The sequence below is a fragment of the Micromonospora sp. NPDC049580 genome, from assembly GCF_040675595.1.
Classification (GTDB): Bacteria; Actinomycetota; Actinomycetes; order Mycobacteriales; family Micromonosporaceae; genus Micromonospora.
The window spans coordinates 1-46631 of sequence record NZ_JBFAPG010000004.1; the positions used below are offsets into that span (position 1 = coordinate 1).

Annotated in this window: 39 protein-coding genes; 30 read left to right on the forward strand and 9 right to left on the reverse strand. The window is 72.2% G+C overall.

Annotation, left to right across the window (positions count from 1 at the left end; genetic code table 11):
- Positions 1-69: 69 nt before the first annotated feature.
- The 5 genes from AB0J68_RS00700 (at position 70) to AB0J68_RS00720 (ending at position 5798) form a co-directional block, all read left to right on the forward strand.
- Entirely contained in the window at positions 70-1491 is a 1422-nt protein-coding gene (locus AB0J68_RS00700; protein ID WP_355063036.1) for an FAD-dependent oxidoreductase, read from the forward strand.
- Positions 1491-2693, forward strand: coding sequence for a saccharopine dehydrogenase C-terminal domain-containing protein (locus tag AB0J68_RS00705; RefSeq protein ID WP_355063038.1), 1203 nt, complete (start codon positions 1491-1493; stop codon positions 2691-2693). The genes AB0J68_RS00700 and AB0J68_RS00705 overlap by 1 nt, the downstream gene beginning before the upstream one ends.
- On the forward strand, positions 2690-3703 hold the full coding sequence (gene speB, locus AB0J68_RS00710) for an agmatinase (protein WP_363935227.1): 1014 nt from the start codon (positions 2690-2692) through the stop codon (positions 3701-3703). The genes AB0J68_RS00705 and speB overlap by 4 nt, the downstream gene beginning before the upstream one ends.
- A 234-nt stretch (positions 3704-3937) precedes the next feature.
- The gene (locus tag AB0J68_RS00715; protein ID WP_363935261.1) at positions 3938-4702 is read left to right on the forward strand and encodes a G5 domain-containing protein; all 765 of its coding nucleotides are present in this window, start codon (positions 3938-3940) and stop codon (positions 4700-4702) included.
- 244 nt (positions 4703-4946) lie between these two features.
- Positions 4947-5798: a DUF559 domain-containing protein gene (locus tag AB0J68_RS00720; RefSeq protein WP_363935228.1), complete on the forward strand. Its 852-nt coding sequence runs from the start codon at positions 4947-4949 to the stop codon at positions 5796-5798.
- A gap of 140 nt (positions 5799-5938) precedes the next feature.
- On the opposite strand, the gene AB0J68_RS00725 is transcribed toward AB0J68_RS00720, so the two are convergent.
- Genes AB0J68_RS00725 through AB0J68_RS00735 form a run of 3 tightly spaced genes read right to left on the reverse strand, consistent with a single transcriptional unit; the run spans position 5939 to position 9111 of the window.
- On the reverse strand, positions 5939-6286 hold the full coding sequence (locus AB0J68_RS00725; RefSeq protein ID WP_354854319.1) for a DUF779 domain-containing protein: 348 nt from the start codon (positions 6284-6286) through the stop codon (positions 5939-5941).
- Positions 6283-7788, reverse strand: a complete 1506-nt coding sequence (gene adh / locus AB0J68_RS00730) for an aldehyde dehydrogenase (protein ID WP_354854273.1) — start codon at positions 7786-7788, stop codon at positions 6283-6285. Before adh ends, AB0J68_RS00725 begins: the two co-directional genes overlap by 4 nt.
- 39 nt (positions 7789-7827) lie before the next feature.
- Complete coding sequence (locus tag AB0J68_RS00735; RefSeq protein ID WP_355063046.1) at positions 7828-9111, reverse strand: GAF domain-containing protein; 1284 nt, start codon at positions 9109-9111, stop codon at positions 7828-7830.
- 175 nt (positions 9112-9286) lie between these two features.
- Here AB0J68_RS00735 and AB0J68_RS00740 point away from each other — a divergent pair, with 175 nt between their 5' ends.
- Positions 9287-9964 (forward strand): hypothetical protein, encoded by a 678-nt coding sequence (locus AB0J68_RS00740; protein ID WP_363935230.1) that lies wholly within the window; start codon positions 9287-9289, stop codon positions 9962-9964.
- A 48-nt stretch (positions 9965-10012) separates the two neighbouring features.
- Here AB0J68_RS00740 and gabT read toward each other — a convergent pair whose 3' ends face one another.
- Both gabT and AB0J68_RS00750 read right to left on the reverse strand, forming a co-directional pair.
- Positions 10013-11284, reverse strand: coding sequence for a 4-aminobutyrate--2-oxoglutarate transaminase (gene gabT, locus AB0J68_RS00745; RefSeq protein WP_363935232.1), 1272 nt, complete (start codon positions 11282-11284; stop codon positions 10013-10015).
- 4 nt (positions 11285-11288) lie between these two features.
- Complete coding sequence (locus AB0J68_RS00750; RefSeq protein ID WP_363935234.1) at positions 11289-12725, reverse strand: gamma-aminobutyraldehyde dehydrogenase; 1437 nt, start codon at positions 12723-12725, stop codon at positions 11289-11291.
- Between the two features lie 143 nt (positions 12726-12868).
- Between AB0J68_RS00750 and AB0J68_RS00755 the strand changes: the two genes are divergently transcribed.
- On the forward strand, positions 12869-14308 hold the full coding sequence (locus tag AB0J68_RS00755; protein WP_363935235.1) for an aldehyde dehydrogenase family protein: 1440 nt from the start codon (positions 12869-12871) through the stop codon (positions 14306-14308).
- Here AB0J68_RS00755 and AB0J68_RS00760 read toward each other — a convergent pair.
- The gene (locus AB0J68_RS00760) at positions 14305-15552 is read right to left on the reverse strand and encodes an SUKH-3 domain-containing protein (RefSeq protein WP_363935237.1); all 1248 of its coding nucleotides are present in this window, start codon (positions 15550-15552) and stop codon (positions 14305-14307) included. The genes AB0J68_RS00755 and AB0J68_RS00760 overlap by 4 nt on opposite strands.
- A 78-nt stretch (positions 15553-15630) precedes the next feature.
- Here AB0J68_RS00760 and AB0J68_RS00765 point away from each other — a divergent pair, with 78 nt between their 5' ends.
- The 14 genes from AB0J68_RS00765 (at position 15631) to ahcY (ending at position 31187) form a co-directional block, all read left to right on the forward strand.
- The gene (locus tag AB0J68_RS00765; protein ID WP_363935238.1) at positions 15631-16053 is read left to right on the forward strand and encodes a YbaB/EbfC family nucleoid-associated protein; all 423 of its coding nucleotides are present in this window, start codon (positions 15631-15633) and stop codon (positions 16051-16053) included.
- Entirely contained in the window at positions 16050-16382 is a 333-nt protein-coding gene (locus AB0J68_RS00770; RefSeq protein WP_363935240.1) for a hypothetical protein, read from the forward strand. The genes AB0J68_RS00765 and AB0J68_RS00770 overlap by 4 nt, the downstream gene beginning before the upstream one ends.
- 16 nt (positions 16383-16398) lie before the next feature.
- Positions 16399-20463 carry a toxin glutamine deamidase domain-containing protein gene (locus AB0J68_RS00775; protein WP_363935242.1) on the forward strand — a complete coding sequence of 1355 codons (4065 nt, stop codon included), beginning with the start codon at positions 16399-16401 and terminating at the stop codon, positions 20461-20463.
- A complete protein-coding gene (locus AB0J68_RS00780; protein WP_355063054.1) occupies positions 20435-20716 on the forward strand; it encodes a hypothetical protein in 282 nt (93 codons plus the stop codon). The genes AB0J68_RS00775 and AB0J68_RS00780 overlap by 29 nt, the downstream gene beginning before the upstream one ends.
- A 131-nt stretch (positions 20717-20847) precedes the next feature.
- Positions 20848-21441 carry a DinB family protein gene (locus AB0J68_RS00785; RefSeq protein ID WP_363935244.1) on the forward strand — a complete coding sequence of 198 codons (594 nt, stop codon included), beginning with the start codon at positions 20848-20850 and terminating at the stop codon, positions 21439-21441.
- Positions 21441-22097, forward strand: coding sequence for a tetratricopeptide repeat protein (locus AB0J68_RS00790; protein ID WP_355132921.1), 657 nt, complete (start codon positions 21441-21443; stop codon positions 22095-22097). The genes AB0J68_RS00785 and AB0J68_RS00790 overlap by 1 nt, the downstream gene beginning before the upstream one ends.
- A 176-nt stretch (positions 22098-22273) precedes the next feature.
- The gene (nfi, locus tag AB0J68_RS00795) at positions 22274-23029 is read left to right on the forward strand and encodes a deoxyribonuclease V (protein WP_355063057.1); all 756 of its coding nucleotides are present in this window, start codon (positions 22274-22276) and stop codon (positions 23027-23029) included.
- 206 nt (positions 23030-23235) lie between these two features.
- The gene (locus AB0J68_RS00800; RefSeq protein WP_363935245.1) at positions 23236-24294 is read left to right on the forward strand and encodes a hypothetical protein; all 1059 of its coding nucleotides are present in this window, start codon (positions 23236-23238) and stop codon (positions 24292-24294) included.
- Between the two features lie 69 nt (positions 24295-24363).
- Positions 24364-25749 (forward strand): phosphomannomutase/phosphoglucomutase, encoded by a 1386-nt coding sequence (locus AB0J68_RS00805; protein WP_363935247.1) that lies wholly within the window; start codon positions 24364-24366, stop codon positions 25747-25749.
- Positions 25750-25810: 61 nt separating this feature from the next.
- Positions 25811-25996, forward strand: coding sequence for a Trm112 family protein (locus AB0J68_RS00810; RefSeq protein ID WP_354859020.1), 186 nt, complete (start codon positions 25811-25813; stop codon positions 25994-25996).
- Positions 25993-27189, forward strand: coding sequence for an SIS domain-containing protein (locus AB0J68_RS00815; RefSeq protein WP_234587712.1), 1197 nt, complete (start codon positions 25993-25995; stop codon positions 27187-27189). The genes AB0J68_RS00810 and AB0J68_RS00815 overlap by 4 nt, the downstream gene beginning before the upstream one ends.
- Before the next feature lie 58 nt (positions 27190-27247).
- Complete coding sequence (locus AB0J68_RS00820) at positions 27248-28255, forward strand: cation diffusion facilitator family transporter (RefSeq protein WP_354859023.1); 1008 nt, start codon at positions 27248-27250, stop codon at positions 28253-28255.
- A gap of 4 nt (positions 28256-28259) precedes the next feature.
- Positions 28260-29423, forward strand: a complete 1164-nt coding sequence (gene manA, locus AB0J68_RS00825; RefSeq protein ID WP_363935249.1) for a mannose-6-phosphate isomerase, class I — start codon at positions 28260-28262, stop codon at positions 29421-29423.
- A gap of 264 nt (positions 29424-29687) precedes the next feature.
- Positions 29688-31187, forward strand: coding sequence for an adenosylhomocysteinase (ahcY, locus tag AB0J68_RS00830; protein WP_363935251.1), 1500 nt, complete (start codon positions 29688-29690; stop codon positions 31185-31187).
- 75 nt (positions 31188-31262) lie between these two features.
- Here the strand turns inward: ahcY and AB0J68_RS00835 are convergent, their stop codons facing one another.
- Positions 31263-31421, reverse strand: a complete 159-nt coding sequence (locus AB0J68_RS00835; protein ID WP_354859030.1) for a hypothetical protein — start codon at positions 31419-31421, stop codon at positions 31263-31265.
- 168 nt (positions 31422-31589) lie between these two features.
- On the opposite strand from AB0J68_RS00835, the gene efeU reads away from it, so the two are divergent.
- The 8 genes from efeU to raiA all read left to right on the forward strand — a co-directional run bounded on the left by efeU (position 31590) and on the right by raiA (position 41162).
- Positions 31590-32588 carry an iron uptake transporter permease EfeU gene (gene efeU, locus AB0J68_RS00840; protein ID WP_363935253.1) on the forward strand — a complete coding sequence of 333 codons (999 nt, stop codon included), beginning with the start codon at positions 31590-31592 and terminating at the stop codon, positions 32586-32588.
- A 23-nt stretch (positions 32589-32611) separates the two neighbouring features.
- Positions 32612-33745, forward strand: a complete 1134-nt coding sequence (gene efeO / locus AB0J68_RS00845) for an iron uptake system protein EfeO (RefSeq protein ID WP_355132929.1) — start codon at positions 32612-32614, stop codon at positions 33743-33745.
- Between the two features lie 25 nt (positions 33746-33770).
- Positions 33771-35048, forward strand: a complete 1278-nt coding sequence (gene efeB, locus AB0J68_RS00850) for an iron uptake transporter deferrochelatase/peroxidase subunit (protein WP_363935254.1) — start codon at positions 33771-33773, stop codon at positions 35046-35048.
- Positions 35049-35298: 250 nt separating this feature from the next.
- Complete coding sequence (gene mtrA, locus AB0J68_RS00855) at positions 35299-35988, forward strand: MtrAB system response regulator MtrA (RefSeq protein WP_007455837.1); 690 nt, start codon at positions 35299-35301, stop codon at positions 35986-35988.
- 12 nt (positions 35989-36000) lie between these two features.
- Positions 36001-37758: an MtrAB system histidine kinase MtrB gene (mtrB, locus tag AB0J68_RS00860; protein WP_363935255.1), complete on the forward strand. Its 1758-nt coding sequence runs from the start codon at positions 36001-36003 to the stop codon at positions 37756-37758.
- Complete coding sequence (locus AB0J68_RS00865) at positions 37755-39572, forward strand: LpqB family beta-propeller domain-containing protein (RefSeq protein ID WP_354859043.1); 1818 nt, start codon at positions 37755-37757, stop codon at positions 39570-39572. Before mtrB ends, AB0J68_RS00865 begins: the two co-directional genes overlap by 4 nt.
- Before the next feature lie 4 nt (positions 39573-39576).
- Positions 39577-40284: a ComF family protein gene (locus AB0J68_RS00870; protein ID WP_355063073.1), complete on the forward strand. Its 708-nt coding sequence runs from the start codon at positions 39577-39579 to the stop codon at positions 40282-40284.
- 245 nt (positions 40285-40529) lie between these two features.
- Positions 40530-41162 (forward strand): ribosome-associated translation inhibitor RaiA, encoded by a 633-nt coding sequence (raiA, locus tag AB0J68_RS00875; protein ID WP_354859047.1) that lies wholly within the window; start codon positions 40530-40532, stop codon positions 41160-41162.
- A 63-nt stretch (positions 41163-41225) separates the two neighbouring features.
- Here the strand turns inward: raiA and AB0J68_RS00880 are convergent, their stop codons facing one another.
- Together AB0J68_RS00880 and AB0J68_RS00885 are read right to left on the reverse strand one after the other, a co-directional pair.
- Complete coding sequence (locus AB0J68_RS00880; RefSeq protein WP_363935257.1) at positions 41226-42341, reverse strand: GNAT family N-acetyltransferase; 1116 nt, start codon at positions 42339-42341, stop codon at positions 41226-41228.
- A complete protein-coding gene (locus AB0J68_RS00885) occupies positions 42338-43489 on the reverse strand; it encodes a GNAT family N-acetyltransferase (protein ID WP_363935258.1) in 1152 nt (383 codons plus the stop codon). The genes AB0J68_RS00880 and AB0J68_RS00885 overlap by 4 nt, the downstream gene beginning before the upstream one ends.
- A 168-nt stretch (positions 43490-43657) precedes the next feature.
- On the opposite strand from AB0J68_RS00885, the gene secA reads away from it, so the two are divergent.
- The gene (gene secA / locus AB0J68_RS00890) at positions 43658-46585 is read left to right on the forward strand and encodes a preprotein translocase subunit SecA (protein ID WP_354859054.1); all 2928 of its coding nucleotides are present in this window, start codon (positions 43658-43660) and stop codon (positions 46583-46585) included.
- Positions 46586-46631 lie beyond the last annotated feature (46 nt).

Genomic DNA, 46631 nt, shown 5'->3' on the forward strand with positions numbered 1-46631 from the left:
GCCCGGTACCGCAGGCGCGTCGCTCGTCATGACCGCCCTGGATGCGGGCCGTCCGACCGGGCCGCCGTCATGACCCTCCCGCATACCGGCCGGGCGCTTGCCGACGCGGCGCCCGTGCCGTACTGGCTGGACCGCCCGGAGCGCCCCGACCCGCTGCCGCCGCTCACCGGCGCGCAGACCGCCGACCTGCTGGTGATCGGCGGCGGGTACGGCGGGCTCTGGGCCGCCCTGGAGGCCAAGCGGGCCGAGCCGGACCGTGACGTGCTGCTCGTCGACGCCGGGACCTGCGGGTGGGCCGCCTCCGGGCGCAACGGCGGGTTCTGCGCCGCCTCGCTCACCCACGGCCTGGCCAACGGCGTCGACCGGTTCCCCGGCGAGATCGGCGAGCTGGAACGCCTCGGCCGCGCCAACCTGGACGCGATCGCCGCCACCGTCGCGGAGTTCGACATCGACTGCGACTTCGAGCGCACCGGCGAACTGGCCGTCGCCGTCGAGCCGTACCAGCTCGACGGGTTGGCCGCCGACGCCGAGCTGGCCCGCCGGTACGGCCACCGGGTGCGGCTGCTCGACACCGACGAGGTGCGTGCCGAGGTGAACTCGCCGACGTACCTGGGTGGCATGGTCGACGCCGACCGGGTCGCCATGGTGGACCCGGCGAAGCTGGCGTGGGGTCTGCGCCGCGCCTGCGTCGACCTCGGCGTACGCGTGCACGAGCACACCCGGGTCACCGGGCTGCGCGCCGACGGCCCGGCCCTGCGCGCGGCGACCGCCGGCGGGCTGGACAACGCGCCCGGCTCGGTACGCGCCCGCCGGGTCGTGTTGGCCACCAACGCGTTTCCGCCGCTGCTGCGCCGGCTGCGCGCGTACGTGGTGCCCGTCTACGACCACGTGCTGATGACCGAGCCGCTCAGCCCGGCGCAGCGCGACGCGATCGGCTGGCGCAACCGCCAGGGCCTGGCCGACACCGGCAACCAGTTCCACTACTACCGGATCACCCGCGACGGGCGGATCCTCTTCGGCGGCTACGACGCCGTCTACCACTACGGCAACCGGGTCGCCCCGAAGCTGGAGCAGCGCCCGGCCACCTTCACCGCTCTCGCCAACCACTTCTTCACCACGTTCCCGCAGCTCGCCGACGTGCGCTTCAGCCACCGCTGGGGCGGCGTCATCGACACCTGCACCCGGTTCTGCCCGTTCTACGGGACCGCGTTCGGCGGTCGACTGGCGTACGCGGCCGGCTACACCGGCCTCGGCGTCGGCGCCACCCGCTTCTCGGCCCGGGTGCTGCTCGACCTGCTGGCCGGCGGGGACACCCCGCTGACCCGGCTCGATCTGGTCCGCCGCAAGCCCCTGCCGTTCCCGCCGGAACCCGTCCGCGCGGTCGGCATCAATCTCACCCGCCGGTCGATGGCCCGCGCCGATGCGCGTGAGGGCCGTCGCGACCTGTGGCTCCGTACTCTCGATCGTCTTGGTTTGGGGTTTGATTCCTGATGCGTGTCCTGCTCGTCGGCGCCGGTGGCGTCGGCTCCGCCGCCGTAGCCATCGCCGCCCGACGCTCCTTCTTCGAGACGATGGTGGTCGCCGACCATGACCCGGACCGCGCCGCCCGCGCGGTGGCCGGGCACGGCGACCGTTTCGTCGCCGCCCAGGTGGACGCCTCCTCGGCCGACGCGGTCACCGCGCTGTGCCGGGAGCACCGGATCACCCACGTGCTCAACGCCGTCGACCCGCGCTTCGTCATGCCGATCTTCGACGGTGCGTTCGCGGCCGGCGCGGACTACCTCGACATGGCGATGTCGCTGTCCCACCCGCATCCGTCCCGCCCCTACGCCGAGACCGGGGTGAAGCTCGGCGACGACCAGTTCGCCGTCGCCGACCGATGGGCGGCGGCCGGCCGGCTGGCGCTCGGCGGCATCGGCATCGAGCCCGGCCTGTCCGACATCTTCGCCCGGTACGCCGCCGACGAGCTGTTCAGCGAGATCGACGAGATCGGCGTCCGGGACGGGGCGAACCTGACCGTCGACGGCTACGACTTCGCACCCTCGTTCTCCATCTGGACCACGATCGAGGAGTGTCTCAACCCGCCCGTGGTCTGGGAGGCCGACCGCGGCTGGTACACCACCGAGCCGTTCAGCGAGCCGGAGGTCTTCGACTTCCCGGAGGGAATCGGCCCGGTCGAGTGCGTCAACGTGGAGCACGAGGAGGTGCTGCTCATCCCGCGCTGGGTGAAGGCGAAGCGGGTCACCTTCAAGTACGGCCTCGGCGACGAGTTCATCGACGTGCTGAAGACGCTGCACAAGCTCGGCCTGGACTCGACGACGCCGGTCAGCGTGCGCGGCGTGCAGGTGTCCCCGCGCGACGTGGTCGCGGCCTGCCTGCCCGACCCGGCCACCCTCGGCGACCGGATGCGCGGCAAGACCTGCGCCGGCACCTGGGTGCGTGGCCTGGGCCCGGACGGGCAGCCCCGGGAGGTGTACCTCTACCACGTGGTCGACAACGAGTGGTCGATGCGCGAGTACGGCCACCAGGCGGTCGTCTGGCAGACCGCGGTGAACCCGGTGGTGGCGCTGGAACTGCTCGCCACCGGCGCGTGGTCCGGCGTCGGCGTGCTCGGCCCGGAGGCCCTGCCCCCGGTGCCCTTCCTCGACCTGCTGACCAGCTACGGCTCGCCCTGGGGGATGGAGGAGCGATGAGCCGCTACGGTGCCATGTACGGGCCGGACATCACCTTCCTCGGGGTGGACCGGTGCGCACTCGACGACCCATCGTCGTACGCGGACGCCGACATCGTCATCGTCGGCGCACCCTTCGACGGCGGCACCTCGCACCGGCCCGGCACCCGGTTCGGGCCGTCGGCGATTCGCCAGGCGTGCTACCTGGCCCACGACGGCTCCCGCCCGTCCCTCGCGCTGCGCGTCGACGCGCTGCGCGACCTCCGGGTGTACGACGCCGGCGACGTCGAGATGTTCTCCGGCGACATCGAACGGTCACTGGCCGCTCTGGAGGCGGCCGTCTACGCCGTGTCGTCCTCCGGCGCCATCCCGATCGTGCTCGGCGGGGACCACTCCATCGCGCTGCCGGACGCGACCGGGGTGGCCCGCCAGCACGGGCACGGTCGGGTGTCGCTCGTGCACTTCGACGCCCACGCGGACACCGGCGAGATCGAGTTCGGCTCGCTGCACGGGCACGGCCAGCCGATGCGTCGCCTCATCGAGTCCGGCGCGGTACGCGGCGACCGGTTCCTCCAGATCGGGCTGCGCGGCTACTGGCCCGGCCCGGACATCCTGTCCTGGATGGCCGAGCAGCGGATGCGGTCGTACGAGATGACCGAGCTGGTCGCCCGCGGGCTGGACCCGTGCCTCACCGAGGCGTTCACGATCGCGGTCGACGAGTGCGAGGGGGTCTTCCTCTCCGTCGACGTGGACGTCGTCGATCCCGGGATGGCCCCCGGCACCGGCACCCCCGAACCGGGTGGCCTGACCTCCCGGCAACTGCTCGACGCGGTCCGCCGGGTCTGCTACGAGCTGCCGGTGGTCGGGGTGGACGTGGTCGAGGTCGCGCCGCCGTACGACCACGCCGACATCACCGCCTACCTGGGCAACCGCGTGGTCCTAGAGGCACTGTCGGCGATCGCCCGACGCCGGCGCGACGCCGCGGGCGGGCCACCGTGGAACCCCCACCAACCCCTCCTGGACGCCCGCTGACCAGCGCATTGACGGCAACTCGACACGTCGACGCCGGACCCGGACCTCCTCTGTGGAGCGGTCGTTATCGTGGCCAATAATTGGTGATTCGCGGATTTGCTGCCTGAATGCGCGGCACGATCAGCCGTGCCCGGTCCGGCCAAGTGGTTGCCTGACCTGTCGTCCCGTCGCCGGTCACGAGCGCGATGGTGGATATTGCACGCAGTGTTTGCGACGACACTCATCGACGTGACGATGCAACCACCGCCGAATCCTGGCCCGCCGCACGTGCCGCCGTTCGGCCCTGGGCCCCGCCTGCCCGCCGCCCAGAGCTGGTTCCGCCGGGCCAGTCCCGCCAGCCGCGTCGCCGTCATCCTCGGCTCGGTGGCCCTGTCGTTCCTGCTGCTCTGCTGCGCCGGCACCGCGATTGTCAGCGCCCTGGCCGGCGAACCGGAGCCCACCCGCACCGGCACCGCGGCCGAGCAACCGCAGCAGCCCATCGTGGCGGCACCCGCCGAGCCGACCGAGGAGGCCCCCGCGCAGGAGGTGTCGCCGGTCGCCGCACCCTCCACCGCGTCGGTCTCGCCGAGCCCGTCCAGCGCCGCGCCGGTGGTGCAGGTGACGACCGTGACGGAGCGGGCCACGATCCGGTACGCCGAGCGGACCGTGAAGGACTCCTCCCTGGCCGAGGGCAAGCGGGTCGTCCGAACCAAGGGCGTCAACGGTACGAAGACACTGACGTACGAGGTGACCACCACGGACGGGGTGCGGACGGCCCGGAAGCTGGTGAAATCCGTTGTGACGAAGCAGCCGGTGACCCAGGTCGTCGCCGTCGGCACCAAGAAGGCCGCGCAGGCGAAGTGCGACCCGAACTACAGCCCCTGCGTCCCGATCGCCAGCGACGTCGACTGCCTGCCAGGCAGCGGCAACGGCCCCGCCTACGTTCGCGGCCCGGTCAAGGCCATCGGCACCGACATCTACGACCTCGACCGCGACAACGACGGCTACGGCTGCGACTAACCGCGCCGCGTCGGCCCTGCCCCGCGTGCCCTGAACCGAGTCGATCATGGAGTTGTGGTGCCCGGTAGACGATGGTTCAGGAGTTCTGTCCGGCACCACAACTCCTTGATCGACGCTGTGGTGGAGGTCGATGCGCATAGCACGGGTGGGCTTTGTTTGGGGGTTGTGCACAGGGCGCTCGGGTATCCACAGATTCCTGGGTCGGGGCGGAATGCCTGGGGCGGGGCGCGGCAGTCTCTGCCGCATGGCACAGGATCAGTATCGATACGCGGAGTTACTCGCCGCCGGCCTCAGTCGGGAGCAGGTGCGCAGGCTGGTTGGGCTGTCCCGCCTGCACCGGTTGACGCGGAGCGTCTACACGCCCTCGGCCGACCCAGCCGCGCGACTGCCGGCGATCTTTCGGCGGTTGCCTGAGACTGCCGTCGTCGGCTTCCATACCGGTGCACAGTTGCACGGCTTCGGCGACGTCCGCAGTTTCGACGTGCACATCATTGTGCCGGCCGGCGAGAACGTCCCGCAGATGCGGGGAGTCGTCGCCCACGAGGCGGTGCTGCCGGTACGCGATACGGTGCTGCTGGGCGGAGTGCCCTGTGCCCCGGCCGCCCGTTGCGCGGTCGACCTAGCCCGGTCACTGCGCCGAATGGACGCGATGCCGCTGCTGGACCTGTGCCTTCGCGTGGGTGCCTGCCGATCCGAGGAACTCAGGGCGGAGGTCGCTCGGCACAAACGCCTCCGTGGCGTCTGCCAGGCGCGTGAACTCGTGCCACGCGCCGACCCGCGGGCGGAGTGCCGGCAGGAGAGTCAGCTTCGCCTGGTGTTGATAGATGGCGGCCTGCCACCGCCGGAGCCACAGGTCTGGGTCCCGGACGGTCATGGAGTGCCGCTCTACCGCCTCGACCTCGGGTACCGGCGCCGCAAGGTCGGCGTCGAGTATGACGGATCGTCCCATTTGGACCGCGACCGTCTCCGGCATGATCGTTCCCGATCGAACTGGCTAGCCGCAAACGGCTGGAAAATCCGCCACTTCACGGACCTGGACCTCTACCGCCGCCCCAACCACATCATCAAAACCCTGGTCCCCCTCCTCCACCCCTAACCCCCTCCCCGCCCCACGCTCCCCAAAGCCGATCATGGAGTTGTGGTGGCTGACGAAAGGTGTAAAGCATCCCTTGCTGCCCACCACAACTCCATGATCGACGGGGCGGGGGCGGCCCACACGCAGCGGTCGCGAGTGACCTAGGCGGCGAGGCGGGAGCGGATGAGGAAGCGGAGACCGTCGGGGGCCTCCAGGGAGAAGCCGCTGCCTCGGCCCGGGACCACGTCGACGGTGAGCCTCGTGTGTTTCCACAACTCCCACTGGGCCGACGACATCCAGAACTCGACCGGCTCCGGCACCCCGTCTACGGCGAGCGAGGCGAGCAGGACATCGGACGATCCGGTGCGGAACTCGCCTGCCGGGTAGCACATCGGGGCACTGCCGTCGCAGCAGCCGCCGGACTGGTGGAACATCAGCGGCCCGTGCCGCTCCCGCAGCGACCGGATCAGATCGGCCGCCGCGGGGGTCACGGAGACGATGGACATCAGAAGAAGCCGAGCTTCTGGGTCGAGTAGCTGACCAGCAGGTTCTTGGTCTGCTGGTAGTGCTCCAGCATCATCTTGTGGTTCTCCCGGCCGATGCCGGACTGCTTGTACCCGCCGAACGCGGCGTGCGCCGGGTACGCGTGGTAGCAGTTGGTCCACACCCGCCCGGCCTGGATCGCCCGCCCCGCCCGGTACGCGGTGTTCATGTCCCGGGTCCAGACGCCCGCGCCCAGCCCGTACAGGGTGTCGTTCGCGGTCTTCACGGCGTCGTCGAGGTCGGCGAAGGAGGTCACCGAGACCACCGGTCCGAAGATCTCCTCCTGAAAGACCCGCATCGAGTTGTCGCCCTCGAAGATCGTTGGCTGGACGTAGTACCCGCCCGACAACTCGCCGCCCAACTCCGCCCGGGATCCACCGGTGAGCACCTTCGCACCCTCCTGGCGGCCGATGTCCAGGTAGGACAGGATCTTCTCCAGCTGGTCGTTGGAGGCCTGCGCGCCGACCATCGTGTCGGTGTCCAGCGGGTGGCCCTGCACGATCCGGCCGGTCCGCTCCACCGCCGCGGCGAGGAAGTCCGAGTAGTGGCCCTGCTGGATCAGCGCCCGCGACGGGCAGGTGCAGACCTCGCCCTGGTTGAGGGCGAACATGGTGAAGCCCTCGAGCGCCTTGTCGAAGAAGTCATCACGGGACGCGCTGACGTCGTCGAAGAAGATGTTCGGGCTCTTGCCGCCCAGCTCCAGGGTGACCGGCTTGATGTTCTCACTGGCGTACTGCATGATCAGCCGCCCGGTGGTGGTCTCACCGGTGAACGCCACCTTGGCCACCCGTGGCGAGGACGCCAGCGGCTTGCCGGCCTCCACGCCGAAGCCGTTGACGATATTGAGCACGCCCGGCGGCAGCAGGTCCGCCACCAGCGACAGCCAGTAGTGGATCGAGGCCGGGGTCTGCTCGGCCGGCTTGAGCACCACGGCGTTGCCGGCGGCCAGCGCGGGCGCCAGCTTCCAGGTGGCCATCAGGATCGGGAAGTTCCACGGGATGATCTGCCCGACCACGCCGAGCGGCTCGTGGAAGTGGTACGCCACGGTGTCGTCGTCGATCTCGCCGAGCGAGCCCTCCTGCGCCCGGATCGCCCCGGCGAAGTAGCGGAAGTGGTCGATCGCCAGCGGGATGTCGGCAGCCAGCGTTTCGCGGATCGGCTTGCCGTTCTCCCAGGTCTCGGCGATGGCCAGCGACTCCAGGTTGTCCTGCATCCGGTCCGCGATGCGATTGAGGATCAGTGCCCGTTCGGCCACCGAGGTGCGCCCCCAGGCGTCGGCGGCGCCGTGCGCGGCGTCCAGGGCCTTCTCCACGTCCGCGGCGGTGCCCCGGGCCACCTCGGTGAAGGTCTGCCCGGTGACCGGGGTCGGGTTCTCGAAGTAGCCACCGCCGTGCGGCTTGACGTACTCGCCGCCGATGAAGTGGTCGTAACGGGACTGCCAGTGGGTGGGCGCGTCGTAGCGCGTCATGGTTACCTCCGCCGTCGTGGTGCGGTGTCGGCGGCGAGGCTAGTTTCGGGGACGTTGCAGCAACGTTGCGCGTGGTAGGTCGTACTCCGTGGCGAGCTGGTGGATGCGGGCGAGCGCGAGCGGCCGGCGGGCCGCGCCCACCGGTAACGCCCGCGCCAGGGCCTGCCACGCGGTCAGGTCGTCGGCGCCGGCGGGCGTCGCGGTCCACGCCGCGAGCAGCGCCGGGTCCGCGGCGGCCAGCACGGCCGCGCGGAGCTGGCCGTCGATGAGCCGGCGCAGTCGCGTGACTCCCGGCGCGTCCGAGCCGGGCAGCAACGGCCCGGAGTACGCGTCGAGCGCGCCCGCCGGATCGCCCTGGTCCAACCGGTCGGCGACCGTGGTGAAGTCGGCGCGGACGGTGCCGTGCAGCCGGTACGGGCGGGAGTCGAGCAGCTCGGGGCCGAGCACCCGGCGCAACCGGGACAGCTCCGCGCGCAGGGTGACCGGCAGGAGCCGGTCGTCTCCGTACACGTCGAGGCCGAGCTGTTCGCCGGTGCGCCCCTCGGGATGGTGCAGCAGCAGCACCAGCAGCTCGCTGTGCCGGCGGCCCAGCCGGATGCGCCGCCCGTCGACCCGCAGTTCCGCCTCGTCGCGGCCGAGCGCGGTCACGGTGACGACGCCGGGCTCCACCGGTCGGTCGGTGGCGAGCTGCGCCTCGGCGGCCCGGGCGGTGGCCCGGACCAGCGCCAGGCTGTGCGGGTTGGCCAGGTGGTCGCCGCCGGTGATGTCGACCGCGCCGAGCAGTCGCCCGGTGGCCGGGTCGTGGATCGGCGCCGCCGCGCAGGTCCAGCGCTGCACCGGCCGGATGAAGTGCTCGGTGGCGAAGATCTGCACGCTGTGGTCGACGGCCAGTGCGGTGCCGGGGGCGTTGGTGCCGGCGTGCCTCTCGTCCCACAGGGCGCCGGGCACGAAGTTCATCCGCTCGGCGTGCCGGCGCACCCCCGGGTGGCCCTCCACCCAGAGCAGCCGCCCGTACGCGTCGCAGACCGCCATCAGGTGCGCGCCGTCCTGGGCGATGCCGCCGAGCAGGTCCCGGAAGAGCGGCAGCACCCGGGCCAGCGGGTGCGCGGCCCGGTAGCTCGCCAGCGCGTCGTCGGTCAGGTCGACCGGCGGAGTTGCCTCCGGGTCGAGTCGGGCGGACCGTTCCCACGACCGGCGTACCACCTCCCGCACCCGGCGCGGCGCGGCGCCGGCGGCGAGGAACGCCTCGTGGGCCGCGCCGACCTGCGCGATCCGCTCGGCCGGATCGACGCCGAATTCCAGGGCGAGCCACGGGTCAGCCATGGGGCGACCTCCTCGGTCCCCATCGTGACGCAGCTCACCCTCGATCGCCAACCACACCAGGTGCGGACCCGTCGAACTGGCCGCCACGGCGATCGGTGCCCGTGTCGGCTGAACGGTAGGTCCCTCCCGTCCGTACCACGCGGTGAAGAACACACCGAGGACGGGAGTGACGGCGATGAGGGTGCAGCGCAAGCACGTGCTGGCGGCGACCGTGGCGGTGCTCGCCGCGGCGGGAGTGGCGGTGGGGACCGGGTTCGGGTTCGCCGACACCGCACCCGCGCAGCAGTCCGTCTGCTCGGGCTCGGTCACCTTCTCGGCCGAGGGCGGGGCCCCGGCGGCGACCAGTGACCGGTTCCCGGTGGGCACGCGGCTGCGGGTGACCAATCTGGACAACAACCGGGCGGCCACGGTGACGGTGACCGGCCCGTCGGGCAGTTGTGTGCTGCTCAACGCCGCCGCGATGGAGCTGGTGCGGGAGCCGGGCAAGAACGTGATCCGCCGCAACGTGGTGCAACGGCTCGACGGCGAGGCCGCGCCGCCCGCCGCGCCGCCGGCCGCCGGCACGGTCCGACCCGGCGCAGCGTCTCCCGGAGCGCCCGGCCCGGCGCCCCGCTCGGCCTGCTCGGGGGCGATCACCTTCTTCGCCGAGAATGCCGCGCCGGCGGCGACCAGCGGGCAGTTCCCGGTGGGCACCCGGCTGCGGGTGACCAACCTGGACAACAACAAGGCCACCACGGTCACGGTGACCGGCCCGTCGGGCAGCTGCGTGCTGCTCAACACCGCCGCGATGGACCAGATCCGCGAGCCGGGCAAGAACCTGGTCCGCCGCAACACCGTCGAGGTGCTTCGCTGACCCTGCCGTGCGGAAGGGCCCCTTCTCGGGAAGGGGCCCTTCCCTCGGTCAGCCGAACGCGGCGTCGAGGATGTCGGCGCCTCTGGTCAGGTGCTCGTCGGAGATCACCAGCGGGGGCAGGAAGCGCAGCACGTTGCCGTACGTGCCGCAGGTCAGGGTGAGCAGGCCGGCGGCGTGGCACGCGGCCGAGATGGCCGCCGTGGCGGTCGGGTCGGGGACGAGGGTGCCGGGCTGCACCAGCTCCACGGCGAGCATCGCGCCGCGCCCGCGTACCTCGGCGATGCGGGGGTCCCGCTCGGCGATGGCGCGGAGCCGGGGGGCCAGCACGGACTCGATCCGACGGGCCGCGCCCGCCAGGTCCAGCTCGTGCATGGTCTCGATGGTGGCCAGCGCGGCGGCGCAGGCGATCGGGTTGCCGCCGTACGTGCCGCCGAGCCCGCCGACGTGCACCGCGTCCATCAGCTCGGCCCGACCGGTCACCGCCGCGAGGGGCAGGCCACCCGCGATGCTCTTGGCCAGGGCGACCAGGTCCGGTTCGACGCCCTCGTGCTGGCAGGCGAACCAGTCGCCGGTACGGCAGAAGCCGGTCTGGATCTCGTCGGCGACGAACACCACGCCAGCCGCTGTCGCCCAGGCTCGCAGCGCCGGCAGGAAACCGGGCGCGGGCACCACGAAGCCGCCCTCGCCCTGGATCGGCTCGATGAGCAGCGCGGCGACGTTCTCGGCGCCGACCTGCTTCTCGACCATCTCGATGGCCCGCGCGGCCGCCTCGGCGCCGGAGAGGCCGCCGTCGCGCAGCGGGTACGACATCGGCACCCGGTAGATCTCCCCGGCGAACGGCCCGAACCGGTGCTTGTACGGCATGTTCTTCGCGGTCAACGCCATGGTCAGGTTGGTCCGGCCGTGGTACGCGTGGTCGAACACCACCACCGCCGGTCGCCCGGTGGCGTGCCGGGCGATCTTGACGGCGTTCTCCACCGCCTCGGCCCCGGAGTTGAACAGGGCCGAGCGCTTCTCGAACCCGCCCGGTGTCAGCGCGTTGAGCTGCTCGCACACCGCCACGTACGACTCGTACGGCGCGACCATGAAGCAGGTGTGGGTGAACCGTTCCACCTGCGCGCGGACCGCCTCGACCACCCTCGGCGCGGAGTTGCCGACGCTGGTGACGGCGATGCCGGCGGCGAAGTCGATCCACTCCCGCCCGTCGACGTCGGTGAGCGTGCCGCCCGACGCGGAGTCCACGTAGGACGAAATGACACTGCCCACGCCCCGGGCGACGGCACCACCGCGCCGCTTGTGCAGTTCTTCGGAGGATGTCATCGCCTCAGCCCTCGAGGTTGTGCATGACGTGCTTGATCCGGGTGTAGTCCTCCAGGCTGTAGACCGAGAGGTCCTTGCCGTGCCCGGAGTGCTTGAAGCCGCCGTGCGGCATCTCGGAGACGAACGGGATGTGCGTGTTCACCCAGACGCAGCCGAAGTCCAGCCGCCGGGTCATCCGCATCGCCCGGCCGTGGTCCCGCGTCCAGACCGACGCCGACAGGCCGTAGTCGACGCCGTTGGCCCAGCGCACCGCCTCGTCCTCGTCGGAGAAGCGCTGCACGGTGATGACCGGCCCGAACACCTCGTCCTGGATGATCTCGTCGGCCTGGCGCAGCCCGGACACCACCGTCGGCGCGTAGAAGTAGCCGCGCTCACCCTGCCGGGAGCCGCCGGTCTGGATCGCCGCGTGGTCGGGCAGCCGGTCCACGAAGCCGCTGACCCGGGCGAGCTGGTTGGCGTTGTTCAGCGGGCCGTAGAGCACGTCCGCGTCGTCCGGTGCGCCGGTCTTCGTGTTGCGGGCCTGCTCGGCCAGGGCCGCCACGAAGTCGTCGTGGATGCCCGGCCCGGCCAGCACGCGGGTCGCCGCCGTGCAGTCCTGACCGGCGTTGAAGTAGCCGCCCAGCGCGATGGCCTCGGCCGCCGCCGCCACGTCCGCGTCGTCGAAGATCACCACCGGGGCCTTGCCGCCCAGCTCCAGGTGGGTGCGCTTCAGGTCGGGGGCCGCCGCGGCGGCGACCTCCATGCCCGCGCGGGTCGAGCCGGTGATCGACACCAGCTGGGGGGTCGGGTGCGACACGAGGGTACGACCGGTGTCCCGGTCGCCGCAGACCACGTTGAACACCCCCGGCGGGAAGAACTCGGCGGCGATCTCGGCGAGCAGCAGCGTCGACACCGGCGTGGTGTCCGACGGCTTCAGCACCACCGTGTTGCCGGCGGCGAGGGCCGGGGCGATCTTCCACACCGCCATCATCAGCGGGTAGTTCCACGGGGTGACCTGGGCGCAGACACCGATCGGCTCGCGCCGCACGTACGAGGTGTGCCCCGCCATGTACTCGCCGGCGGACCGCCCCTCCAGCAGGCGGGCTGCCCCGGCGAAGAACCGGAACTGGTCCACCGCCGGCGGCAGCTCCTCCTCGGCCGTGAGCTGGCGCGGCTTGCCGGTGTTGCGGACCTCGGCGTCCACCAGTTCGGCCGCGCGGGCCTCCACGGCGTCGGCGAGCCTGAGCATCGCCCTCTGCCGCTCGGCCGGGGTGACCTCCCGCCAGCTCTCGAACGCGGTGGCGGCGGCGGTCATCGCCGCGTCGATGTCGGCGGCCCCGGAGACCGGCGCCTGGGCGAACACCTCGCCGGTGCAGGGGTCGACCAGATCGGCGTACCCGCCGTCGGCCGGTTCGACGTAGGAGCCGTTGACAAAGTTGCGCAGCTGCTGCTGGTCACTCATGACGGGATCACTCCGAGGGGGGCCGGGGATGCGGTGTGCGGAGGTTATCGCAATCTTCCTGCCATCTTCGCTACTGAATTCGCGGCAGACAAGGGATACGGCCACTGTTTCCGTCGGCGGTTGTCTCGTCTACGCTGCACGGCGTGGAGCCCGCAGACTTCTTCGTCGCCTCCCGTCCCGCCTCCGGTGAGGGCGAGCTGACCGTTCACCATCCGTACGACGGCCGCACGGTGGGGCGTACCACCTTTGCCACCCGCGACCAGGTCGACGCCGCCGTCGCGGCGGCGGCCGGTGTGGCCGCGCAGGCCGCGGCCCTGCCCGCGCACGCCCGGGCGGCGGCCCTGGACCACGTGTCGCGGCGGCTCGCGGAGCGCGCCGACGAGGTCGCGGCGCTGATCACCGCCGAGAACGGCAAGCCGGTGAAGTGGGCGCGCGCCGAGGTCGGGCGGGCGGTGTCCACCTTCCGGTGGGCCGCCGAGGAGGCCCGGCGCTTCTCCGGTGAGCTGCAACGCCTCGACACCGACCCGGCCGCCAGCGGGCGGATCGCCCTGGTCCGGCGGGTGCCGAGAGGGCCGGTGCTCGGCATCGCGCCGTTCAACTTCCCGCTCAACCTGGTCGCGCACAAGGTCGCGCCGGCCATCGCGGTCGGTGCGCCGATCATCGTCAAGCCGGCCCCGGCCACGCCGCTGTCCGCGCTGCTGCTCGGCGAGCTGCTGGCCGAGACCGACCTCCCCGCCGGCATGTTCTCGGTGCTGCCGCTGCCCAACGACCGCGCCGCCGAACTGGTCGCCGACCCCCGGCTGCCGGTCGTGTCGTTCACCGGGTCGGGGCCGGTCGGCGCGGCCATCCGCCGGCAGGTCCCGGAGAAGCACGTGACGCTGGAGCTGGGCGGCAACGCGGCAGCGGTGATCTGCGCGGACTGGGCGGCCGACGAGGACCTGGACTTCGCCGCGCAGCGCATCGCCACCTTCGCCAACTACCAGGCCGGCCAGTCGTGCATCGCCGTGCAACGCGTGTACGTGCACCACGCGCTGCATGCCGACTTCCTGCCCCGGCTGGTCGCGGCGGTCCGCGCCCTGCGCACCGGAGATCCCGCCTCGGAGCTGACCGACGTCGGGCCGATGGTGTCCGAGGAGGCGGCCCGCCGGGTCGAGACGTGGGTGGCCGAGGCGGTCGGGGCCGGCGCCACCGTCGAGGTGGGCGGCGTGCGGGACGGCGCGACGTACCCCCCGACCGTGCTTACCGGTGTGCCCGCCGATGCCAAGGTCGTCGCCGAGGAGGTGTTCGGGCCGGTGCTGGTGGTCACCCCGGTCGCCGACGACCAGGCCGCGTTCGCCGCGGTCAACGGCTCGGCGTACGGGTTGCAGGCCGGCGTGTTCACCCGGCGCCTGGACGTGGCCTTCTCCGCCGCGCGGGTCCTGGAGGTGGGCGGCGTGATCGTCGGCGACGTGCCGTCGTACCGGGCCGACCAGATGCCGTACGGCGGGGTCAAGGGCAGCGGCGTCGGTCGGGAGGGGCTACGCAGCGCGATGGACGACTACACCGAGGTGCGGGTCATGGTGCTGACCGGGCTGGCGCTCTAGCTCGGGTCCGCCGGCCAGGTGCCGTCGTCGCCGACCCGGGCGGGGGCGCGGCCGAGCAGCAACGTGGTGAGCGCGGCGTCGATGGTGTCGCCGAGGAACCACTCGCCGGCCTGGTCGAGGGCGAAGACCCGGCCGCGCTCGTCGACGGCGAGGATGCTGTCCTGCTGCTCGGTGCCGATCGGAAAGAGCCGCACGCCGAGCACCGCGCCGAAGTCCGCGAGGGTGTCGGCGGTGTGCGCGATGGTGTGCGGGCGGATGTCGAAGCGCGAGATCCACACCTGCGCGCCCGGGCCCCGCCGCGCGCCGACCAGGCTGGGGAACGCGGTAAGCGCCTCCACGGCGGCGGGAAAGACCTCGTGCTGGTGGACGGCCCCCGGCACGGCGGTGACGTCCCGCACGCCGGCGGCGGCCATGATCTGGTCACCGATGTGCGGTCGCCAGCCCGCCGCCACCAGCGCGTTGGCCACCTCGGGCGAAAAGCGGCCCGGGTCCGGGTCCGGCTCCGCCGGTGCGAGCCACGTCTCGGTGTAGGCCCGCGCCGACTCCGGTAGAACGTTGGCGCTCACCAGGAAAGAGATGCACGAGTCGCAGGGTCGCTCCGCGGCGCCACCGGCCGGGTCACCCGGCTCGCGGATCCGGAAGATCTCGAAGCGCGCCGCCTCCAGCAGGGCTGCCGCCTCGGCCCGCCCCATCGGCTCGATGCCCTCGGCGGCCCGGCGGTGGTCGTACTCGTGCAGCACGTCGGAGACCACGATCAGCTCGGCGTGACACTCGGCGCCGCGGACCAGCTCGCCCGGAGGCCGCTCGTCCAGGTAGCTGCGGACGAGTGGGTGGTGGTTCAGCGCGACGGCGCCCTTCGTGCCCTGGGCCGTCCAGATGCGACCGTCGAGGGTCAGGTGTGCCACCGTGTTCGGCATCGGCGCGCGACGGATCTCCCGGATCAGCAGACTCGACGCGTCGACGGTGCGGGGGGCCGTCGGCCCGCTGGGCTGACTGCGCCGGTACAGGTCCGCCACCACTTCGGTGGGCACGCGGGGCCAGGTGGTGACCTTTCCGGTCCGCCTGTCGATGACGGTCGTCGGCAGATCGCCGGGGATCGCCCGCACCTCGTTCGACACGATCGAGGTGACGACGAAGCCGAGGTCGAACTCGTCGACCACCGGGGTGCACTCGTGGCCGAGGCGCTGCGAATCCCGGCGCGCCCACGCGGACGCGAGCTGCTCGGCCTGCTGACGGTCGATCACACATCGAAACTACCGGACTACACGAATCGATGGCGGCCGGTATGGTCTTCCCTACCGACGGTGACGGGAGGAGCGGCGGTGAGCGAACGCGTGGACCGGGACGCCAATCGCGAGCTACGGGCCCGATTCGACGACGTGTACGGCCAGTATCAGCAGCTCAGGTCCGGTTTGGACACTCTGCAGGCGCGGCTCGCCCAACTGCGGGTGACCCGGCGCTCGCCGGACGGCCACGTCACGGCGACCGTCGGCGCGCAGGGTCAGCTGGTCGAGGTCGTCCTGGCCCCGGCGATCTACCGGGACCGCGACGCGGAGGCGCTGAGCCGGAAAGTCACCGAAACGGTCCACGCCGCCGTGGCCGCCGCCACCCAGGCCACCCAGGACCTGGTCGTCGAGACCATGCCGGCCGGTGCCGGCTCGGCGGAGTTCCTGCGTACCGGCGATTTCGGCGCGTTGCTCGGCCGCGCCGACGCCGTGCTCGGCCGCGGCGAGGGGCCGGCATGACCGACGGCCAGCTCTGGCTCGACGCGTCCCGCGCCCGGCGCGGTGGCACCGACCTGGCCCTGTCCGGCGAGGCGGTGACGGCCAGCCGGGCAGCGGAGGGCGGCGAGATCGAGGCCGCCAGCGGCGCCCGCCCGTGGGGGCGCGACGACATCGGTGCCGCGTTCGAGCGCAGCTACCGCGGCATCGAGCAGACCGTGCTGCGCGCCTGGGCGGGCGTCGGACAGCGGCTCACCGAGCTGGGCGCCGACGTGGTCAGCGCCGTCGACGCGAGCGTGCAGACCGACCAGAGCAGCGCCGCCCGGCTCGACCGGGCCGCCGACCAGCGCTGACGGCGGGTCGATCCGGATGAGCGTGCTGCCCAGCCCGATCCCGCACCCGCTCGACTACGCGCCCTGGGACGTTCCCGGCTGGATCTACGAGGCCCTCGACTGGGCGGTCGGCGTGCAGTGGCCCGAGGGCAACGAACGGGCCGTCTGGGACGTCGCCGACCGGTGGTACGCGGTCGCCGGCGTCCTCGCCGGTCCGCACGCCGACGCCGCAGCGGCCGCCACCGAGGTACGCAGCGGATACGGCGGTGTCGGAGCCGTCGACGCCGCGTTCGAGGCGGCCTGGCGTGGGATCACCGAGGGTGCTGACGCGCCCCTGCCGGTGCTCCTCGCGGTCACCGCCGATCTGGGTCGCCTGGTCGAGGAGTGCGGCTGCGACATCGAGGGCGCCAAGCTCGAAGTCTGGATCGAGCTGGGCATCCTCGTCATCGAGCTGCTCTCGGTGGCGGTGGCGGCGCTGCTCACCGCGGGTGCCGCATCCCCGGCCGCCGGCGCGGCCATCACCGCCACCCGGCTGCTGATCCAGCAGATCTTCAAGCGTCTGATGGGCCAACTGGCGAGCAAGGCGCTGCGGCGGGGGCTCAAGGAGGCCGGCGAGCGCGCCGCCAAGGAGGTCGCCAAGGGTGGCCTGCGCGGCCTCGCCAAGCGAGCCACCCGGGAGGGGCTGGAGGAGGCGGCCGAGGAGTCCGGGATCAGCCTGGCCACCCAGGCGTACCAGAACTCCACCGGCCGGGCGCACGGCGTGGACCTGACCGACCTGGGCGCGTCGGCGGTCGGCGGGCTCGCCGGGGGAGCGGTCGCGCCACTGGCGGGCCTGGGCCGTCACGCGACCGGCCGCGCGGCGCGCATCGGCGAGCACCTGGGTCGGGAGATGACCGGCGAGATGTTCGCCGAGAGCGCCGCCAGCATCGCCACCGGGCAGGGCCTGACCTCGGTGGAGGACGCGGTACGCGCCGCCGCGTCCGGGGCCACCGGATCGGCGACCGGGCAGACCGACCACGCCCTGCAGGCCCGGCTGCACGCGCAGGCCAACGCCCTCGCCGGAGCGTCCTTCACCGGCCCGTCCCTTCCGATCCCCACCGCGCCTCCGCTGGATGCCTCGCCCCCGGAACTCGCGGCGTCCTCGCCTGCGTCTGCGTCGTCTTCAGCCCTGGGGCCGCTGTCTGGGGCTGCGTCCTCCCCGGGGTCTCCCGTGGCGGATGTCGCCCAGCAGGCGGGGGCGGACGTTGTCGGCTCGCCGGTGCCGGCGGCACCCGACGCGACGTCGTCGGGCGTTGGCCACGGCACGAGTCCGGCGCTCTCCGCTGTCGCGGCGGATCCCACGCTCTCGGCCGTCGCGGCCCCGGGGCTTCCTGCTGTCGCGGCGGATCCCCTGCTCTCGGCCGTCGCGGCCCCCGTGGCCGGCGCCGTTGACCCGAACGGCGGGCCGGTGGCGGGGGCTGGGCCGGCGGTCGGCGCGTCGCCGGGGATCGCCTCGGGTGCGGTCGCCCCGGGCACCAACGGCACGGTTGCCGTGCCCCCGTCGACCGGCCCGTCGCCGGCTTCCGTGCCCCCGTCGACCCTGCCGTCGGCCTCCGTGCCTCCGTCGACCCCGCCGTCGTCGGCTTCGGTGCCGCTGTCGACCGGCCCGTTAGCGGGGGGCCTTTCCCCGTCGGCGGCGGCGAGCACCGTGGGGCTGGCGACGCCGGTCGCGTCCGCCGGTCCCGCGTCGACCGTCGCCCCCGGAACGGCGTTTCCGTTCACGTCCACCGGCCCGGTGGCCGGTACGACGCCCGATGCCGCCGGCAGGCCCGGCGGTGGCGCGGTCACCGGTGCGGCGGTGGGCCGGCACGCCGTACCCACGCGGTTCTCGACGCGGGAGGCGCCCGCGCCGGCCCGCGTACCCCGGCAACGGGCTCGCGGCCGGGCCTCGGTTCCCGTCGACGTGCTCGCGTTCGGCGACCCGTCGGTGTCCGTGACCGAGAGCGACGGGTACGCCGCTCGGTGGGTGGCCGAGGCGGAGGCCGCCGAGCGGCGGCGCTACCAGGGCCACTACGAGTCGCAGCGGACCGGGTTCGAGAACAATCGCCGGCAGGCGGAGGCCGCCCGCCTGCGGACCCGCGCCGCGGAGCACGACCGCAGGGCTGTCGAGTACGCGAACTACGCCCGACAGTTGCACCAGGCGGGGCACCGGCAGTGGGCCGACGGCTGGCAGCGGGCGGCGAACGACGAGACACGCGCGTACGCCCAATGGCGTGACCTGGCCGACGACGTGCTGGCGGGCATCAGGGCGCCGGCGGTCGTGGACCTCGCCGACGGCGCTTTCGCACACGCCAACAGCGACGTGGGCGCGCTCGCGCTCGGCGCGGTGGAGACCGCCGGCCCGTCCCGGCTCACCGGCGACGACGTACCCCCGCCGATCGACGACTCCCGGCCGTACGGGCAGCCGGGCGGGCTCCGGCCGCCGCTCGCCCTGCACCAGGTCGACGTCGAACGGCAGATGCCCCGCGACCTCGACGGCGCTGTCCTGCGTACCGCCGACCCCCGTCGGGGCGGCTGGTTCGGCCTCCTGAACGACGGCGGCCCCCAGGCCGACGCCACCCGGGGCATCAACTGCCTGGACTGCACCCTGTCGCTGTTCGAGACCTGGGTGCACGGGCGGCCGCGGGTGTCCGCGCCGCGCACCTTCGACGGCTACCTGGACGGCGACACCCGACGCCCGATCCGCGGTGAGGCGGGTGGCCCGGGCCGGGTGGAGGACGTGACCGGCGGACGTTTCCTACGCGTCCTCGCCTCGCCATCCGACCAACGGGCACACCCGGCGCAGGCGCGGCAGGCCGCTGACCGGGGGTACGCCAACCTGCACGACCAACTGCTGCTGGGAGGCCACGGCAGCTACGCGTTCCTGATCACCGAGTGGGCGGGCGGCGGCTCGCACGCCTGGGTGGCGCTCAACCAGAACGGCACGGTGCTCTACGTCGACCCGCAGACCGGCCTCGTGCGGGACCGGCCGCTCTACCCCGACGTGGTCGGCATCGACGCACTCATGCTGGGCGGGGACGGCCGGCCGATGCCGCTCGGCGGGCTGCCCCGAGGCCGGTTCAGTGAACGTCCCGACCTGCCGACCCACCCACCGGCGTACGACGACGGCGGCCATGGCGACCCGTACATCAACCGGATGTACCTGCTGCTCGACGGGCCGGGCTCGGTGGCGGGTGCGGGTGATGGCGGTGCGGACATGGGCGATTCACGTCGGCCGACGTCCGATCTCGCACAGCTCGCGCCCGGAGAGCTGGCCGCGCTGACGGAGCTGCGCGACCGTGCCCTGGCCGCCGCCGACTGGGTCGAGGATGCGTTGGCTCAGGTCGGACGGAGCGTGACCGGCGCGCTCGACCTCACTGATCCGATCCGGCTCCGGGACCGAGAGTTTCGTGTCAAGGGGCTGGAATCCTTGGCGCGGAAGTACCTCGACGAGGCGCGCGTGGCCTCGCCCGATGCCACTGACTTCGTGGAGAGCGTCAATGACGCATTAAGATTCTGCCTCGAGATGCCGTCGGGCCAGCACTACAGCAACGCCGTTGACCTGGTACTCGCCGGCCTGGTCGAAGCTGGCTTCTCGGTGCCGAGTTCAGCCTGCAAGAATTTCTGGCGGCAGGGCAATCGATTCTACGGATTGAACTGCACCCTTCGGTCGCCGGACGGGATGCTGATCGAGTTGCAGCTGCACACGCCCATCTCGCGAGAAGCCTGGCTGGCGACCCATGAGGAGTACGAAGTTCTGCGGCGTTCGTCGAACGGCCCAGAACACCGAGTTGGCGCGCTCCTGCGGATGCTCGCCGCGAATCGAGCGCGCGGTCTGCCGGATTCGCTCCCGGACGGGCTCGATCTACGCTTCCCCGCCAAGGACGCCACCTTCGCAAAGTGGATCAGCCAAAACGTTGACGTCTGGCGCGAGTACCAGGCCTGGCTTGGTCGGCAGGGGACGAGCCTCCCGCAGGTTGTGCAAGGGCTGGGACTAGGACTTCGCGACTTTCCCGTAGCACCCCAGGTGGTCGAAGAGTTGGAGCACGAGGTTGTTGAGCTACTACGTGATCTACCGGATTGATGGGCAGGGGCCGCCGGCAGGGCTCTTCGTCATGGATGCGGGTCTTGGCCAAGCTGTTCTCTGGGACCATCGCGCTCGGACGTGGGCCTACGATCCCGGACTCGTGGTGCGTTTCCTTGATGACTATCGCAACGTGGACCGCTACAAGAATGTGAGCCGTGCTGCCGCTGAGGCAGTGGCGGCAGCAGTCACCGGCGGCGAGAGGTTGCCGGACGAAGATTCAATCCGCGCCATGTTCAGACGGCGACGGTGAGCGCTGAGGCCGAGACATTCCCCATGTCCAAGGGCCCTATCGCCCCTCCTGCCACCGGTGCCGCTGGCCAGGACAGGCCCGTGGGCGCGCGGCGGTTGCCGAGGTGGACGGTTATCGACAAGAGTCGTCGTATGGCTGACTCACGCGCCGAGGCGACGACCTCCGACGGCGAACCCACGCGGACCTTCGGTTGGTCGTACCTGTTCGTTCATCCGGACGACGACCCGCGCTCGGATGGCAACTTCGCCGACGAGCGGACGGTGCTCGTCGAGTACCTGCGTGACCAGCGCCTCACGTTCGAACTCAAGTGTGACGGCCTGAACGCCGAGCAGTTGGCCCGGCGGGCGGTGCCGCCGTCGACGATGTCGCTGCTCGGGCTGATCCGACATCTGGCCGAAGTGGAGCGTGGCTGGTTCCGCAGGACCATGGCCGGCCAGGTCGCGCCCAAGCTGTACTGCACCGACGACGATCCCGACGGCGACTTCGACGGCGCGGTGGCCGATGCGGTTGTGGTGGACGAGGCGTACCTCACCTGGCGTACGGAGGTCGAGTTCTCCGAGCGCTTCGTCGCCGAGGCAGCGGATCTGGGAGTGCAGGGACGGCAGCGGGACGGCAACGTCATTGTGCTTCGTCGGCTGCTGGTGCACATGATCGAGGAGTATGCGCGGCACAATGGCCACGCCGATCTCCTGCGCGAGCGCATCGACGGAAGGGTGGGTCAGTGATGGCCGAAGGGTCCGACATCCGGTTGACGCGGGCGCAGGAGCGCTATGAGCAGGCGGTCTTCGGCGGCGACGCGACGTCGTTGGACGAGGCGGAGCGGGATCTCGTGGCGTTGGAGGCGGACACGGCTCTGGCCCGGGGCCGGCTCCTGCATGCCCGCTTCCTGGAGACCGGTGCGGAGGACGCGGCCGAGCTGCGGCTCTTCGAGCGGGCGGCGCAGCTCTACCGCGAGCTGGGTGACGCTCGTGGCGAGGGGGAGTCGCTGTTCTGGGTGGGCACGGTCCACCAGGTGATCCGCCAGGACCAGGCGACCGCCGACCCGGCCTTCGCGCGGGCGCGTGAGCTGGCGACCGAGGCGGGCGACGAGCTGACCCTGTCGTACGTGCTGCGGCACCTCTGCTTCGGTGAGCAGGCCGCCGGTCGGGTCGACGCGGCGCGGGAGTTGCTGGCGGAGTCGACCCGGCTGCGCCGGGAGCTGTCCTTCACGCCGGGGGTCGCGGCGAACCTGATCGGTCTGGCGGACCTGGCGGCGACCGACGGTGACCGGGATGCCGCCCGCGAGCTGCTCGACGAGGCGGCCGAGCTCGCGGCCGGCAGCGGTGCGCACGGTGTTGCCCGGTGGGTGCAGGAGGCCCGCGACGAGCTGAAACTCGCCTGATCACGAGTAGGACAAGTAGCCGACGAGGTGACCGACGCCCTCGCCGACGGGCTTCGCCGAGCGTGATCGACTCGACATCGCCGATATGGGGGTGTCCGAGGACGTGGGATACCGCGATATCGCCGAAACCGAGTGGATCAAGGCCGGGGGCCGGTGTGGATCAAGGGTGGGCGCTGATGTCTGGTGGATCGACGCCGGACCCGGGGTACGTGCCGCGCAGCGAGGCGGAGGCGGTGGCCGTACAGGAGGAGTTGCGGCCGCTCGTCGACCTGGTCGGGCCGGGTCCGGCCGCGCCCGCGACGGTGGCCGGCCTGGACGTCGCGTACGCCGAGAGCGGCGACCTCCTCGCGGCGGCCGTGACCGTGCTGGACGCCCGGACGTTGGCGGTGGTGGATTCGGCGGTCAGTGTGGGCCGGCCTTCGTTCGGTTACGTGCCGGGGCTGTTCGCCTTCCGCGAGCTGCCGGCTCTGCTCGCCGCGCTGGACACGCTGACGACCAGCCCGGACCTGCTGGTCTGTGACGGGCACGGCGTGGCCCATCCGCGCCGGTTCGGGCTCGCCTGTCACCTCGGGGTGGTCACCGGCCTGCCCGCGATCGGCGTGGGCAAGACGCCGCTGGTCGGCGAGTGGGATCCACCGGCCGCCGAGCGGGGTGCCTGGTCGGCGCTGCGCGACGGAGGTGAGGTCGTGGGCCGGGTGCTGCGGACCCGGGACGGGGTGAAGCCGGTCTTCGTGAGCGTCGGGCACCGGATGAGCCTGGACAACGCGACCGCGCAGGTGCTCGCGTTGACTCCGCGCTACCGCCTGCCCGAGACGACCCGTACCGCCGACCGGCTGTGCCGCGACGCCCTCGCCGGGATCACGCACTCCAACCTGGACGAATTGGGCGGTGGAGCCCTCGGAGGCTCTACCGACGGAGATCGCCGAGCGTGATCGACTCGACATCGGCGATATCGGGGTGTCCGAGGCCGTGGGACACCCCGATATCGCCGATACCGAGTGGATCAAGGCTCGGTGGCCGCCGGGCCGGTCGTAAACCGTAACGCCGGACACATGCGGGCCGCTCTATGACCGGTGGCGGGGGTAGGCCGGTAGTAGCCTGGCCGCGGACCCCACCCGGGGAGAACGGTGAGGTGATCATGACGGTGCGTCGACGCGCGGCACGGCTCGCGACGGTCTGCGGTCTGCTGGTCGGCCTGGTGATGCTCGGTGCGTCACCCGCGCTGGCCGACGAGGACTCGGTCCGTGTGGGGTCGGCCAGCAGCTTCGCCGCCGGGGGTTCGGCCCAGGGGGTGAACGTCGCGGTGCGCAAGCGCTCCGGCGGCTGCGTCCTGCTGCGTACCGCCCTGGGTCTGCGCCTTGAGGGTCTCCAGCCGAGCCAGGTGGCGGTCCAGGTGAACGCGGGCGGGCACTGGGTTCCGGTGGCCGTCGGCGGCGGTGACGGCAACGTGGAGACCGGGCAGACCGCACCGGCGAAGCCGACCCTGTGCAAGGGCAAGGGCATCACCGTGCGGTACCGGGTGGCGTTCGCCGCCGACGCGCCGGGCGGCCAGCTCTACGTGACCGGTGTGGCTCTGACCGCTGCCGGCCAGCAGTTGGGGCAGGGCGCCGACACGGCGAAGGTCACCGGGCGGCTCTCCCCGTCGCTCACCCCGACGCCGTCGAAGAAGCCGACCCCGACCCCCAGTCCCACCGAGGTCGCGGCGGCCGGCGAGGTGGTGAACCCGGCCGCGCTGGGCCCGACGTCCGCCGCGCCCAGCGTGACCGCGGCGGCCGCCGAGTCCGGCGGTGGTTCGCCGATCATGTTCTTCGGCATCGCGATGGTGGCGGTCGGCCTGCTGCTCATCGTGCTGCTGGTGCGCCGCTCCCGGCAGGACCGCACGCCGTCCGACGAGCCCGGCCCGCTGCCGGGCAACCCCGGTGGCACCACCTACCGCTCCGGCGGTGGGTCGCCCGCCGTGCCCGGCCAACCCGGCCCGGTGTACGGCCAGCAGCCGTCGACCGCCGGCCAGGTGCCTCCGCCCCGCCCCGCCGGCGGAGGGGTCTACGGGGCGCGACCCGTGCCGCCGACTCCGGACGCCACGCAACCGATGCCGGGTGCTCCGGCTGGTCCGGGTGCCCGGCCGCTGCCCGGTGACCCGCCCACGCCGCCCGACGGTGGCGATCACACCGTGTTCATGCCTCGGCTCCCCGGCTGACCGGGGCCGGGCCCGGACGCTCCGATACGCTCAGGTTCGTTGGAAACCTGCGGCCAAGGAGCGGAACTAGTGTCTGATCTGTCCCAGATCGTGAAGGCGTACGACGTCCGAGGGACGGTGCCGGACCAGTGGGACGAACGGGTCGCCGAGGCGCTCGGGGCCGCCTTCACCCAGCTGCTCAACGCCAGTGACGAGCCTGGCGACGCGGTTGTCGTCGGGTACGACATGCGGGCCAGTTCGCCCGGCCTGGCCGCCGCGTTCGCCGCCGGGGTGCGGGCCGAGGGCCGCTCGGTGATCGAGATCGGGCTCGCCTCCACCGACCTGCTCTACTTCGCCTCCGGCTCGCTCGACCTGCCCGGCGCGATGTTCACCGCCAGTCACAACCCGGCGCAGTACAACGGCATCAAGATGTGCCGCTCAGGCGCCCGGCCGATCGGCCAGGACAGCGGGCTGGCGGAGATCCGGGAGCGGGCGCAGGCCCTGCTGGACTCCGGGGCGTCGCGCCCGGCGGGTGAGCCGACCCGCCCGGCCGAGCGGCGGGACCTGCTTCCCGACTACGCCGCGTACCTGCGCAAGCTGGTCGACCTCTCCGGCATCCGGCCGCTGAAGGTGGTGGTCGACGCCGGCAACGGGATGGGTGGCTTCACCGTCCCCACCGTGCTCGGCGACGTCGCCCTGTCGGCCCTGCCGTTGGAGATCGTGCCGCTCTACTTCGAGCTGGACGGCAGCTTCCCCAACCACGAGGCGAACCCGCTGGACCCGGCGAACCTGGTCGACCTCCAGCGTGCCGTGGTCGAGCACGGGGCCGACATCGGCCTGGCCTTCGACGGGGACGCCGACCGGTGCTTCGTGGTGGACGAGCGCGGCGAGCCGGTGTCGCCGTCGGCGATCACCGCGCTGGTCGCGGCGCGTGAGCTGGCCAAGCACCCGGGCTCCACGGTGATCCACGGTCTGATCACCTCCAGTGCGGTCGCGGAGATCATCCGCGAGCACGGTGGGGAGCCGGTGGTTGCCCGGGTCGGGCACTCCTTCATCAAGGCGGAGATGGCCCGCACCAACGCGGTCTTCGGCGGCGAGCACTCCGCGCACTACTACTTCCGGGACTTCTGGTTCGCCGACACCGGAATGCTCGCCGCGATGCACACCCTGGCCGCCCTGGGCGAGCAGTCGCAGCCGCTGTCCGTGCTGGCCGGCGAGTACGAGCGCTACATCGCCTCCGGCGAGATCAACTCGACGGTCGCCGACCAGGCCGCGGCGGTGGCCGAGGTGCGTGCCGCGTACCCGGACGCGACGGCCGACGAGATGGACGGGTTGACGCTGCGTTTCCCCGACGGCGCCTGGTTCAATCTGCGTGCCTCCAACACGGAGCCGCTGCTGCGGCTCAACGTCGAGGCGCCCACCCGCGAGCGGATGGTCTCGCTGCGGGACGAGGTGCTCGGCCGCGTTCGCCGATAAGATCGCCTGCGCCGGTCGGCACCGCCGCCGGTGACCCCGCACTCGTGGAAGGAGCCGCGCCATGGCCCTGGATCCGCAGTTGCTCGAGATCCTTGCCTGCCCGGACACGCACCACGCCCCGCTCACCTACGACGCGGAGGCGCAGACGTTGACCTGCACGGAGTGCGGCCGGATCTTCGAGGTCCGCGACGACGTGCCGGTGCTGCTGCTCGACGAGGCGCGTGGCGGCCCCGGACTGCAGTCATGATCGACGGTACGGCCGGGGTCAGCGGGCGTCGTGACGCTGACGAGGCCCTGCTCGACAACCCGGACGCGCTGGCCGAGCACGACCCGGGCGGCATGCTGCGGCACACCGCGTCGGCCGGCGCCCAGGTGCGCGAGAGCGCGGCGTTGGCCGCCGAGGCGAACCTGGCGGTGCTCGCCGACGACGGGCGTCCCCGGGCCGTGGTGATCGCCGGCATCGGCACCGCCGGGCGTACCGGTGACGTGCTGGCCACGGTCGCCGGGCCGCGCTGCCCGGTCCCGATCATCGGGCACCGCAGCGCGGGCGTACCCGGTTGGGTGGGCGCCGCCGACGTGGTGATCGCGGTGAGCGCGTCCGGTCGGAGCCCGGAGGCGTTGGGCGCCGCCGAAGCCGCGCACCGTCGCGGTGCCCGGCTGGTCGCGGTGGGCGCCCCGGACTCGCAGTTGCAGTCGGTGGCCGAGCGGGCCCGCGCGCCGTTCATCCCGGTGCCGCGCCGCGCGCCGGCCCGGGCCAGTCTCTGGGCGCTCACCGTGCCGGTGCTGCTCGCCGCGCGTTCGCTCGGGTTGGTGAAGGTCAACGAGGCGGACCTGGCGGAGACGGCGGCCCGGCTGGACGCGGACGCCGACCGCTGCCGCTCCGCCGCCGAGTCGTTCGTCAACCCGGCCAAGTCGCTGGCGCTGGGCCTGGCCGGCTCGATCCCGATCGTGTGGGGCTCGTCCCCGCTGGCCACCGTGGCGGCCCGCCGCTTCGGTGACACCCTGTCCGCCAACGCCCGCTACCCGGTGGTCACCGGGGCGCTGGGCGAGGCCGGGCGGGGCCGGGTCGGGCTGCTGGACGGGGTCTTCGGCGGCCTGGCCGAGGGGGAGCGGGACATCTTCGCCGACCCGGCGGAGGACGACGGCGAGGGCACCCGGCTGCGGCTGGTCCTGCTGCGCGACGGCGGCCTCAACGCCGAGGACGACACGGACGAGCCGCTCGCGGTCGAGGAGCGCCGCGCGGACGCGGTGCAGACCCTCGCGGAGCGCCGTGGTGTGCGCTGCGACGTGGTGACCGCCGAGGGTGGGTCGGCTCTGGAGCGGCTTGCCTCCCTGATCGCCGTACCGGACTTCGCCTCGATCTACCTTGCTCTGGCACACGGATTGGACCCGATGGCCGTCCCGGCCATCACCGAGATGAAGGAGCTGTCGAACCAGTGAACGTACGCAGGGGGCGGCGCGTCACGTACGTCACCACGACGCGAAGCGGAGTGGCGGCGTGAGCGCGAACGGCGGGACGAAGGCGATCGTCGCCGCCCTGCTGGCCAACGTCGGCATCGCCGTCACCAAGTTCATCGCGTTCCTGCTCTCCGGGTCCTCGTCGATGCTGGCCGAGGCGGTCCACTCGGTCGCCGACTCCGGTAACCAGGGTCTGCTGCTGCTCGGCGGGAAGCGGGCGAAGCGCGCGGCCACCCCGGAACACCCGTTCGGGTACGGCCGGGAGCGCTACATCTACGCGTTCATCGTGTCGATCGTGCTGTTCAGCATCGGCGGCCTGTTCGCCCTCTACGAGGCGTACCACAAGTGGTCGCACGCGGAGGGCATCACCGAGTGGCAGTGGCTTCCGGTGGCGGTGCTGCTGGCGGCGATCGCCATGGAGTCGTTCTCCTTCCGGACGGCGATCAAGGAGTCCAACCACATCCGGGGCAACCAGTCCTGGGTGCGCTTCATCCGGCGGGCCAAGGCGCCGGAGCTGCCGGTGGTGCTCCTGGAGGACTTCGGCGCGCTTGTCGGTCTGGTCTTCGCGCTCTTCGGCGTCGGCATGACGCTGATCACCGGCAACGGCCGGTGGGACGCCGCCGGCACCGCGATGATCGGCATCCTGCTGGTGGTCATCGCCATCGTGCTGGCCATCGAGACCAAGAGCCTGCTGCTCGGTGAGGGCGCCGAGCAGCAGGACCTGGCCGCCATCGAGCGGGCCATCACCGAGGGCCCCGAGGTGGAGCGGATCATCCACATGAAGACGCTCTACCTGGGCCCGGAAGAGCTGATGGTGGCCGCGAAGATCGGCGTGCCGGCCTGCGAGAGCGCCCACGACGTGGCCCGTGGCATCAACGCCGTGGAGGCGCGAATCCGCACCGCGGTGCCGATCGCCCGGGTGATCTACCTGGAGCCGGACATCTACAGCGCCGCCGCCGCGGCGGCCGGCACCGGCACCGCCGCCGACACCGCCGTACCGCAGCCCGAGGACGCGTCGGGCGAGGCGGTCGGGCGGCCCGGGGGCTGAGACGGTGGAACCGCTGTACGGACCGATCCGGGACTACGCCTGGGGGTCCCGCTCAGCCATCGCCATGTTGCAGGGTCGACCGGTGCCCAGCACCGGCCCGGAGGCGGAGCTGTGGCTGGGCGCCCACCCGGGCGCCCCGGCCAGGGTGGAGCGCGCCGGCCTGCGGGTGAGCCTCTGTGACCTGGTGCGCGACGAGCCGGGGCAGTGGCTGGGCCAGCGGGTGACCGACCGGTTCGGCACCCGGCTGCCGTTCCTGCTCAAGGTCCTCGCCGCCGACGCGCCGCTGAGCCTGCAGGCCCACCCGGACGCCGAGCAGGCCCGGGTGGGTTTCGCGGCGGAGGCGGGCCGGCCGGCGGGGGAGCGCAACTACTCCGACCCGCACCACAAGCCGGAGTTGCTGGTCGCGCTCACCCCGTTCGAGGCGCTGTGCGGCTTCCGGGATCCGGTGGAGTCGGCCGAGGCGCTCGCCGCGTTCGGCGTACCGGCGTTGGGGCCGGTGGTCGACGCGCTGCGGGCCGGGCCGGCGGGGCTGCGCACGGCGGTGCGGACACTGCTCGGTTGGCCGGTCGCCCAGCGCGACGGGCTGTTGCGGGCTGCCCTGGCGTCGGCGGCCGACGGGCCGGACGCGGACCTGGCCCGCCGGTTGGCGACCGTCTATCCGGGCGACCCGGGCGTGCTGGTGGCGCTGCTGCTGCACCACCTGCGGCTGGTGCCGGGAGAGGCGATCTGGATGCCGGCGGGCAACCTGCACGCGTACCTGAGCGGCTGCGGCGTGGAGATCATGGCGGCGAGCGACAACGTGCTGCGCGGGGGTCTGACCCCGAAGCGGGTGGACGTCGACGAGTTGCTGCGGGTGCTGCGTTTCGAGGTGCTCGACGATCCGGTACGTGCCGCGCAGCCGATCGCCCCGGGCGTGGACTGCTGGCCGGTGCCGGTGGACGACTTCGCGCTGCACCGGGTGCGGGTCGGCGGGGCCGTGCCGGAGGTCACCGTGGCGCTGCCCGGCCCCCGGGTGGTGCTCTGCGCTGCGGGCTCGGTCACGGTCGACGACGGGGCGGGCGCGCTGACGCTGGCGTCCGGCCAGGCGGCGATCGGCACGGCGTCCGGTGAGCCGCTGCGGGTCGGCGGCGACGGTGAGGCGTACGTGGCGACGTCGGGGCTGCGCTGAGCCCGACACAAGTCCGACTTTCCCGGAATAGCTTGACGTTCCCCTGGCTGAATGTGACTCTATGAGTACGCAGCGTTATCGCGACGACGGTCCGACAACGTGCGGGGAACCAAACCGGGGGGATGCACGGGGCGGGCGGAAGTGGGCAGCGGGTCTGTCCACCACCGACCGCCCCGTGCGCTGTCCGCAGCCCGTCCCCCGGCGCCCGTCGCCAGCGCGCGTAAGGTGGAGGATCGGCGCAGACATCGTTCGACAGGAGCTTTCATGACCAGCACCCTCCCGGCGGCCGCCAGCGGTACGCCGTCCGAGGCCCGGCCGAGCACGCTCGCCGAGGGCGACTTCAAGGTGGCGGATCTGTCGCTCGCCGAGTTCGGGCGCAAGGAGATCCAGCTCGCCGAGCACGAGATGCCCGGCCTGATGGCGATCCGGCGGGAGTTCGCCGAGGCGCAGCCGCTCACCGGCGCCCGGATCACCGGTTCGCTGCACATGACCATCCAGACCGCCGTCCTGATCGAGACGCTGGTCGCCCTCGGCGCGCAGGTCCGCTGGGCGTCCTGCAACATCTTCTCCACCCAGGACCACGCCGCCGCCGCGATCGTCGTCGGCCCGAACGGCACCCCCGACGCCCCCGCCGGCGTCCCGGTGTACGCCTGGAAGGGCGAGACCCTTCCGGAGTACTGGTGGTGCACCGAGCAGGTGCTCGTCTGGCCGGACGGGCAGGGCCCGAACATGATCCTCGACGACGGCGGCGACGCCACCCTGCTGGTCCACAAGGGCGCCGAGTTCGAGAAGGCCGGCGTCGTGCCGCCGGTCGAGTCCGCCGACTCCGAGGAGTACGGGGTCATCCTCGAACTGCTGCACCGCTCGCTCGCCGAGGACGGCCAGCGCTGGACCCGGATCGCCGCCGGCATCAAGGGCGTCACCGAGGAGACCACCACCGGCGTGCACCGCCTCTACGAGATGCACCGCGCGGGCACGCTGCTCTTCCCGGCCATCAACGTCAACGACTCGGTGACCAAGAGCAAGTTCGACAACAAGTACGGCTGCCGCCACTCCCTGATCGACGGCCTCAACCGGGCCACCGACGTGCTGATCGGCGGCAAGATGGCCGTCGTGATGGGCTACGGCGACGTGGGCAAGGGCTGCGCCGAGTCGCTGCGCGGCCAGGGCGCCCGGGTCGTGGTGACCGAGGTCGACCCGATCTGCGCCCTGCAGGCCGCGATGGACGGTTACCAGGTCGCGACCCTGGACGACGTGGTCGAGCAGGCGGACATCTTCATCACCGCCACCGGCTGCTTCGACGTCATCACCAACGAGCACATGGCCCGGATGAAGCACCAGGCCATCGTCGGCAACATCGGCCACTTCGACAACGAGATCGACATGGCCGGCCTGGCCAAGCGCTCGGACGTCGAGCGGATCAACATCAAGCCGCAGGTCGACCTGTGGCGCTTCGCCGACGGGCACGCCATCATCGTGCTGTCCGAGGGGCGTCTGCTGAACCTGGGCAACGCGACCGGGCACCCGAGCTTCGTGATGTCGAACTCGTTCGCCAACCAGACGATCGCGCAGATCGAGCTGTTCACCAAGACCGAGGAGTACCCGGTCGGCGTCTACGTGCTGCCCAAGCACCTGGACGAGAAGGTGGCCCGCCTGCACCTGGGCGCGCTCGGCGCCAAGCTGAGCAAGCTCACCAAGGAGCAGGCCGCGTACCTGGGCGTCTCCCCGGAGGGGCCGTTCAAGCCGGACCACTACCGCTACTGATCGACATCTCTTCGAACCGGGTCGGCTGTTCGCAGCCGGCCCGGTTCGTCGTTCCCGCCAGGGCGGGACGGGACGTCAGCCGGAGCGGGAGTCGCGGCGGCTGGGGCGGAACCACGTCCACGCGCACCAGGCCAGCCAGCCCAGGGACACGACGGTGGCCAGTGCCCGCAGGCGCAGCGCGCTGAGCAGCAGCACCACGGCGAGCACCGCCAGCCACGGCAGGAAAGCCTTCACGGCAGGGATCCTCCCACGCTCGGACGGTGACCGGTTCGTGGCGGCCGCCGAAGACCAGGTCACAGCGAGAGTGAGCTTGTCATGAACGACTTGACGAGGTCCCGGAACTGGAGGAAGGTATGGCTGCCCTAAGTTAGCTGAGGCGTGCCTAATGAACACGGAGCCAGAATGTTCGCCACCTACCTGATCGGCCTGCGGGAGGGCCTGGAAGCGACCCTGGTGGTCAGCATCCTGGTCGCCTTCCTGGTGAAGTCGCAGCGCCGGGACCGGTTGCCGCAGGTGTGGGCGGGCGTCGGCCTTGCCGTGGCGCTCTCGGTGCTCTTCGGCTGGCTCATCGAGTACACCTCGACCTCGCTGCTGTCCCGCTCCGAGGACCGCGAGCTGTTCGAGGCCATCACCTCCGTCGCGGCCGTGGTGTTCGTCACCTGGATGATTTTCTGGATGCGCAAGGCGGCCCGCACCATCGCGGGCGAGCTGCGCGGCAAGCTCACCGAGGCGCTGGCCGTCGGGTCGCTCGCCGTCGCCGGGATGGCCTTCCTCGCGGTGATCCGGGAGGGCCTCGAAACCGCCCTGATCTTCTACTCCGCCGCCCAGGGCGCGGCCGGCGACAGCGGGCCGCTGCTCGCGCTGATCGGCGGCATCCTCACCGCCGTGGTGCTCGGCGTGCTGCTGTACGCGAGCGCCCTGCGGATCAACCTCAGCAAGTTCTTCACCTGGACCGGTGCCCTGCTGATCCTGGTCGCCGCCGGCATCCTCAAGTACGGCGTGCACGACTTCCAGGAGTCCGGTGTCCTGCCCGGCCTCAACGACCTGGCCTTCGACATCACCAGCACGCTCGACCCGACCACCTGGTACGCGGCGCTGCTGGCCGGGATGTTCAACGTGACCCCCGCGCCCACCGTGCTCGAGACGATCGCCTGGATCGCGTACGCCGTGCCGGTCCTGGCGCTCTTCCTGCGCCCGACCCGGCGTACCCCCGCACCGGCCGCGGCGCCGGCTGCGCCCTCCGCGGCGGCACCCCCCGCGGCCTCGGGGCCCGCCGTCGCCGCGTCGCCGGCCGAGTCGACGTCTCCGGACGCCACGAGCACCACCACCGTCACCGAGCGCGGGGCCGACACCGGCACCGAGGCCGAGGCCGACGCGGCAGCAACGCCGCAGCGTGCCTGACCCCACGAGGAGAGACAGCCCAGATGCGTACCACCCGATTCTTCGCGCTGGCCGCTGCCGGCGTGCTGGCGACGACCGGCGTCGCCGCGTGCTCCGACTCCAAGAAGGATGAGGCGGGCGCGGCCGGCGGCGCGATCGTGGTCAAGGCCACCGACACCGCCTGCGAGGTCGGCACGACCGACCTCGGCGCCGGAACCGCCACCTTCAAGATCACCAACTCGGGCGCGAAGGTCACCGAGTTCTACGTGTACGCCTCCGGCGACCGGGTGATGGGCGAGGTGGAGAACATCGCCCCCGGGCTGAGCCGCGAGCTGCACGTCGAGCTGCCGGCGGGCACGTACGAGACGGCCTGCAAGCCGGGGATGAGCGGCAAGGGCATCCGGGGCGCCCTCAAGGTCAGCGGGTCGGCGCAGCCGCTGACCGCCGACGCCGCCCTGGCCGGGGCCACCGACAACTACCAGCGCTACGTCAAGAGCCAGACCGGCGCGTTGCTGGAGAAGACCGAGGAGTTCGTCGCCGCGGTGAAGGCTGGCGACGTGGCGAAGGCCAAGGCGCTCTACCCGGTCGCGCGCACCTACTGGGAGCGGATCGAGCCGGTGGCCGAGATCTTCGGCGACCTGGACCCCAAGATCGACGGCCGCGAGGAGGTCATCGAGGAGGGCATGGAGTTCACCGGCTTCCACCGGATCGAGAAGGACCTCTGGCAGTCCGGCGACATCAGCAAGGACGGCCCGATCGCGGACCGGCTGCTGGTCGACGTCAAGGAGGTCGTGGCGAAGGCCAACGCCGAGAAGCTCTCCCCGCTCCAGCTCGCCAACGGCGCGAAGGAGTTGCTCGACGAGGTCGCCAGCGGCAAGATCACCGGCGAGGAGGAGCGCTACTCGCACACCGACCTGTGGGACTTCGCCGCCAACCTGGACGGTTCCAAGGCGGCGCTGTCCGCCCTCCGGCCCGCGTTGGAGCAGCGCTCGCCGGAGCTGGTCAAGCAGCTCGACACCGAGTTCGCGAACGTCGAGGCGCAGCTCGGCAAGCACCGCGACGGCGACGGGTGGAAGCTGCACACCGCGTTGAGCAAGGCTGAGCTCAAGGAGCTCTCCGACGGCATCAACGCGCTCGCCGAGCCGATCAGCAAGGTCGCCGCAGTCGTCGCCCGGTGACCGGGACGCAGGGGGAGTCGAGTCGATGAGCGCAAGCAGGTTGACGCGCCGACGGGCCATCACGCTCGCCGGCGCGGGGGTGGCCGGAGTCGCCGGGGTGGCCGCCGGCGCGGGCGCGCTGGTGGGCGACTCCCGTGGCCCGGCGGCGGCCAGCGACCACCCGGCGGGCGCGGTCCCGTTCCACGGGGAGCACCAGGCCGGCATCGTCACCCCGGCGCAGGATCGGCTGCACTTCGTCGCCTTCGACGTGATCACCAAGGACCGGGCCCGCCTGGTCGAGATGCTCCAGGAGTGGACGGCCGCCGCCGTGCGCATGACGGCCGGCCGCGACGCCGGGGTGCTCGGCGCGGTCGGTGGCATGCCGGAGGCCCCGCCGGACGACACCGGTGAGGCGCTCGGCCTCCCGCCGTCGCAGCTCACCCTGACCATCGGCTTCGGCCCGACGCTGTTCCGCGACGCCGACGGACGGGACCGCTTCAGCATCGCCGACCGCCGGCCGGCCGCCCTGGCCGAGCTGCCCAGGTTCCCCGGTGACGCGTTGCAGGCCCCGATCTCCGGTGGCGACCTGTGCGTGCAGGCGTGCGCCAACGACCCCCAGGTGGCGGTGCACGCGATCCGCAACCTGGCGCGGATCGGCATGGGGGTGGTCAGCGTCCGCTGGTCGCAGCTCGGCTTCGGCCGTACGTCGTCGACGTCCCGGGACCAGGCGACCGCCCGCAACCTGTTCGGCTTCAAGGACGGCACGGCCAACCTCAAGGCCGAGGAGACCGACCTGCTCCGCGACCAGCTGTGGGTGCAGCCGGGCGACGGGCCGGACTGGATGACCGGCGGGTCGTACCTGGTCACCCGCAAGATCCGGATGCTCGTGGAGACCTGGGACCGGACCTCCCTGGCCGAGCAGGAGGAGATCGTCGGTCGGACCAAGGGCAGCGGCGCCCCGCTCGGGCGCAGCAAGGAATTCGACGAGCCGGACTTCGCGGCACGCGGGGACGACGGCAAGCCGCTGATCGCCGAGCACGCCCACGTCGCCCTGGCCCACCCGAGCCGGAACAACGGCGCGCACCTGCTGCGGCGGGGCTACAACTTCGTCGACGGCTCGGACGGTCTCGGCCGGCTCGACGCCGGCCTCTTCTTCATCGCCTACCAGCGGGACCCGCGCCGGCAGTTCGTGCCGATCCAGACCCAGTTGGCCCGCCATGACGTGATGAACGAATATCTGCGGCACGTCTCCAGCGGCCTGTTCGCCTGCCCGCCCGGAGTGCGCGACGGTGGGGACCACTGGGGCCGCGCGCTCTTCGGCTGAGCGCCCGCCGGATCGCGGCGGCGACCCGTCGTCCGGATGGCGACAGCGCGGCCGGCCGGGGGCTACGGTGGCGCCGGACGGCGCCGAGGGGGGATCATGGTGGGAGCCGGCCCGGGAACCGATCCCTGCGCTGGACCTCGCACCACGTGGCGCCGCCGCCGCGGGTCGCGGTGACTGGTTTGCCGGCGGCACTATCCGTGCCGGCTGACGCCGGTCCCACCGAACTGAACGGGGATGCAATATTAATCCCATGAGAGCCCGGGTACTGGTGGTCGACGACGACCCCGCACTCGCCGAGATGCTCGGCATCGTGCTGCGCAGTGAGGGTTTCCTGCCCTCGTTCGTGGCCGATGGCGAGCGGGCGTTGGCCGCCTTTCGTGACAGTCGGCCGGATATCGTCCTGCTCGACCTCATGTTGCCCGGAATGAGTGGTATCGACGTGGCGCGGTCGATCCGTGCCGAATCCGGCGTGCCGATCGTCATGCTGACCGCCAAGAGCGACACGGTGGACGTCGTCCTCGGCCTGGAGTCCGGTGCCGACGACTACGTGGTCAAGCCGTTCAAGCCCAAGGAGTTGGTGGCCCGGATGCGGGCCCGGTTGCGCCGTGGCGAGGACGTGGCGCCGGAGATGCTGACCATCGGCCCGCCCGGCAACCAGATCACCATCGACGTGCCGGCCCACACCGTGAGCCGCAACGACGAGGAGGTGAAGCTGACGCCGTTGGAGTTCGACCTGCTGGTCGCGCTCGCCCGCAAGCCGCGTCAGGTCTTCACCCGCGAGGTGCTGCTGGAGCAGGTCTGGGGTTATCGGCACGCGGCCGACACCCGACTGGTCAACGTGCACGTGCAGCGGCTGCGCGCCAAGATCGAGCCAGATCCGGAGCGGCCGGAAATCATCCTCACCGTGCGGGGCGTGGGCTACAAGGCGGGCACCGGATAGCCTGGTCACACTGTGTCGACCTCGCCGCCCCCGCACCCCCAGACCACGGCAGCCCGCCGGCTCAACGCCGGCCGGGACCTGTGGCGCGCGCTGAGTGGCCGGGGCGCGCGGCTGGTGGCCCGGGCGCACCAGACCTGGCGCCGCTCGCTCCAGGTCCGGGTGGTGACCATCACGCTGGTCGCCTCCAGCCTGCTGGTGGGCGGTTTCGCGTACCTGATCGCTGACAAGATCACGACGATCCTGCTCGACAACGCCCGCACCGACGTCCAGTTGCGGGTCAAGGGCGGCGCGGGCTACGCGGCCAAGCAGGTCTCCCTCTACGGTCAGCCGCAGGAGGCGCAGCTTCAGGAGACCATCGAGGGCACGGTCAACTACCTGGCCGGCGGCGACCCACAGCAGACCAGTGGCGTGGTGGTGGCCATCACCGCCGCCGACTACCCGACCGTGATCCAGACCCGCACAGCGCCGGCGGTCAACGTCCAGCCCCTGCTCAGCAAGGAGCTGCGAGCCGCGGTCGCCAGCGGCAAGGTGGCCAGCCAGATCCAGACCGGTCGGCTCACCGGCGAGCCGACGAAGTACCTGGTCTACGGCTCGCCGGTGCCGACCCGCTTCGGGCAGATCGAGCTCTACTACCTGGTGCCGCTGACCCGCCAGGACGCCACCGCCGCGGACGCCCGAGCCACCGTCGTCGCCACCGGCATAGCCCTGGTGGTCCTGCTGGGTCTGCTCGCCGCCCTGGTCACCCGGCTGGTGGTCAACCCGGTCCGGGTCGCCGCGCGTACCGCCCAGCGGCTCTCCGCCGGCCTTCTCGACCAGCGGATGGTGGTCAACGGCGAGGACGACCTCGCGCTGCTGGCCGCCTCGTTCAACCAGATGGCGACCAACCTGCAACGGCAGATCCTGCGACTGGAGGAGATGTCCCGGTTGCAGCGCCGGTTCACCTCCGACGTCTCGCACGAGCTGCGGACCCCGTTGACCACGGTCCGGATGGCCGCCGACCTGATCTTCGCCGAGCGCGACGAGTTCGACCCGGCGGTGGCCCGCAGCGCCGAACTGCTCCAGGCCGAGCTGGACCGTTTCGAGGAGCTGCTCACCGACCTGTTGGAGATCAGCCGGTTCGACGCGGGCTTCGCCATGCTGGACGCCGAGCCGACCGACCTGGTGCCGGTGGTGCACCGGGTGGTCGACCGGTTGACCGGCCTGGCCGAGCGGGTGGGCGTGGAGATCGAACTGGACCTGCCGAGCACGCCGGCGATCGCCGAGGTCGACCCCCGCCGGGTCGAGCGGGTGCTGCGCAACCTGGTCGGCAACGCCGTCGAGCACGGCGAGGCCCGGCCGGTGCTGATCACCCTCGGCATCGACGACACCGCGGTGGCGATCACGGTCCGCGACCACGGGGTGGGGCTGAAGGTGGGTGAGGAGAAGCTGGTGTTCAACCGGTTCTGGCGGGCGGACCCGTCCCGGGCCCGGCAGACCGGCGGCACCGGGCTGGGTCTGTCGATCAGCCTGGAGGACGCCCGCCTGCACGGTGGTTGGCTGGAAGCCTGGGGAGCGCCCGGGCAGGGCGCCCAGTTCCGGCTCACCCTGCCGGCCCGCGCCGGTGACCGGCTCACCACGTCGCCGCTGCGGCTGGTGCCCGCCGACGCGGCGCTGCCGTTCGGCGGCCCCCGCGACGGCGGCCCGCTGGCCATCGGGCCGGGCACCGGTGGAGCGCTGGCGATCGGCCCCGCGCCAGCGGGGGACGGCCAGCGGGCGGAGGTGCGCTCGTGAGGGCTCGACCACTGCTGGGCGCCCTCGGCGCGGCGCTGCTGCTCAGCGCGGGCTGCGGCATCCCGGCGTCGTCCGACGTGCGGGTGGACGGCAAGGCCGGCACGGCGACCGAGGCCGGGTCGAGCAACGGCCGAAGCAGCGAACCCCCGTCGCGTACGGCCAGCGGCAGCGACAACGAGGCGTTCGTGCGTAACTTCCTGTCCGCCGCCGCCGGCGAGCCGGACCGGGCGTACGAGCGGGTGAAGGCGTTCATCGCCCCGGAGCACAGGCTCCGCCTGCAGGACAAGAAGGGCAGCGAGGTCGCGCTGACCGTGGTCCGGCTGCGGGAATCGGTCTTCACCTTCAACAGCGACTCGACCACCACGGTCAAGATCTCGGTGCAGCAGATCGGTGTGCTGCGGACCAACGGCACTCTGGCGCCGCCGGTGGCGACCGAGACCGAGTACGAGTTCCGGCTGCGCAGCGCCTCGCTCGGCGGCGCCGACAACGACGAGCGCGCCGGCCAGTACGTCCTCGACCCGCCGAACGTGCTGCTGCTCAGTGACGTCGCCCTGCAGCAGTACTACCAGGACGAGTCGATCTACTTCTGGAGCTCCGACCGCACCCGGCTGGTGCCCGACCAGCGTTATCTGCCGTTCGCTGTGCCGGACGAGCGCCGGGTCAACGAGGTCGTGCGTTGGCTGGTCGGCGGCCCGTCCGACTGGCTGCGGCCGGGCGTCGTCGGCCTGCCCGACGGCACCGAGCTGATCAACAACGCCACCGGCGCGAACAACCGCTGGGAGGTCAACCTGGACATGTCCGGCGACGACCAGAACCGGGTCGACCAGGTGATCACCCAGCTCGCCTGGTCGCTGGGTGACCTGCCGGGCGAGCTGGAGCTGAAGATCCGCAACAACTCACAGCCCGTACAGGACCTCAACGAGCGCCGGCTGGCCCAGCCGCTCTACCCGGTGCGGGAGGGCCCGCAGCGGTTCGGCGTCTACGAGGGCGCGATCCGCCCGCTCGACTTCGTCGGCGAGCCCGGCGGTGTCGTGCCCCTGGCGGCCGAGGTCAACCGCAACATCGTGTCCGCCGGCCTCGCGCGGGGCGCCAACCGGGTCCTCGCCGCGATGGTGGTGACCAGCGGCAAGGACCGGCAGCGACTCGCGGTGGGCGCCGGCGCGGACACGGTGGCCGCGCTCAACCGCGGCGACACGGAGTACGCCTCGATCAGCCGCCCGGTGTGGCTGCGTACCGTCGACTCGCGCCCGGCGCAGGGGCTGGTGGTGGCCGACGGTCGCCTCTACCGCTTCGACGAGGCCGCCCGCATGTCGGAGGTGCCGCTGAACCTGCCCTCGCCGCAGGTCACCGCGGTCGCCGCCGCGCTGGACGGTCAGCGGGTCGCGTTGGTCGCCGGCGGCCGGCTCTACGTCGCGGCGATCAACCTGGACGGCGCCGGGAGCGGGATGTCCGTCGGCCCGCCCCGGGCCCTGGTCACCTCGCTGACCGGTCTGACCGCGGTGGACTGGATCGGCGAGGATCGGCTGGTGGTGGCCGGGTCGGCCGGCCAGCCGGCGATCTACGAGATCAGCGTCGACGGGGCGCTGGAGACCCCGCTGCGCACCGACGTGGGCGCCAAGGTCAACCACCTGACGGCGTACCCCACCAACCGCAGCGTGCGCGTGCCCACCGGGGCGTACATGTACGAGGCGAACAAGGTGGCGTACCGCAGCAGCCCGTTCGAACGGATCGAGCCGGAGAGTGTGCGCGACGTCCCCGCGCCGCCGGCCGGGGTCCGGCCGAGCAACCCGTCTGCCCCGTTCTTCCTCTACTGACGCCGTGCGGGGGCTCTGGGCGGACCTCGCCGACCTGGTCCTGCCCGCGGACTGTGCCGGCTGCCGGGAGCGGCACGCGGTCCTGCGGCACGGCTTCTGCCCCGCCTGCGTGACGGCGCTGGGCCTGCTGCGTCCCCGGACGGTCCGCCCCACTCCCGCCCCGGCGGGGCTGCCGCCCTGCGTCGCCCTCGGCCCGTACGCCGGCCCGCTGCGTGAGGCCCTGCTGGCGTACAAGGAGCACGGCCGGCACGGTCTGGCCCGCCCGCTGGGCGCGCTGCTGGCCGAGGTGGTCGTCGCGGCGGTCGGCGGAGTCCGCCCGCTGGAGTTGGTGCCCGTGCCCGACACCGCCGCGGCGGCCCGCGCCCGCTACGGCGACCACCTGGACCGGTTGGCCCGGCACTGCGCGAGCCGGCTGCGCCGGGGCGGCTGGCCGGCGCGGGTGCACCGTCCGCTGCGCGCGCTGCCCCGGCCGGACTCGGTGACGCTGGACAGCGCGGGCCGCGCCGCAGCGGCCGAGGCGGCGTTCCGACCCCGGTCCGGCGCGTCGGCTGGGCGTCGCCGGGCGGGCGGCGCCCCCGTCGTGGTGCTGCTGGACGACATCGTCACCACCGGCGTGACCCTGGCCGCGGCGGCCCGGATGCTGACCGCGAGCGGGCGGCCACCGGGCGTCGCTGCGGTGCTCGCCGCGACCGAGAAAAGGCACCAGTTGTAACCGACCGTGTTTCCGTTTCACCCGTTGGTGTATGAGGTGCGAAAAATCCCGGGCGGTCTTGGCAACATGGGGTGACTGCCAGGCGAACAGGAGTTAGCGTTTCGCTGTCAGGGGTAGGAGGTCGTTCCATCCCGCCCCCGGCGGTGAGAGGAGGCGTAGCCGTACTGACCGGTCGACGCCAGCGGGTCTCCCCACGGCGCGCGGCCGGGCCACCGGATCGAAGACGTCCGAACAAGGGAGGTCACGTGGACATCGTGGTCAAGGGCCGCAACGTCGAAGTGCCGGACCATTACCGGGTACACGTAGCCGAGAAACTCGCAAAGGTCGAACGCTACGACCATAAGATTATCCGCGTCGATGTCGAGCTGTTTCACGAGCGCAATCCGCGCCAGGCCGACCACTGCCAGCGGGTGGAGATCACCTGCATTTCCCGGGGCCCCGTGATTCGGGCCGAGGCCTGCACGAACGATTTCTACAGCGCGCTCGACGCCGCCATCGCGAAGCTCGACACCCGGCTACGCCGTGCGGCGGACCGCCGCCGCGTACACCGTGGTCGGCACGCGCCGATCTCCGTCGCCGCCGCCACCGCCGACCTGCCGGTCACGGATCTGGTGGCCGCCCCGCTGTCCGCGCCGGGCGCTGGCGCCCGCGCCGGCACCGCCGTGGCGGAGCGGGTCGAGGAGGAGCACGACCAGCCGTGGCACATCGCCCGGGAGAAGGTGCACCCGGCGGAGCCGATGACGATCGACGACGCCCTGTTCCAGATGGAGCTGGTCGGCCACGACTTCTACCTGTTCCAGGACAAGGAGACCGGCCGCCCCAGCGTCGTCTACCGACGCCACGCCTACGACTACGGCATCATCTCGCTCGACACCTGAGCCGGGCCTGACCCGCGCCGAGCACCGGGTTGTGGTGGGCGACCGCCACAACCCCGTGTCTCGTCAGCGCAGGTCGGCCGGCAGCAGGGCGAACGTCAGGTCGTCGAGGCGAGCACCCGCCAGGCCGGGCAGGCGACCGCGTAACAGGGCCTCGCGCTGGAAGCCGACCCGCTCCAGCACGCGATGCGAGGCGGTGTTCTCCGGCACGGTGCCGGCGGTCAGCCGGGCGATACCGGCCAGGCCGAACGCCCAGTCGGCGAGCAGCCGGACCGCCCGGGTGGCATGGCCGTGCCCCCGCCAGCGCGGGAGCAGCGCGTAGCCGATCGACGCCTCACCACTGGTCACCTCGGTGTACGACAGGCCGCAGCTGCCCGCCGGCTCGCCGGTGGCCACGTCGACGATCAGCAGCCGGGCGATGTCGCCGGTCAGCCATGCGCTCTCCGCGAGCCGGCAGCGCCGCTCGATCGCCTCGGGCGTCGGTGGCACCGGCGGGGCCTGGTTGGCGACCACTTCCGGCCGGCTGTGCAGCCCGTACATCATCTCCGCGTCGTCCGGCGCGAGGCGACGCAGCGCCACCACCTGATCGGTGAGCACCCCGTCGGGCAGGTCGGGCAGCAGCCGGGGGGTCGGGCCGGGGGGATCGTCGGCGAGGCGTACCCAGGTCAGCAGATCGTGGCGGCCGCCGTCCCGGCGCTGCCCGGCCGACCGACGCAGGCCCTCGTACCGGAAGCCGGCGGCCAGCGCGACCCGCTGGCTCGCCGCGTTCTCCAGCTCGGTGAGCAGCTCCAGCCGGAGCGTCCCGGCGCCGAAAGCGTGCTCGCTCAGCGCGCGGGTCGCGGCCGTGGCCACCCCGCGCCCCCGCGCCGCAGGCCGCAGCCAGTAGCCGATCTCCGCCTGACTCCGGCCGGGCACCGGGTTGCTCAACCCGGCCCCGCCGAGCAGCCGGTCGGTGGCCGGGTCCGCGATGGCGTACGCGGCGCCGCCGCCGGCCCAGACCGCCGGTGCGCCGGCCTCGACCCACCAGTGGGCGTCGACCTCCGTGTACGGGGCCGGCATGCTGGACACGAACCGCTGGCTGAGCGGGTCCGCGCAGCCCTCGACCAGGTCCGCGATGTCGCTGGCCCGAAACGGCCGAAGCCGCACCCCGTGCGCCTCGACGACCGGCGGTGCCCCGGTCATGCCAGATCCCCGGCGAGCAGCGCGGCCACCCAGGTGTCGACCCGCTCACCCCGGTGCTGGACCCCGCCCCGAGCGGTCCCCTCGAATGTGAAGCCCGCCTTCTCGGCGGCCCGCCGGGAGGCGGTGTTGCCCACGTTCGCCTTCCACTCGATCCGGGCCAGTCCCAGCGTGGTGAAACCCCAGGCGCTCAGCGCGATCAGGGCGGCCGGCAGGTGACCCCGCCCGCGGGCGGCCGGGGCGGTCATGAAGCCCACGTCCGCGAGCAGCGGGTCGGCGGGGGAGAGCCGCAGGTCCAGAGTGCCGACGTACCGGTCGTCCGGGTCGGCGATCACGAAGCAGGCGGAGTCCCCCCGGGCCCAGGCGCCCTGGGCGTAGTCCCGGTACCCCTGCGCGTCGGAGCGGTCGTACGGATCCGGAACGGTGGTCCACCGGATCGTCTCCGGGTCCCGGCAGGTCTGCACCACGGCGTCCAGATCGTGTTCCTCCATCGGTCGCAGCCGCAGCTCAGCGGCCGCCGAGGTGGCGAACAGGGTCGGCTGTGGGCGGCCGAAGACGGCGGCCCGGCGGGCGACCAGGGTGCCGGGGTCGGCCGGCCCGGTCGATCCGGGTTCGGGCACCTCGCCGGGCAGCAGCGAGCCGATCCAGCCGTCCGAGCCGCCGTCCGGCGCCGGGTTCGCCTGCCGCAGCCGGCCGTCGATCCGGAACCCGGCCCGGAGCGCGACCAGCCGGGAGGCGTGGTTACCCACCTCGGCCTGCCAGAGCAGCCGGCGCAGCCCCAGCTTCTCGAAGGACCAGCGGGCGACCGCCCGGGTGGCCCGGACGGTCACGCCCCGGCCGCGCGCCCACGGGGCCGTCCAGTAGCCGATCTCACCGGTGCCGGCACGGTCGATGGAGATCAGCCCGCACGAGCCGAGCAGGTCGCCGGTGGCCGCGTCGCAGACCGCGAACGGCGCCCCGGTGCCGTCCGCCCAGGCTTGCGCGCTCAGCTCCGTGACGAAACCGCGGGCGTGTTCGCGAAGGTATGGGCGCGGTACGGTGGTCCAACGCTGAATGTCCCGATCCTGGCAGGCGCGGTGTACGCCGTCGGCGTCCGCCTCCCGCCAGGGTCGCAGCAGCACGCCGTCCTCGACGATCTCCACAGGCTCCACCCGTGCATCGTGCCGGAACGTTCGCCGAAGGCGTAACCGGATTACGTCCCGGGCGGACCCCGTGCGCGAATTATGTCGGGTTCGGCGGGGTGGACCGCCGCCACCAGTGACCATCGCGCCGATGGAGCGCCTACGATGGTTCGAGACTGTCTAGGGGAGCGTTGATCCGTGTCGATTCTGGAAAAGGTCCTTAATGCGGGCGAGGGCCGCATGGTGCGCCGGCTCAAGGCCATCGCCGCCGCCGTCAGCTCGATCGAGGACGACTACGTCAACCTCACCGACGAGGAACTGCGCGGTATGACCGAGCAGTTCCGGGAGCGGCTCGCCGACGGTGAGACCCTCGACGACCTGCTGCCGGAGGCGTTCGCGGTGGCCCGCGAGGCGGCCGCCCGGGTGCTCGGCCAGCGGCCGTACGACGTCCAGGTGATGGGCGGCGCCGCGCTGCACTTCGGCAACATCGCCGAGATGAAGACCGGTGAGGGCAAGACGCTGACCTCGGTCATGGCCGTCTACCTCAACGCGCTCTCCGGCGACGGCGTGCACGTGGTCACCGTCAACGACTACCTCGCCCAGCGCGACGCGGCCTGGATGGGTCGCGTGCACGAGTTCCTCGGGCTGACCGTCGGCGTGGTGCTGCCCAACCGGCCGGCCAGCGAGCACAAGGCCGCCTACGAGTGCGACATCACGTACGGCACCAACAACGAGTTCGGCTTCGACTACCTGCGCGACAACATGGCCTGGTCGAAGGACGAGCTGGTGCAGCGCGGGCACAACTTCGCGGTGGTCGACGAGGTCGACTCCATCCTCATCGACGAGGCGCGCACCCCGCTGATCATCTCCGGCCCGGCCGAGCACTCCGCCCGCTGGTACGGCGAGTTCGCCGGCGTCGTGGCCCGGCTCCAGCCCGGCACGGACGGCGAGGGCGACTACGAGGTCGACCACTCCAAGCGCACCATCGCGGTCACCGAGCGCGGCGTCGCCAAGGTCGAGGACCGGCTCGGCATCGACAACCTGTACGAGTCGGTGAACACCCCGCTGGTCGGCTACCTCAACAACGCCATCAAGGCCAAGGAGCTCTACAAGCGCGACAAGGACTACATCATCAGCGACGGTGAGGTCCTGATCGTCGACGAGTTCACCGGGCGCATCCTGCACGGCCGTCGCTACAACGAGGGCATGCACCAGGCGATCGAGGCCAAGGAGGGGGTGGAGATCAAGCAGGAGAACCAGACCCTGGCCACCATCACCCTCCAGAACTACTTCCGCCTCTACAACAAGCTGTCCGGGATGACCGGTACGGCGCAGACCGAGGCGAGCGAGTTCAACAAGGTCTACAAGGTCGGCGTCGTGAGCATTCCGACCCACCGCCCGATGGTTCGCGAGGACCGGCCGGACGTCATCTACAAGACGGAGAAGGCCAAGTTCAACGCCGTCATCGAGGACATCGCCGAGCGGCACCAGATGGGCCAGCCGGTGCTGGTCGGCACCGTCTCGGTGGAAAACTCCGAGATCCTCTCCCAGCTGCTGCGCCGCCGGGGCATCCCGCACAACGTGCTGAACGCCAAGTTCCACGCCCGGGAGGCCGAGATCGTCGCCCAGGCCGGGCGTAAGGGCGCGGTCACCGTGGCCACCAACATGGCCGGCCGCGGCACCGACATCCTGCTCGGCGGCAACCCCGAGTTCCTCGCGGCGAACGAGCTGCGCCAGCGCGGTCTCGACCCGCTGGAGAACGAGGAGGACTACGCCAAGGCGATGGAAGAGGTCCTGCCCACCTGGAAGCAGGCCTGCGACGCCGAGGCGGACGAGGTCGCCGCCGCCGGTGGCCTGTACGTGCTGGGCACCGAGCGGCACGAGTCCCGGCGGATCGACAACCAGCTGCGCGGTCGCGCCGGCCGGCAGGGCGACCCGGGCGAGTCCCGCTTCTACCTGTCCCTGCAGGACGAGCTGATGCGACGCTTCCGGGCCGGCGCGGTCGAGGCGGTGATGGAGCGTTTCAACATCCCCGAGGACGTGCCCATCGAGTCGAAGATGGTCACCCGTCAGATCAAGAGCGCCCAGGCCCAGATCGAGGGTCAGAACGCCGAGATCCGCAAGAACGTTCTGAAGTACGACGAGGTGCTCAACAAGCAGCGCCAGGTCGTCTACGCCGAGCGGCTGCGGGTGCTCAACGGTGAGGACCTCTCCGACCAGGTCCGCAACATGATCGACGACACCGTCGAGGCGTACGTGCGGGGCGCCACCTCCGAGGGCTACGGCGAGGACTGGGACCTCGAGCAGCTCTGGTCCAGCCTCAAGCAGCTCTACCCGGTCGGCGTGACGATCGAGGAGCTGGAGGAGGAGGCCGGCGGTTCCCGGGCCGGCATGGACGCCGACTTCCTGGTCGCCCGCCTCAAGGAGGACGCGAACGCCGCGTACGACCGCCGCGAGGAGCAGCTCGGCACCGAGGGGGTGCGCCAGCTCGAGCGGATGGTGCTGCTCCAGGTCATCGACCGCAAGTGGCGCGAGCACCTCTACGAGATGGACTACCTCCAGGAGGGCATCAACCTCCGGGCGTACGCCCAGCGCGACCCGGTGGTGGAGTACCAGCGCGAGGGCTTCGACATGTTCGCCACCATGATGGAGGGCATCAAGGAGGAGACCGTCGGCTTCCTCTACAACGTGGACGTCCAGGTCAACGAGCCGGAGCCGGCCGCCGACTCGGAAGAGGTCACGCTGCTCGACAAGCCGGTGGAGATCCGGGCCAAGGGTCTCAACCGCTCGCCGCAGCGGCAGGGTCTGCAGTATTCGGCTCCGACCATCGACGGTGAAGCCAGCCCCGGCGCCGTCAACGTCGAACAGGAGCAGCAGCAGGCACCGGCGCTCGGTGTGGGCCGGCCGGTCCAGAGTGCGCCGGCAGCCCCCGGGCGGAGCGCGCCGTCGGCCCCGCAGCGGCCGGCCTCCGGGCTGCGTGGCCCGACGCTTCCGACCGCCGGGTCCCGACGTCCGGTCCCCAACCAGGCCGACGCCGGCAACGGCCCGTCCCGCAACGCGCCGTGCCCGTGTGGCTCGGGCCGCAAGTACAAGCGCTGCCACGGCGCCCCCAACGGCGGCAACTGACCGACCGCACGTCCCGATGGGCCCTGGCCGACGAGGCTGGGGCCCA

Excerpts from the sequence above, each read along its gene's own strand:
- AB0J68_RS00700 (WP_355063036.1), top strand. The coding sequence starts at position 70 with ATGACCCTCCCGCATACCGGCCGGGCGCTTGCCGACGCGGCGCCCGTG.
- AB0J68_RS00705 (WP_355063038.1), top strand. The coding sequence starts at position 1,491 with ATGCGTGTCCTGCTCGTCGGCGCCGGTGGCGTCGGCTCCGCCGCCGTA.
- speB (WP_363935227.1), top strand. The coding sequence starts at position 2,690 with ATGAGCCGCTACGGTGCCATGTACGGGCCGGACATCACCTTCCTCGGG.
- AB0J68_RS00715 (WP_363935261.1), top strand. The coding sequence starts at position 3,938 with ATGCAACCACCGCCGAATCCTGGCCCGCCGCACGTGCCGCCGTTCGGC.
- AB0J68_RS00720 (WP_363935228.1), top strand. The coding sequence starts at position 4,947 with ATGGCACAGGATCAGTATCGATACGCGGAGTTACTCGCCGCCGGCCTC.
- adh (WP_354854273.1), bottom strand. The coding sequence starts at position 7,788 with ATGACGCGCTACGACGCGCCCACCCACTGGCAGTCCCGTTACGACCAC.
- AB0J68_RS00735 (WP_355063046.1), bottom strand. The coding sequence starts at position 9,111 with ATGGCTGACCCGTGGCTCGCCCTGGAATTCGGCGTCGATCCGGCCGAG.
- AB0J68_RS00740 (WP_363935230.1), top strand. The coding sequence starts at position 9,287 with ATGAGGGTGCAGCGCAAGCACGTGCTGGCGGCGACCGTGGCGGTGCTC.
- gabT (WP_363935232.1), bottom strand. The coding sequence starts at position 11,284 with ATGACATCCTCCGAAGAACTGCACAAGCGGCGCGGTGGTGCCGTCGCC.
- AB0J68_RS00750 (WP_363935234.1), bottom strand. The coding sequence starts at position 12,725 with ATGAGTGACCAGCAGCAGCTGCGCAACTTTGTCAACGGCTCCTACGTC.
- AB0J68_RS00770 (WP_363935240.1), top strand. The coding sequence starts at position 16,050 with ATGACCGACGGCCAGCTCTGGCTCGACGCGTCCCGCGCCCGGCGCGGT.
- AB0J68_RS00775 (WP_363935242.1), top strand. The coding sequence starts at position 16,399 with ATGAGCGTGCTGCCCAGCCCGATCCCGCACCCGCTCGACTACGCGCCC.
- AB0J68_RS00785 (WP_363935244.1), top strand. The coding sequence starts at position 20,848 with ATGGCTGACTCACGCGCCGAGGCGACGACCTCCGACGGCGAACCCACG.
- AB0J68_RS00790 (WP_355132921.1), top strand. The coding sequence starts at position 21,441 with ATGGCCGAAGGGTCCGACATCCGGTTGACGCGGGCGCAGGAGCGCTAT.
- nfi (WP_355063057.1), top strand. The coding sequence starts at position 22,274 with ATGTCTGGTGGATCGACGCCGGACCCGGGGTACGTGCCGCGCAGCGAG.
- AB0J68_RS00800 (WP_363935245.1), top strand. The coding sequence starts at position 23,236 with ATGACGGTGCGTCGACGCGCGGCACGGCTCGCGACGGTCTGCGGTCTG.
- AB0J68_RS00810 (WP_354859020.1), top strand. The coding sequence starts at position 25,811 with ATGGCCCTGGATCCGCAGTTGCTCGAGATCCTTGCCTGCCCGGACACG.
- AB0J68_RS00815 (WP_234587712.1), top strand. The coding sequence starts at position 25,993 with ATGATCGACGGTACGGCCGGGGTCAGCGGGCGTCGTGACGCTGACGAG.
- ahcY (WP_363935251.1), top strand. The coding sequence starts at position 29,688 with ATGACCAGCACCCTCCCGGCGGCCGCCAGCGGTACGCCGTCCGAGGCC.
- efeU (WP_363935253.1), top strand. The coding sequence starts at position 31,590 with ATGTTCGCCACCTACCTGATCGGCCTGCGGGAGGGCCTGGAAGCGACC.
- efeO (WP_355132929.1), top strand. The coding sequence starts at position 32,612 with ATGCGTACCACCCGATTCTTCGCGCTGGCCGCTGCCGGCGTGCTGGCG.
- efeB (WP_363935254.1), top strand. The coding sequence starts at position 33,771 with ATGAGCGCAAGCAGGTTGACGCGCCGACGGGCCATCACGCTCGCCGGC.
- mtrA (WP_007455837.1), top strand. The coding sequence starts at position 35,299 with ATGAGAGCCCGGGTACTGGTGGTCGACGACGACCCCGCACTCGCCGAG.
- AB0J68_RS00880 (WP_363935257.1), bottom strand. The coding sequence starts at position 42,341 with ATGACCGGGGCACCGCCGGTCGTCGAGGCGCACGGGGTGCGGCTTCGG.